Raw genomic sequence first — 57,671 nt, 5'->3', positions numbered from 1 at the left:
TCCCCCGGCTCCGCTACGACAGAAAATTTTCACGTAATCGACAAAGTTCGTTGATGCCATCCTTTTTTATTTTAGATTTATGATTTATGATTTTAGATTCCAAATTAAAAATGACATCATTCACTCGTCATTTTCAATTTTCAATTTTCAACTTTCAATTGTATACAAGTCCGGTAGATTCCGTCCCAGCCCATCGTAATCCAAGCCTCGCCCGACCACGAAGTCGTTCCCCAAGGGAATGCACGTGTAATCAAGAGTCAAGTCATACCTCAAAGCCCCCGGCTTATAAAACATAGCCGCGATCTTCACTTGTTTCGGGTTCCTCTCCTCCAACATACGCTTCAAGTACACCATAGACTCTCCCGAATCTACCATATCTTCCAAAACCACGACAGTACGTCCGGCAATATCTTCTTTCAAACCTATCAAGTTCTGCACGTTTCCGGAAGAAGCAAGCCCGTCATACGAGGCAATCTTCACGAAACTGATTTCTGTCCCTTCCACCGTGATTTTCTTCAGCAAATCGGACACGAACATAAAAGCCCCGTTCAGAACACCAATAAACAAGGGAGATTCCCCTGCCAAATCCTTATTCATTTGTCGGGCAACCCGGTCTATCGCCTGTTCAATCTCCTCTGCCCCGATCAATAACCGGAAATCCCGATCATGCAGTCTGATTGTTTTCATATCACAAATATTTCTCCCGAATGACTGTTTTCCATCTTCGGACTCGTTTTTTTATTTAACTTTGCGCAAAAGTACAACTTTGAATTTAAAATCCGGTAAAAATATGGATCCAAAAGTAAGTATTATCATGGGTAGCACTTCTGATCTACCCGTTATGGAAAAAGCCGCAAAAGTATTGAATGACTTTTGCATACCTTTCGAAATCAATGCTCTTTCCGCTCACCGCACGCCGGCAGAAGTGGAAGCCTTCGCCAAAGGCGCTCGCGAACGGGGCATCGAAGTTATCATCGCCGGAGCCGGAATGGCAGCACACCTGCCGGGTGTTATCGCCGCCATGACTCCCGTCCCCGTTATCGGAGTACCCATCAATGCCTCCCTCGACGGTATGGACGCCCTCTTGGCTATCGCCCAAATGCCCCCGGGCATCCCTGTCGCCACCACAGCCATCAACGGAGCCATGAACGCCGGAATATTGGCAGCACAGATTCTTGCCGTGGGTGACAATGCATTAAAAGCGAAAATCGTTGATTTCAAAGAATCCTTGAAAAAGAAAATCGTTGACGCCAACAATGAACTGGCAAAAGTAAAATACGATTACAAGACGAATTAAGGAGGTGTGTTTTACACACCTCTAGTCTATAAAAGACGAACCTTCAGTTCATAAATACTCTTGACTTTATGACATGATGGACTTTATAGACCTTACAGACCAGAGGATGTGTTTTGCCACATCCTCTTATTAATCGTACTTGATAAAATTCACATTTTCCCCATTTTTATAAGTTATAACTTATAAATTTCATATCTTTGGATATGCGGCTCCAAAGCCGTCTTTCATACCAATAACCTAAACTTCCAAAGATGTGTAGAGCAGTACTTTTCTGTATATTTCTATTCATGCTCCCTGCCATTCTTCACTCGCAGGAAATCACGGATATAGAGAAATTATTACAAGACAATGACGTGGAAGCTTCCGAATCTTATTATGAAGATATCGTGGCAACCCTTTTGAATCTGTCCACAAACCCTATAAATATTAATTCCGCACCTTTCGACAGCCTGAAAATGCTCTTTTTCCTGTCAGATGCACAGATTGACAATTTACTGGAATTTCGGGAAAAGCATGGTGCTTTCATGCACCCGAACGAGATTCTATTGGTTACAGGTATCGGCACTAGAGATTTAGAAAATATCAAACCCTTTATCCGCATCGGGGATTACACTCCCGGTACAACCCGCCTTCCCCGATTGCACCACGAGATACTGGCTCGCGTCAAAACCACACGCCCACAACAAGCCGGTTACAAGCAATACAGCCGAGATGCATTCATTTATGAAAAAGATTACCTCACCAAAAAAAGAAACCGTTTCCAAGGTCCGCCCGTAAGCACCTTGTTAAAATACAAAGCTACCGCCGGAAACCGCTGGCACGGAGGTATCACCCTCGAAAACGACGCGGGTGAGAATTATTTCACGAAAAACCAGAAACCCGGATTCGACTTTCTCTCCGCCCACCTCTGCTACACGCCCGGTAATACCATTCAAAAAATATGCGTCGGAGATTATAAAATACAATGGGGACAAGGATTAATCGCGTGGGGCGGATTCTCTACCGGCAAATCATCCGCTTCACTGAGTAACGAAAAATCAGGAAACGGCATCATGCCCTACTTCTCCACCGACGAGAATCGCTTTCTCCGGGGTGGCGCCATCAGCCTACAACCTTTTCGGGATATGACAACAGAAATATTCATCTCCTACAAAAAGACCGACGGCAACCCGCTCGCCACGGATACCCTCACCCCGGAAGCCTTACGCACAGCCACACTCTATCAAACAGGTTATCACCGCAACGCACTGGAATCAGAGAAGAAACACACGCTGAAAGAATTTACGACCGGACTCTCCACCCGCTTGAATCACCGCTACTTTCGAGCGGGGATACAAATTCTATATTACAATTTCACCCCCGCTCTCGCCATCGGGAAATCCACTTACCAGCAATACAACGACCGGGGACGCCATCGCACCCTCATCAGCATCGACTATAAAACGGGAGCCCGCCACTGCTTTCTATTCGGGGAAATCGCCCGCGGCGACAATGGCTCATGGGCAACCATCAACGGATTGCGTTACACGGGTTTCCGCCCCGCAGCACTAAGCGTCATTTATCGCCGATACGATAAAGACTTCCGCTCCCATTATAACAGCGGATTCGCCGAATACTCGAATACCTCCAACGAAGAAGGCATATACGCAGGACTGGAATGTACACCTTTCCGCGACTTGAAACTTAACGCGTACTACGACCATTTCCGTTTCTTCGCACCCCGTTATCAAGCAACACTCCCCGGTTCCGGAAACGAGGTCTCGGGTGAAGTCACCTACTCCCGTCCCCGCTGGGAATGTAGCCTGCGTTTCAAACACGAGGGGAAACCGGAAGACTACAAAGCAGAAAAAATCATCTCCGTCACTTGCGTAAAACAAGAATACAGACTCCAATTCTCCTACATCCCCAGTGAATGCCTGAAACTACAAAGCCGTGCCACCTATGTCCGCTACGCAAAACAAGAGAAAAAAGAGTCCGGTTTTCTCGTTTATCAAGACATTGCCTATACTTCCCGCAAAGAAAACGTTAAAGCCCAGTTTCGTTTGGCATACTTTGATACAGACAGCTACAATGCCCGCGTATACGCCTACGAACATAACGTACTTTACGGGTATTCTTTCCCGGCATACCAAGAACGGGGTGTACGTTCCTACTTGAATCTGAATTGGAAACCCGTCCGCCGCATCACGCTATACCTCAAAGCCGGCGTAATCTATTATCCGGACAAAACGATTATCAGCTCCTCTTTGACACAAGTGGACGACAACAAATTATTCGATTTTACTTTCCAAGTTCGAGTCAGAATATAACAAACCGGACTCACACCCCTGTATGTCTTCCCCTCAACACCCGTTCCACATCTTCCAACCCGTACCCCTTGGCAATCAATAACACAATATAGTGATACATCAAATCCGCCGCCTCGTTCAAGAACAATTCTTCGTTGTCATCCTTCGCTTCAATCACCAGTTCAACGGCTTCCTCGCCCACTTTTTGAGCGACCTTGTTAATACCCTTGCCTATCAATCGTGCCGTGTACGATACCTCCGGAGAATCATTTTTACGTTTTCGCAAATATTGTTGCAAATAATGCAGAAAATCACTCTCCCGGTTGACCTCGCCCCAACACGTGTCGCTCCCCGTGTGACAAGTAGGTCCGGCAGGTATCGCTTTCACCAACAACGAGTCATTATCACAATCAGCGAGTATCTCTTTCACGTGTAGAAAATTACCACTTTCCTCCCCCTTCGTCCACAAGCGTTGACGGGAACGACTGAAAAAACACACTTTACCCGAATCCAACGTTTTCGCAACAGACTCCGCGTTCATGTACCCTTGCATCAATACTACCCGGGTTTCAGCATCTTGCACGATTGCCGGAATCAACCCGTTTACATCAAATTTCAATTTTTCCAATGCTATCATCTCTCTTTTCATTTTTAACGTACAACAATTCCTTTCTCTTTCAAATAACACTTCAACTCCGGTATCCCGACCTGTCCGAAATGGAATACCCCTGCCGCCAGCACGGCATCCGCCTGCCCGCGAACAAACGCGTCATAAAAATCCTCCATACACCCCGCTCCCCCGGATGCGATAACCGGAACCCGCACCATTTCACCCAGTCGAGCCACGGCATCGCAGGCAAAACCTTGATGTGTCCCGTCATGGTCCATCGACGTGAACAAAATCTCACCCGCACCCCTCTCCTCTGCCTCCCGTGCCCACGAGAAAAGCTCCCGTTCCGTCGCCAAACGACCGCCATGACTATAAACCTGCCAACCATCCGCACCTTGTTTCGCGTCAATCGCCACCACCACACACTGTCGCCCGAATGCCCCCGACAACCGATTAATTAAACCGGGCTCAGCCAACACACTCGAATTTACAGACACCTTATCCGCACCTTTCCGCAACAACACCTCGACATCTTTTTCCGATGATATTCCTCCCCCCACCGTAAAAGGAATATTCACCGCACGAGCCACTCGTTCCACCCATTCCGCCATCGTCTTCCTCTTGTCACAACTCGCCGTTATATCCAAAAACACCAATTCATCCGCCCCCTCTTTCGAATAACGCTCAGCCAGTTCCACGATGTCCCCCGCGTCCCGTAAATTCTCGAAATTCACCCCTTTTACCGTTCTCCCGTCTTTTACATCCAGACAAGGAATTATTCTCTTTGCTAAAAACATACCAATTTATGATTTAAGATTTATGATTTATGATTCTCGATTTATGATTTTTCCCACGAACTAACGTTTTTAATCGTAAATCGTAATTCATAAATCATAAATTAATTAAATTTTCCCCTCATACAACGCTTTCCCCACTATGACCTCTGTCACACCCGCACCTGCCAACGCCTTCACGTCTTCTTTTGAACTCACTCCCCCGGAAGCAATCACCGTCAATTCCGGGAAACGGGTCACCAACTCCCGGTATAAAGGCAATGCCACGCCCGCCAACATCCCGTCCCGCTCTATATCCGTGCACATCAAATATTTCAACATGGGACGGTACCATTCCACCAACTCAAATACAGTCGTTTCCGTTTCACGTTTCCACCCGTTGATATACACCCGCTCCCCGCGGACATCCGCACCTACAATCACCCGCTCCCGCCCGTATCGTTCCAACCACAGGGTAGTTTTCCGTCTATCCTGTTGTGCCATACTCCCCAAGCAAACAAATGAAGCCCCGGCATCAAACACCCGGCAAATATCATCCTCCCCTTTTATCCCACCACTAAAATCCACCCGCAAACGTGTATGCTTACATATTCTTTCCAGCACATCGACATTCACGACACGAGAAGCCGCCGCCCCGTCCAAATCCACGAGATGCAACCTCTCCATTCCCGCCGCTTCAAAACATCGTGCAGCCTCCAACGGGTCATCATGATAAACCTTACTCCTGTCATAATCTCCCTGCATCAAGCGCACACACTTCCCCCCGATAATATCTATCGCCGGAATAATCGTTATCTCCTTTTCCATATCACTCACCATTTTAAAAAGTTCTCAAGTATTCGTGCCCCTGTTTCAGCAGACTTCTCCGGATGAAATTGACATCCCCAGAAATTATCCTTCCGAATAGCGGCACTAAATTCCCGCTGATAATCACACGTCGCAATCGTATTTTCACACACGGGTACATAATAAGAATGCACGAAATAAACCCTCTCACCCTCGTTCACCCCCGTAAACAACGGACTCCTCAACTCCCGAATCCCGTTCCATCCCATGTGCGGCACCTTGCTCTCGCTCCCGAACTTCCGCACCCGTACAGGAAAAATCCCCAACCCGTCCGTGTTCCCCTCGTCCGAAGCCTCACACATCAATTGCATCCCCAAACATATCCCCAGCACCGGTACCCGCAATGATGATATTACCGTATCCAATCCGCTCTCTTTTAACTGGCGCATCGCGGCAGCAGCCTGCCCCACCCCCGGGAATATGACCTTATCTGCTGCCCGTATCACTTCCGCATCGGCACTACACGCCACCTCATATCCCAACCGCCGCACCGCCGTTTCCACCGAGAATAAATTTCCCGCACCGTATTCTATGATAACAACCTTTCCCATTTATGATTTAAGATTTACGATTTATGATTAAAATATTACCTTTTTCGTCGATGGCAACTCTCCCCCGTCCTTCTGTTCCACCGCCACACGCAAGCAACGCCCGAAAGCCTTAAAAATAGCCTCTATCGTGTGATGTGTATTCTCTCCCTTCGCCGTCACATGCAGATTACACTTTGCCGTCTGGCAAAAAGAAGCGAAAAAATGTTTGGTCATCTCTGTCGGGAAATCCCCCACGTACTCCCGGGTAAACACCGCGTTCCATTCCAACCAACCCCGTCCCCCGAAATCAAGCAACACCTCCGCTTTCGCCTCATCCATGGGTAAAGCAAAACCGTACCGCCCAATCCCCTTCTTACTCCCCAACGCCTCGGCAAAACAACTCCCCAGCACGATAGCCGTATCCTCTATCGTGTGATGTTCATCGACCTGCAAGTCCCCCTTCACGGCAACAACCAAATCAATTCCACCGTGGCGTGCAATCTGTTCCAACATATGGTCGAAAAAAGCCAATCCCGTACGTACGTCCCCTTCTCCCGAACCATTCAGGTCAAGCGCAACCTTCACGTCCGTTTCCGCAGTCTTTCTTTCTTTTACTGCCCGACGGCTGCCTTTTTTCAAAAAACGAACAATCCGTCCCCAAGAACCAGTACACAAAGCCACGGGTACCCCCTCCGGAACCTCCTCGCCCAAATAAATTCCCCGTATTCCCATGTTTTTCGCTAACTGCATATCCGTCACCCTATCCCCTATCACGTAAGAATACTCTCTATCCAATCCATCCCCCAAATACTTCTCCACCATACCAATTCCCGGTTTTCGACGAGGGGAGCCCTCTTCCGGCATACTCTCGTCTATAAGAATCTCGTCAAACACCACGCCTTCACCCGCCAACGTCCGTAACATAAATTCATGAGGCGGCAAAAAAGCCTCCATCGGGAAACGCTCCGTTCCCAAGCCATCTTGGTTACTCACCATAACCAACCGATAATCCGTATCCCTCGCCAACTCCCGCAAAGCCCCGATAACTCCCGGCACAAATTCCAATTTTGACATATTATCCACTTGAAAATCACCGGGCGGTTCCTTGATAATCGTTCCATCCCTATCTATAAACAAAATCTTCTTCATACATCTCGTCATCTAAAATCCTTTAATACCCGAATCAATAAATCATTTTCCTCCCTCGTCCCAATCGTAATGCGTAAGCCACCCTCCAACCGGGGCGGAATATGCCGCACCCGGACAACCAGCCCGTGAGCCAACAAATAATCATACACTTCCCGATAACAAGGCGTACACGCGAGCAAGAAATTCGCCTCCGAATCATACACCCGCTCAAAACACGCCATACCCCGCAATGCCACTAACACACGCTCCCTCTCCTGTTTGATTTCCTCGACTCTCTCCCGGAACAAATCCACATTCTTCAATGCCTCCAACGCCATTCGTTGCGTCACCGAACCGATATTATAAGGCGGCTTTACCTTATTCAGATACTTCACCAATCCCGGTTCCGCCATACATATCCCCACACGCAATCCCGCCAGTCCCCACGCTTTCGACAACGTCTGCAACACCACGACATTCGGGCACTCCCCCCGTAAACTTGTTGCCGACGGCACATCCGCGAAGTCGATATACGCCTCATCAACCACGACCAACCCATCAAACCGTGACGCAACCCGCCGAATCTCATCCAAGGGAATGACATTCCCCACCGGATTATTCGGGGTACAAAAGAAAATAATCCTTGTCCGTTCATCCACCCGCTCAAAAATACCCTCCCATTCCGGCATAAAATCATCGTCCAGCACCAAGTTCCGCACCTCCGTGCCATTCACCCGGGCGCTCACCTCGTACATCGAATACCCCGGAGAAAACACGATTATATTATCCCGCCCCGGTACACAAACCGTCCGTATCAACATATCAATCAACTCGTCACTCCCGTTACCCAACACCAACCGTGACACATCCACCTCCTTTAACCGGGCAACCTGCTGTTTCAGTTCCCGCTGATACGGGTCCGGATAGCGGTTATATCCCGAAGCGAACGGATTCTCATTCGCGTCCAACAACACCGCCCCCGCTCCCTCGAACTCCCCGCGGGCACAAGAATACGCCTCCAGTTCCCGTATATTCTCTCTTACCAAATTCTCAAACTCCATTTCCATGTTAGTTTATAAAGTTTATAATGTTCGTAAAGTTTATAAAGTATTCCGGCAGCCTCGCTGCCGAGAACAAAGTCCCCATACAGCCCATAAACCTCATAAATCTTATGAACTTTATGAACCTTATGAACTTTATAAACCTTACAAACTTTCAACTCGAACCCTTACCGCATTCCCGTGCGCCGTCAAATTCTCGTTATCTGCCATAATCTCTATCGTCTTCCCCAGATAAGCCAATCCCTCCGGTCGAATCTCTTGAAAACTAATCTTCTTCATAAAAGAATCCACCCCGACACCGCTATACGCCCGTGCATACCCGTTCGTCGGCAACGTGTGATTCGTCCCCGAAGCATAATCCCCCGCGCTCTCCGTCGAATAATTCCCCAAGAAAACAGAACCGGCATTCCGTATCCGCGGAACCCACGCCATGTAATCCTCCACGCACAACATCAAGTGTTCCGGGGCATAAAGATTCGCCATCTCCACGCACTCCTCCCGACTGTTCAACACCACGTACTTCGAACATTTCAACGCCATTTCCGCTATCGATTTGCGAGGCAATCTATCCAATTGCTCCCGCAACTCTCTTTCCACCTCTTCCACCAACCTCTCCACGCAAGTAACAAGCACCACCTGACTATCCGGACCGTGTTCCGCCTGTGATAACAAATCTGCCGCCACAAAACGGGGACAGGCAGTTCCATCCGCCACAATCATTAATTCCGACGGACCAGCCGGCATATCAATCGCCACCCCGTAACGCCCGACCATTTGTTTAGCCGCCGTCACGAAACGATTGCCCGGTCCGAAAATCTTATCTACCCGGGGTATCGTTCCCGTCCCCAACGTCAAAGCGGCAATCGCCTGAATCCCCCCAACTTTATATACCCGACTCACGCCACAAAGCCTTGCCGTCCACAAAATCACCGGATTCACCCGTCCATCCTCTCCCGGCGGCGTACAAATCACAACCTCCCGACATCCGGCAATACGCGCAGGTATAGCCAACATCAAGACGGTTGAAAACAACGGCGCACTTCCTCCCGGCACATACAACCCCACGCACTCAATCGCTCTCGCCTCCTGCCAACAACGGAAACCATTCGCATTCACGTATTCATTAATACCCGACAATTGCACCTCGTGAAACCGTTCTATGTTCTCCTTCGCCAGCCCAATAGCCTCTTTCAAATCCGCGGCTACCTCCCGGTCAGCAACTTCAAACTCTTCGTTCGTTACCTCAAAATCAGCCATCTTCACCCTATCGAAATACCACGTGTACTTCTTCAACGCCTCATCCCCATCACGAGCCACCTCATCAAACACCGCCTGACACACCTTTTCCAAATCCTCTCCCTTATTTACCGGACGTTCCAATATCTTCGCCCAATCCTCTTTTTTCGGATATAATATCTTATTCATAACCTTATTACATTAATTTTACTCAATCATTTTTTCAATCGGCACCACCAGTATCCCCTCCGCCCCCGCGGCACGCAAGGCTCCTATCGACTCCCAAAACCGATTCTCGTTCACCACCGAATGAAGCGAGTACCATCCTTTCATCCGCAACGGCATCACGGTCGGACTTTTCACCCCCGGCAACACCCTGCAAATCTCTTCCAACTTATCCTCCGGAGCGTTCAACAAAATATACTTGTTACATTTCGCCGCCAACACCGCTTTAATCCGAAACATCAACTGCTCTAACAACATCCGTTTCTCCTCGTCCAAATTCGGGTTCGCCACCAAAACAGCAGTAGACTTGAATAACGTGTAAACCTCCGTCAACCCGTTTTTGAAAAGCGTACTCCCCGAACTCACGATATCACAAATCGCATCCGCCAACCCAATCCCCGGCGCAATCTCCACCGAGCCAGTAATCACGTGAGCCTCTGCCTGTATGTTATTCTGCTGTAAAAAATCATTCAATGTATTCGGGTACGACGTCGCAATCTTCTTCCCCTGCAACCACTCCAATCCCGTGAACTCCTCCGACTTCGGAATCGCTATCGACACCCGACACCCGGAAAAGCCCAAATCCAACAACTTCAATACATTCGCCCGTTTCTCTATTATCGTGTTCTCCCCGATAATCGCCACGTCAACCACCCCATCCTCCACGTAATGAGGAATATCCGAATTTCTTAAATAAAGCACCTCCAACGGAAAATTAGAGGCCTGTGCCATCAACTGCTCTTTCCCGTTATTAATGGAAATGCCACACTCTTTCAACAATTCGAGGGAATCCTCGTTCAAACGTCCTGACTTCTGAATCGCGACTTTCAATTTTACCATCTTCATTTGATTTTATCGTCGCTCTGAATCCGGAAAGGCTATGTATGATATCGAAAAAAACAAAACGAGCCCGCCTGATTCAGGCGAGCTCATTTATACTTTCTTTATCTCTAATTACAGCACAACAGCATCATCTCACCTGAAAACAGTGATGGCAATGATGATGCATATGATGTAACGTACTATTCATATTTTTGTCTTTTTCGTGCTGCAAATATAATCAAAAAATTTATTTTACAAAATTAAGTGACAATTCAAATTCGGCTGTATTTTGTTCCCAGATTGTTTTAATATCTGTCAACTTCTCTATCCGCAACATAGCTAAAGCCATTTGTATCAAAAATGAATTATCATTAGTAGGATCTGCTAATATTTTATCCACCTCTTCTTGCAACTTACCTAAAGCAGGAAGAAGCGCTTTCATAAACGGCTCAACCATTTGCTTGTCTACACTAATTTTCAATTCATTACCATTTTTCGTATACTTCACCGGAATTCCTGTCGTCATCCATTGCATAACCGAAGGCAGAAGAGCATTTATATCAATATTATATTCGCCCAATTTTTCAAGAATGGTATTCAAACTCTCTGGATTATTAATATCTACGTCTTCATTATCTGCTCCCACTTGTTGAAGAATTGCATTAATATTAGGCACGATATACAACATTTCATTTCTTGCATACCAGAACGCCAAATTCTTCGGGGAAACTTTCCAATCCTCATGGGTAGCTTCAAGAACATTATTCTCATCGGCACCAGCCATAGCGAACTCTCCATCCCAATATTTTGCTGTGATATTCCCATCCTCATGGAATGTAACTTGGTTCAACATATTATATACAGCCAAAGAACCGAACAAACTAACCATATTTGCACCATACTCAAAATTAGGTTCCTCTTTATTAATTGCGGTCCAAGTCAAAAATAACGGAGAAGCAGTCACGAGTTCATCATTATTACTCATTGTACCTAACAGAGTCCAAGCACCAGTCAACCCCGCTTGAGCAGATTCAGACAATTTTGTGGTAGCTGTAGCAGATACTTTACCCTCCAAATTCACATTACCCTCCACTCGAACAGTCATAATTACAGGCTGTAAATCAGACCGAACCATCATGGCAGGTGGAGTAGTCAATCCTTGCTCCCCTAAAAAAGTAAAAGAATTATCAGCTTGCTTTTTTAAATTCACGTCAACAGGCACTTCCGCATAACCCGGAATCACGTTTTTCAAATTCAACACCGCTTCATTCTCGTTCTTTACCGTCATTTGCAAACTACCTCTAGTAGCTTTTTCTCCATTTATTTCAAACGCAACATCTTGAATATTGAGTTCTTCCTGTGGTAATTGTTTCCACGTATCATCATCGTCATCATCACTACACCCAAAAAACAACGCCATCCCTAAAATCAACAACCATAAAAACCGATTTTTCATACTTCATTAAATATTAATTAGACATCTTTTTATAATCAAACGTGCAATCAACAAACCTTCGTTTATTACGCCACGTAGCTATTTACCCAGCAAAAAACGTGCAGTTTTAATCAGAAGTTACAAGTGATTTGCAATTTTAACACTTTAAGATTCGCAGGTGTTTAATTATCACCTCTTTAAAAATTTAAAAATTCAACAAATTATAGCCATATAGTGCCATACTTCTTTTTGATTTTACTTGAAAAATATTTATTCATACGCTATTAATAAACGAAGGTTTATTGATATTACACAAATTTGATTATAAAAAGATGTCTAATTAATATTTAATGAAGTATGAAAAACAAATTTCTTTTATTACTATTTCTAGGAATAACATTCTTATGTTCCTGTAGCAATGATGACGACAAACCGCTAATTCCACCCGCAGATATAAATACAACCTTTGGTAACGGTGAATCCGTTTTAAAAATGACCTATAGTGGAGTTGAATTACAAGGGAAACAAGTGACCTTTAACACCCAAGACAATAAAACAGCCACGCTAACACTAAAAGATATCATTCCGGGCAAAACGGAAATGACAATCAGTAACATTCAACTCATCGAGGAAAACGAAATGTACACGTTCGAAGGTTCTACTTCTATAAGTAGAAGTATCGAATCACAAGGCAATATTTCCTATAGTGGGTCAGTAAAGAAAGGGGAATTAACCCTTAATCTAAATGTTTCCTTTACAGACCATGCCAATTTAGTCAAAACATACACTTTAACCGATTACGTGAAAGACAAACTCACGTACCAATGGAATGGCAAATCAAACACTATAGCCAGTTGCGTGGCGGGAGCCCTACACGTGGATTGGGTTGCCCAAGACGAAAATAACGAATATGGAGTTGCTTACGGGAAATCGTACCGCGCAATAGGAAGTATTATTTTACCCCAGATATTACAATCTGTAACATTCAATGCGGACGGTAATATTCTAGCAAGTTACTACACCGGAGCAAATGAAATAACATTCAAACCACTTTGGTTTGCAATAGTTCCTACCGCAGAACAAGTGAAGGCTCTTATACCATCTACCGATTGGACTAATTCTCCCCAGAATCTCGCATTTTGGTTCATGAAAGATGAGAAAGTCTATGTAAAACTTAATATTGCCAATATTATCACGCAAGCAATGGCTGATAACCAAACTTCAACATTATCAGAAAGTAGCTTTGACCTTTCCAGTATCATCAATACTATACTTCAAGCTGATGCCGCAACTATCAAAACCATCATAAAGCAGTTTGCTAATATCGACATAAGTTCTATTAGTGATGAATCCATCAACACTTTACTCAAGTGGGTTAATACCGGATTCCCTCTAAACATAAAACAAGAAGAAAATCACACCTGCCTCTATCTTGACAAAGAGGCTCTGGAACCTTTGCTAAAACCAAGCGACCCCAGTGATCCCACGTCAGCTGATATAATAAAAATATGGGATATACTAACAACAGCCGGAATTATGCCAAGTCAATATGCGCAAGCGAAACTATTAATTCAATACCTACCTCAATACTGGTCTATTACCGAAAGTATTGGAATTGGTTTAGATTTAAAATAATAGAATAAAATAAAACTCCCGGCACCTATCAGATACCGGGAGTTTTTTATAATATTATTTTATTCTCCAAGAACCTCTAAATTCTTCACCCACAACGTACTTCCCGGGGCCCCGCGATAAGCGTCCCCTTCGCTACTTGAAGTACAAACAATGGCTAATTTATATTTTTTATTCGGATCATACGCACCTTTACCAGTTTCTTCAAACTTCAGTTCCTTACTGGTAAAATTCGCCTCTCCCTCGCTTGTCAAAGAAGCTACCATAATAATCTTACTATCAGAATCTTTAATCGTATTACCATCTAAATAATCATCATCGTCATACGAATCCACCTCGAATAAATAAGCGGCAATCGAACATTTATCCACTATATCCGGAAATTCCGTGACTGTAACTTTTGTACTTAAACCACTTCCCGTAGAAGTCGTTTCATAGAATTTTTCACCTGCCGTGTATTTATACGTCACTTTCAACGTCGTCGGCTTCATCCGGTAAGGCACACCGAAATGCGTACTCTTTAACGTGTTCGTGGCGTTCAAAACAAAAGAACCGGTAAACAACGTTCCCGCTGTTGATTTAGGAATAACAACTCCAAACAAACTTGAACCTTCCGTGTCTTTCGTGTCAATCTTGGCAGCCCCTTCATCCTCGTCATATACCACGAAGAAAGAATCGATCTTTTTCATATTCATAAGGTATACTCCCGCTTGATTCGACGTCGCCATAAACAACGGTTCTTGGAAAGTATATTTCCCCGAAGTCACGTCCACCCATTGCGTCATGTCAAAACCGAAATAATACTCTCCAGTGAAAGCAACCGTTACTTTCATCCCTAGGGCATCAATATCCAGATTCATCGTCATCGTGGAACCATTGATAGCTCCCTTCACGTCCAACGTCACTTCTCCCACGATATCCAAATCGATCTTGCAACCTTCCGCGCTGAATCCGTACACGTCACCCCTCTTCATGAGCGTCACTCCGTCCAGCTTAATATCACCCAACTGCAGATCCTCCCCAAGCCCGAAATTATCAATATTCAAACAGAAAACATTCGGTTCTTCCGTCTCGGTCTTCGTGATATACACTTGTTGCTCTATCGTCACCGGTGCCGGCAAATTCCCGGCGGTAATCTTCATCTCGCCCTTATACCTAGCCCCGATAAATTGTTCCGGCTCAACGGACTCTCCCGCTATCTCCTTTATCGACACGATTGCCGTCAATACATCGTTATCCACGGTTCCATCCACGGACACCTCGTAACCGCTCACGTTATCGGCATGCTTACCACTTAATGTTGCAACGTACGAACTCCGGCTAGCCGTGTTAAATTGGGCATTAGGAATAATAAATTCTTCGACACCGGGTACAATATTCGTCAATTTCAAAGAAACCGTGTTGTCCGCCTCCTTTAGAACATGGATTTTTGCATTTGCATCCGCATCTTTCCCGTCCACCTTCACGCTCAACTTATCCGATGCATACTCCCCGATAACATCTTCAAGGACTGGCGGAATATCCGGCTTTTTCTTATCATCACTACATGACATCAAGAAACCCAGTACACTCACGAATGTGCATAAAAACAAAAATTTTCTTCTCATAACTGATCATTTGTTTGTTAATAACTTATGGAACAAATTCCTAGGTTTTCTTTTACAACAAAGACCAAGCCCGCGTTACAAATTATCGCCTCTATCTCCGCAACAGAACAAGAATTAACATGTCTATTCCCGCAAATATAAAAATTAACACTTTATTTCACTACCTTTGTTTCGGATTAACGGCTAAAAAATAAACATATGAAATCCCATTACCCGGCCCCGCGAAGCAGAAGCTTCGAAGTCAAAGAGGAGAATACTCTCATGCCTTTCTTGTTACAAGCTCTGCATGACCAAAGTAGAACTACCGTGAAATCACTACTCGCTCACAGACTTGTACAAGTGAACAACCGCCCGACCACACAATTTGACACACGTCTGAATCCGGGCGATACGGTCACCGTCGGCATGAACAAAACGGCAGCCCCTTTCCACCACCCGATGTTGACCATCCTGCATGAAGATGATGATTTAATCGTCGCTGAAAAAGCGAGCGGCCTGCTCTCCATGGGAACGGAACGGGACAAGACGAAAACAGCGTATCATATATTGAACGATTACGTGAAAAACAAAAATCCCCGGAACCACGTTTTCATCCTTCACCGTCTGGATAAAGAAACATCCGGAATCATGATGTTCGCGAAGAACGCTAAAGTACAGGAAAAGCTACAAAAAGACTGGAATAACATGATTCTGGAACGAAAATACGTGGCTATCATCGAGGGCTGCCCGCGACAAGAGCACGGGCAAATAAAATCATACATATCAGAAAACCGCGCCTTCGTCGTTCACTCCTCCAAAGACGGTAAACTGGCAATCACGAACTACACCGTATTAAAATCCGACAGGCAGTTCTCGCTCGTCGAATTGGATCTGGAAACCGGTCGCAAGAACCAAATCAGAGTACACATGCAGGAGATAGGACATCCGGTCACCGGGGATAAAAAATACGGTGCCATGAAGAATCCTTTGCGCCGCTTGGCATTGCACGCCTTCAAGCTCCATTTCATTCACCCCGTCACCGGAAAAGAAATGAATTTTGAAACTCCCGTACCCGCCAAGTTCACCGCCTTATTCAAATAAAAGAGCGACACGAGAATTAACAACCTTATTTCAAGGGACGACCTACCTTTTCGGACAAATCTAGAGTGACTTTTGGGCGGGTTGTAGGCGGCATCGCCTACTATTCGCCCACACATTGCCCACACTTCGCCCACGTTTTAACAGATTGTAAACAGACACGCTACCCGCATGCCATTCGCACACCCAAGCAACAAAAAAGCAACCAGAAACCTATTCCCGGCAAATCGGGTATAAACGGGGTTATTCCGCGTGTACTTATCCCTTGAAAACAAAACGGGGAATGCCCGTGAAAAGCATTCCCCACCAATATCAAAATATTATGATTAAAATAACGATTCTATTAACTGGTCATCAGCGTAGTTCGGCAACGTCACTTTCAGATTCGGATTTGCCTCCATCGCGCGCTTGATAGCGAACACGGCACCCTCGTTACGCGCCCAGCTACGGCGAGAGATTCCGTTATTCACGTCCCAGAACAACATGCTCTTCAGACGTCTGTCGCTATCGGCAGAACCATCCAACAACATCCCGAAACCGCCGTTAATCACTTCTCCCCAACCGACACCGCCACCATTGTGAATGGATACCCAAGTCGCACCGCGGAAAGAATCCCCGATCACGTTCTGGATTGCCATATCGGCAGTGAAACGAGAACCGTCGTATATATTGGACGTTTCGCGATAAGGAGAATCCGTACCGGACACGTCATGATGGTCACGTCCCAAAATCACGGGAGCGGAAATCTCACCGGCAGCAATAGCCTTGTTGAAAGCCTCGGCAATCTTGATACGTCCCTCTGCATCCGCGTACAGGATACGGGCTTGAGAGCCGACAACCAAATGATTTTCCATCGCCGCCTTGATCCAACGGATATTATCCGCCATCTGTTGTTGTATCTCTTTCGGGGAGTGAGTCATGATCTCTTCCAACACACGAGCCGCGATCTCGTCGGTCTTAGCCAAATCCTTCGGGTCGCCACTGGAACATACCCAACGGAACGGGCCGAACCCGTAATCGAAACACATCGGTCCCATGATATCCTGCACGTAAGACGGGTATTTGAAATCACCGTTCGGTTTCAAAATATCCGCACCCGCACGGGAAGACTCCAACAAGAACGCGTTCCCGTAATCAAAGAAATAAGTATTGAAACGAGCCACGCATTTATTGATAGCCGCCACGTGACGACGCAAAGATTCCTGTACCTTCTGTTTAAACAGTTCGGGTTCTTCCGCCATCATACGATTGGCATCCTCGAAACTAACGCCCGCGGGATAATACCCACCCGCCCAAGGATTGTGCAAAGAAGTCTGGTCGGAACCTAACTCGACAGGAATATCTCCTTCCGCAAAACGTTCCCAAACATCCACGATATTACCTTGGAAAGCGATAGAAACCACCTCTTTCTTCTCGCGAGCTACTTTCACGCGCTCCACCAATTTATCTAAATCATCAAATACCTCATCCACCCAACCTTGAGAATGGCGAGTATGTGTCGCTTTCGGGTTAATCTCGGCAGTGATACTGATGCAACCGGCTATATTTCCGGCTTTCGGCTGTGCCCCGGACATACCGCCCAACCCGGCAGTGATAAACAATTTCCCGGCAAGTCCCTCGCCATGTTTGGAAATCTTGCGACCTGCATTCAAAACCGTGATCGTCGTACCGTGCACGATACCCTGCGGTCCGATATACATGAATGAACCGGCAGTCATCTGCCCGTATTGAGAAACTCCCAGAGCGTTGAAACGTTCCCAATCATCCGGTTTGGAATAGTTCGGAATAACCATACCGTTGGTCACAACCACACGGGGAGCATCCTTGTGAGAGGGATACAGTCCCATCGGATGACCGGAATACAACACCAGCGTCTGCTCGTCCGTCATTTCCGACAGATACTTCATCGCCAGACGATACTGCGCCCAGTTTTGGAACACGGCACCATTCCCCCCGTAAGTAATCAACTCGTGAGGATGTTGCGCCACAGCATAATCCAAATTATTGCTCATCATCAACATAATCCCCGCGGCTTGCAAACTCTTGTGCGGATAATCATTGATATTACGAGCGAACATCTTGTAGTCGGGACGGAAACGGTACATGTAAATACGCCCGTATTTTTCCAACTCCTCGGCAAATTCCGGGGCTAACACGGCGTGATGTTTCGGGTCAAAATACCGCAAGGCATTACGAATCGCTAATTTTTTCTCTTCTTTCGTGAGAATATCTTTCCGCTTGGGAGCATGGTTGATCTCCGGCTCGTACGTTTTGGGAGCCGGTAACTCCGCCGGGATACCTTCCCGGATTGATTGTTGAAACTCTTGTAATGTCATTATAATTATATTTTACTATCTATTATTTCAATAACCACACGGCATACAAACTAGTACCGCTATCATCCGATTTTCAGCGTATAGCCTACTTATCAGTTCGCTAAATTAATACATTCCAATGGTTTTTTCCATTAATTGGGGCATTTTTTTGCTATACGCTTTCAAATCATTCACTCCAACATCTCGTAATAAAGAGATAAAACACTACTTTTGTAGGACAAAAAAGCACATATCATGAATGTAAGAATAGGAGATATCGTTCGGTTTATATCCGAAAAACTAGAAGGAAAAGTAACGGGCATCATAGATAATAACACGGTAAACGTGTTCTGTGACGAATATGGTTTCGAGATACCCGCCTCGACCAATGACCTTGTCGTGATACACACGGATTCTGCCCCGGTAAACAAAATCAACGAATCACCCGCGGTAAAACAAAAAAACGTGGTGATGCAATCAGCCGATACCGTCTACCTTGCATTCGTACCCGAGAACTTCAATGATCTCACGGGTAGCCGTTTCGACATTTATCTCGTGAACGATACCACGCAGACAAGCTTGTATTCCATTTCGTTCCATGACGGGGAAAAATACACCGGTATCACGGCAGGCAACAGCAACCCCGACACCACTTACCTGATCGGTAATTATTCATTGAAAGAACTGGACAACATCAAAGGAATTCATGTACAAGCCGTCTTTTATCAAAAGGGTGTTCACCAGTTGAGAAACGCCATAGACGCACAAATCAAGATCGTGCCCACCAACCTCTGCAAAACTGGGGCATACAAGCATACCCGCTGGTTCAACACGATCACCTTGCTCCGCCCGCTTGACAAAGAAAGCATTGTTAAAGAAGAAGGTCTGGAAGTTATCCCGGAGCAATTCTTGGAGAAAGCCGCTCCGAAACCGGAAGACAAACAACACGAACGTCCCCATAAACAAATGGTCGGCAACATACTTGAAGTAGACCTCCACATTAGCCAGTTACTGGAAACCACTGTCGGAATGGATAATAAAGATATGTTGGAATACCAAATGGACGTTTTTCACAAGACACTGGAAGAATATAAACTGCGGCGGGGTATGAAAATCGTGTTCATACACGGAAAAGGCGACGGCGTGTTAAGACAACGCATTCTCTGGGAACTGCAAACCAAATACAAACGGTTCAACCATCAGGATGCCTCTTTCAAACAATACGGTTACGGGGCTACAATGGTCACGATCAAGTAAATTGTATATTAAAGGAATATCAAAACAATCCCGTATTTCATCAGAAATCAATTGGGGATTAAAAAAAAGCTGTTCGAATATTATTTCAAACAGCTTTTCTATTTTATTAGAAAACGATTCTATTCAATGGTTAGAATATTCACGCATTCAATTCGCCCAAATAACGTTCCACGTCAATAGCAGCACGGCAACCGGTTCCGGCAGCAGCGATACCTTGACGATACGTCGGGTCCATCACGTCACCGGCAGCAAATACCCCGGGAACATTTGTCTTGCAAGACTTACCCTCGGTGATGATATACCCTTGTTCATCCAACTCGATGAATTTCTTGAATACATCCGTGTTCGGGGTATGACCGATAGCCAAGAAGAATCCGTCGATTTTGATTTCTTTGGTTGCCTCTTCCGGGGTACCTTTTTTGTACACAAGACGAGCTCCCTCTACACCCATATCAGAACCGAGTAACTCCAACGTGTTGTGCTCGAACAATACTTCGATGTTCTTCGTGTTAAACACACGTGCCTGCATAGCTTTTGAAGCTCTCAAGTAATTCTTACGAACGATCAAATATACCTTACGACACAATCCGGCCAAATAAGTAGCCTCCTCGCAAGCAGTGTCACCACCACCTACCACGGCAACATCTTTCCCACGATAGAAGAACCCGTCACAAGTAGCACAAGCGCTCACCCCGGCTCCCCGGAACGCTTCTTCCGACGGCAATCCCAAATATTTAGCGGTAGCACCCGTGGCGATAATCACGGCATCAGCCTCGATTACTTTCTCCCCGTCAACCGTCACTTTATGAGGATGCCCGGAAAAATCCACATCACTCACGATACCGAAACGGATATCCGTACCGAAACGCTCGGCTTGTTTTCTCATATCCTCCATCATCACCGGTCCGGTAACACCTTCCGGGTACCCCGGGAAGTTTTCTACTTCGGTCGTGGTCGTCAACTGTCCACCCATTTGTATTCCCGTGTAAAGCACCGGGTTCAAATTAGCTCTTGAAGCATATATCGCGGCAGTGTATCCGGCAGGTCCTGAACCTATAATCAAACACTTAACTCTTTCTATTGCATTTTCTGTAGACATAAATTATTCCTTTTATTAATTTACAATGTATCTATTCCACGTAACGATTCGCAAAGTTACCAAAAAAAAATTGTACCTCCAATCTTTTCCACCCCACTCTCTTTTTTCTCCCCGCAATTCTCTGAAAGCCTACACCATAAGCGATATTTACATTTTTTTTCGCATCAACGTGCATCATTACAAAAATTCTTACTATATTTGCATCCGAATTCGGGATGTAGCTCAGCCCGGTAGAGTCCACGTCTGGGGGGCGTGTTGTCGCAGGTTCAAATCCTGTCATCCCGACTACTGAGCATCAGGTAATTAGAGAGGTTTAAAAGACCTCTCTTTTTTATTGCGATTAAACATTCATTAAACTTTTCGGGTAACTTAATACGAACCAATACCAATCACCACACGATATCTTTTGGCATTTATTGGAATTATTACCCGGCTTTATTCAATTTTACAGGGTAGCTATAACTCTTTTTATTATACCCATGCCCACACATCAATCACACTTTATCACACCCACACATATTCTCTTTTACCATATAGAAGCAACAACCCCTGCCATGTACCCGTTTTTGTCTTCTAATAGCCTCGTATAGCTAATAAAAATTGTAGCTAGTGATTATTACTAGCTACAACATTTGTCTATTAGAAACACTTTCACCCTATTAATCTATACTTTATTAAAACATATTTACGGGAAGCTCATAACTAACCAAACAATTAAAACATAATGTCTTTTCCCTTTATAAAATTTACAATATTCTATACTGCCCCAACATCACTAATCTATTACACTACAGAGCAGCACCAACAGCTAAAGCACCAAGCAATAACGCACCACATCCTAAATTTAAAATCATACGTCCTGTTGTTTTTCTTCCACGCATTTCATCTTTTTGCTTACGTTCAAGACTACTCAATTCTTTCACAGTCACATCATCACCAACAATCGTATACTCGAAGAAATATTCTCCTCGTTTCGTAAAATTTAGCTCACACTCTTTCTTTACATTATCAGGAATATTTTTATAATATTCGAATTTTCCCCCTCTATTTCTCACCCCTCCATACCCTTTTTCAAATGTTTTTGTCCTTACATAAATCTTCTTGTAACAAAACATATGTCCTTGACATTTGTAATAATCAACTCCATTAAAAGTACAATATTTAGTAGTAGGTCGAGATAAAATATTCAATTCTTCATTCACTATTTCCTCCCCAATTTTTACAATATCAACCCTTGCGGTATCAACTTTAAGCAAAACATCAACATCACCTTTAAATTCCAATTTGCGTAAAGCTAATACATTATTATCTGATTTTATTTCTTTGAAATATTTCTTATTGTAATAATCATTTACAGCGTATGAGATATTTGTTTGCTCTATTATAGGCAAAATTCGCTCGATTTCCTTTTCTCGCCGAACCTGTTCTTGACGTTCTTGTTCTTTTATTCTTCTCTCCCGTTCTTGTTCTCGTTCTTGTTCTTTTATTCTTCTCTCCCGTTCTTGTGCCTTTAGTAATTCTTGTTCCTTTTTCTCCTTCTCTGTCAATTCTTTTCGAAATAAAAAGTCAAACATTATAGTCCCATCTATATTAGAAACAAATGAAATACTCATTCCGTTATCAACATCTAACGGAAAAGCAATAACAACAAAATATTTTTCAGTCTTATCTATCCAAAACCGTTTTACTCGTGAAATTTCAGAAATCATTTTGTCTACTTTATAGGTTGCTTGTGCATTACCACTTGATTTTAATGTAAAACTCACAAGTTCATTAGCCTTATAGGTGAGTGTTGCAGCTTTTACTATAAAGCTTTTAGTAACATTATATCCATTTTCGTCTTCCGAAACAAACACAAAATTATTAGGAAATACACTTTCATATTGCTCTATTCTTGTTTGCCCAAACATACCCACTGCTTGTAATAAAATAATTGTAATAACTAAAACTCTTTTCATAATTCATTTTTATTAGAGTTTAACAATATTATCCTAGTTTTTTAACCTTTCGATGCAATAACTCGTTTGTATTCTTTGGCTATCTCTAATTTTCTTTCAACAACCTTTTTAGGTGTCTGATATATAATTGCCATAATTATAGGAGATAAATACCAAATAAATAAAGAGATTATAGCAAAAGACCAAGGGTTTATTTTTCGATTATCAGCCATTGTAAAACACATACAAAATGGAATTAATACCATGAAAAAGAAACCCCAACTTAAAATTATTAATAAGGATATTTCCATAATACTACATTTAGGTTCCTCCGCCCCAATAGGAATTTTATTACAAAAAGAAAGCGTGAGGCTGTTAGGATTATCTGTTTTAGAGGCTCTGGTAAACCTGTGGTACAAGATAAAACGACACCCCACGCAAACCATGTATATAATGAATATATATACGGCAAGCATGAACGTTTGTATCGCCAATCCCCGTACCACGTGAAATTTACCAGATTTATAGAATAGACCCACAAAAAGAAAACAAGAACCAAACAAGTGAAAATAAACACACTGTTTTATAAGTATTTAAGTGCGTGTATTTCTTTTCAGTTGCTTTCATTGTTTTCGGTTAATTGGTTCTTATTCGGTACATTTTTGTTTCTTGTTTGTTCCTCAATTCGGATTATTATTCCTACATTTGCAACAGAAATAACAAATAAAGGAGTTGTTTATGCCACGAGTAAAGAAGCCGACGAAAGTCAAAGAACCAATCCGTCTTCGGATGAAGCCGTTGAGTGACGGAAGCAAGAGTTTGTATCTGGATATTTACCGCGATGGAAAGCGGACGTATGAATACCTCAAAATGTATATTATCCCGGAAACGGATAATAATGCCCGGAAACGGAATCAAGCAACGATGGATGCGGCCAATGCTATCAAATCGAAACGCATCATCGAATTGACTAATGGGGAAGCTGGTATCGAGAACAGGGAAAAGGTGTTCTTGCTCGATTGGATGAATACATATAAAGAGAATCAGGCAAAGCGAGGCAAAAAGGACGGAAACCAAATCGCAGTTACCATTCGCATCCTGAAAGACTATGCAGGAGAACGAATGACGATGGATCGAATTGACAAGGCATTCTGCCAGGACTACCTCGATTATCTAATGACGGAATATCGTCCCAAAGGAAAGCGTGTGTCGAACTTTACACTCCACACCTACTACCGTATTCTGAACGGAGCTTTGAACGCTGCCGTTCGTGCGGAGATTATCAAAGTCAATCCGTTTACCAAAATCAATAATTCGGATAAGATTCGCCTGCCGGAGAGCAAACGGTCATATATGACCATCGAAGAAGTCCGGGCATTGATTGCCACTCCGATGAATAATGAAGCTGTAAAGGCTGCTTATTTGTTCTCCTGCTTCTGCGGATTGCGTGTGAGCGATATTGTCGGATTGAAGTGGAAAGACGTATTCGTTGATAGAGGGCAATACCGCTTGGCTGTGTCCATGCAAAAGACCAAAGAACCGATTTACCTGCCTCTTTCCCCTGAAGCATTGAAGTGGATGCCGGAACGAGGAGATAAGGCGGCAGATGATCATGTTTTCGATTTACCCAGTCCGTCAATGATGAATATACTTATCAAGCCTTGGGCGAAAGCAGCGGGAATCGACAAGCGATTTACCTTTCACACTGCGCGCCACACTTTTGCCACGATGATGCTGACACTTGGTGCGGATCTCTATACCACTTCGAAGTTACTCGGTCATGCCGATGTGAAAATGACACAGGTGTACGCTAAAATCATCAACCAGAAAAAGGACGATGCTGTTAATCTGGTAAACGGATTGTTTGATTAGCTCAATGTAAATCGTGGCATTGGGGAAAGATATGAATGAGATGTTTTCACATCTTGCATATGACCGTAGGCAACCAAATTCTGGTTTACTTTAATCCGGGTATGTATAGGAAAAAAACAAAGTAAAGTGATTATAATGACAATTAAACTATATTAGGCTCGCACTTATAATATAATTTGCCATGATCATTATTCAGGGTGCTCAATAGGGTCGATACTGCACCAAAGAAATTTGCTTTGTATAAATATGTAACGTAGGAATTAAAAGTGATTATAGATTTTTTTGATATAAATGCCATAAGCATCATAGCAGATAAAAAACAGATTCAACAACAAAAAACTACATGAATGTTTGGTAGATTTAATCGTTTATCGTAATTTTGCGATGAATTAAAAATGAGAAGTGATTATGGCATATAGTAAAGCACAGCATTTTGAAGACCGGGACGTGATGGCTGCCCGATATGCCAAAGCGTTAAGTCACCCGGCAAGAATAGCAATTCTCCGGTTGCTCAATAAACAAAGTTCCTGTTATTGCGGCGACTTGGTCAATGACTTGCCTATTGCACAGGCAACAGTATCGCAGCATTTGAAAGAGTTGAAAGATGCGGGGCTGATTGACGGAGAGATAACACCGCCTAAGGTACGTTATTGCATCAATCGTGAGAACTTTGAACAAGCTCGATTGTATTTCAAAGATTTATTTATGTAATTTTTCTATTTATAACCAGTAATCGCATATCAACGATTAGATTTTTTATGCTGCACATCATCGTATATTTACAATATATAATAAACTAAAAATGGGAAATATGAGTAACAAAAAAACAGTCTGGTCAACAGTGGCGGGTATTCTGTCCTCGGTGTTGGCATTTTTAGGAATCGTAAGTTGTTGTGGCATGCCCATTCTTGCGGGTATTTTTGCAGCATTCGGAATTGGAGCTTCGCAACTTTCGTTCTTCGCCGAGTATCGGGGATGGTTTATCGGATTTGCCATAGTATCACTCTTGTTCGGTTTTTACCAAAGTTATTTCCGGTCGTGCGCCTGCTGCGGAAGTGATTCGGAGGAAGCCAAACGAAAGAAAGCGCGTTCCATAGCTATTCAGCGGGCATTCCTGTGGATTGGAGCAATGATAGTAGCCGCACTGCTTTTTGTCGGCAGAAGAGGGGAAACAACTTCTTCGGGGTGCTGTTCTACACAATCACAAACGGAAATAACTCCTTCAGGTTGCTGCGGAAATATAGAAAACAGTGATAACGCAGAAGAACCGTCTTCTTGTTGCGGCTCGCCCCAGCCGGCAACGTGCTGTCCATCGGAAACAGAGCGTAATCCATCTAATAGTTGTTGCGGAAATTAACTTTTGAAAATGACAAATAATTCAATCTGATTTAGTTTTTAATTCATAAAATCATTCATACATGAACTCTTTAATTGTAACATTAGAATACTTTGTATTCATCACGTTTGAGCTAATCGCGCTGTTCATGCTGATCAGCGCGGCAGTGGAAATCATCCTGATGTACATCCCACAAAAAAAAATCAAGAAATGGCTTTCTGGACGCGGCATTTTAGGTAATGTGATGGCAGCCGGATTCGGTGCGCTGACACCGTTCTGCGCTTGTTCCACTATACCAATGACTGTAGGGTTTCTCAATGCCGGTGTACCTTTCGGCAGCACGATGTCGTTCCTGATTGCCTCACCGTTGCTTAATCCTATCATCATCGGTATGCTCGGAGCGATGGTCGGTGTAAAGGCAATGATAACCTATTTTATCCTTGCGTTTATAGCCTCGGTATTGTTTGGTTTTGTGCTTGAAAAAGCAGGGATGCAGAAATATGTCAAGAATGTCCGGTTGAAAGGCGGAACCGATGAACCGGGTGAAAATAAACGGGCATGGCCGCTGAAAAGAAAATTGAAAGAAGCATTCTCCGGTGCTTGGGGAAGTCTGCGTCCTATCATGGGTTACTTGCTGATTGGTGTCGCACTCGGTGCAGGCATTTATGGATATATGCCGCAGGATTTCGTATTGAAAATCGCCGGGCCGGACAATATCTTTGCCATCCCTGTTGCAGCAGTACTGGGTATTCCGCTTTACATACGTGCAGAAACGGCTATTCCTATTGGCGTGGCATTGATGTCTAAGGGAATGGGTATCGGTACAGTCATTGCTCTGATTATCGGAGGTGCTGGTATGGCTATTCCCGAAATGACGATGCTTGCAAGTATTTTCCGCAAGAAATTGGTTGCCGCTATCATTACTGCAATCTTTTTGACTGCTGTAATATCGGGATATCTATTCAATATTTTGCTATAGTTTGGCTTGCCAGCAAATAGCCATAATACGGATTGTGAAGCCTAAACTTGGTTTTGGAACAATAATTTTAGGCTTTTTGAAAAAAATGTGCCGGAAATATTTTGTGCATTTGAGGGATGTTTGTAATTTTGCGAACAACAAACAACAGTGAAGATGGAAAATAAAGAATATACAACAAGACAGGAACAACTTGCACGTTTTGCCAAAGCGATGGGGCATCCGGCAAGAGTGGCTATCCTTGAGTTTTTAGCGGGGCAGAGTTGCTGTTTTTTCGGCGACATCCACGAAGTGTTGCCTATCTCGAAAGCGACAGTTTCTCAACATCTGAAAGAGTTGAAAGATGCAGGACTGATACAGGGAGAGATAGAAACACCGAAAGTAAAGTATTGTATCAATCGGGAGAATTGGGAAGTAGCGTCTATGCTTTTTTCCGATTTTTTCGGGCAATGTATGTATAAAAAAGGAAATTGTTGCGAATAGCAGCAATTTTTTTGGAATCAATGTTCGTAGTTTGACGAAATACAAATATCTATAATACAATGAAAAAGGCATTTTATTTATCAATTGGATTGGTAATGGCAACAATTACGGGAATGGCTCAAAATCACTGGCCGGAACATTCCGTACAAGATTTGAGAGGTCGTACTCATTCGCTCTCGGACTATGCTTCTGAAAAAGGAGTTACGCTATTCGTTTTTTGGAAAACCTGTTGCCCCAATAATATCACAATGATAGATGAATTGAATGAAGTCTGGCAGGAATATGATAATTCGGAAAAACCGATAAAAATAGTATTGGTTTCTGTTGATGACCAACGTACTGCATCACGAGTCAAGCCGATAGTCGGCAGTAATGGCTGGGTATGGGATGTTGTTATGGATAAAAATGGAGATTTAGCCAGAATATATCATATCACAATGCCGCCACAATGGGTAGCTGTTAATTCTTTTGGAAAAATCATATACCGAAGCAAGGTAACGAACGGAACATTGGATTCCGCCATATATTTTGACGAATTGATAACTGAAATGAATAAAACCAATTAAAACAAGAAAAATGAAAAAAGTAATGTTAATGATGGCCATGTGCCTCGGAATGTTTGCCTGTGGTAACAGCAATGCAAAAAGTAACAAGGCAACAGAAGAACAATCACAAAAAGACCGTGTGGAAGTTCTCTATTTTCACGGCAAACAGCGTTGCGCTACCTGTATGGCGATAGAAAAGAATGCCAAAGAAGCGGTAGAGGCACAATTTGCCGATGAACTGAAAAACGGAACGGTCGTTTTCAAGTCAATCGACATTTCCAAAGCCGAGAACGAGAAGATTGCCGAAAAGTATGAGGTTACTTGGTCGTCTCTTTTCGTCTGCAAATGGAAAGATGGGAAAGAGACGCATGAAAATCTGACGGAGTACGCCTTCGCCAATGCTCGAACTGCCCCCGATACGTTCAAGAGCGGAGTGATTGAAAAAGTCAAAACGTCATTAAAATAGAACTTATGGAATGGTTACAGACATTGTTGGATAGCAGCACAACTCCTGCTTTGACTGCATTCCTATTGGGGTTGCTCACGGCAATATCTCCATGCCCTTTGGCTACGAACATAGCCGCTATCGGATTCATCAGTAAAGACATTGAAAATCGCCGCCGGATTTTCCGAAACGGACTCTTGTACACGCTCGGTCGTGTCATTGCCTATACGGTATTGGGTGTCGTGTTGATTTTGGTATTGAGAGAAGGGTCAAGCCTGTTCGGTATCCAGAAGTTTATCGGGAAATACGGAGAACTCATTCTTGGGCCGGCTTTGCTGTGCATCGGCTTGTTCATGTTGTTCGGCAGCAAACTCAAACTGCCCTCTTTCGGTTTCAAAGGTAACGGTGAGGAACTGGCTCGTAAGGGCGGCTGGGGCGCCTTATTGCTCGGAATATTGTTCGCGATGGCATTCTGTCCGACCAGCGGCGTGTTCTATTTCGGTATGCTGATTCCAATGTCCGCAACGGCAACCGCAGGCTATCTGTTGCCTGTGCTTTTCGCTGTCGCTACCGCATTGCCTGTCTTGATAGTTGCTTGGATATTAGCATTCAGCGTACAGCACATCGGTAGCTTTTACGGTAAGATGCAGACGATTCAAAAGTGGCTGAATTGGATTGTCGGAGGCGTGTTTACGGCCATCGGTGTATATTATTGTGTGGTTATGTATTTATAAAAGGTAAGAATATGGAAAACAAGAAAGAAAACAAAAAGGGATTTTGGGCATCGTTATTCTCTCCGAAGCCTTGCTCTTGTTCATGTGGCGACAACCTGATTATAGAGGAAGTCGAGAAACCGACAGCCTCTTGTTGTTGCGGAGACAATGCAGCTACGACAAAAACGGGCATAAAAGAAGTAAAAATACTGGGGCCGGGCTGCGCCAAATGTAAGACAACCTATCAGGTTATCGAGAAAGTAATCAACGAGAACAATCTCGATGTGAAGCTCACGAAAATCGAGGATATTACAGAAATCATGAGCTATAATGTCATGGGAACCCCCGCAGTCGTAGTGGATGGAACCGTGAAAATAAAAGGACACGTTCCTTCAGAGAGTGAGATAAAACAAATATTTGGCATATAAGATGTGGCTATGGATACAAGGAAAGAATTAAAAATCCTCTTTTGGATGATCGCAGTTTTCGCGGCGGTCTTCTTCCTTCCGCTCGGAAGCGAACGGTTTATGACAGCCGTTGATGCTACCCTTGACCTTGCAAAATGGTATGCACAGGAACACGTCGTGTTGTGTCTGCTTCCAGCGTTCTTTATTGCAGGTGTCATTGCCGTATTTGTCAGTCAGGGTTCCGTGCTTAAATACTTCGGTGCGAACGCCAAGAAATGGATCTCCTATACGGTTGCAGCCGTTTCTGGTGGTATTCTTGCTGTATGTTCATGTACCATTCTGCCGCTCTTTACGAGTATCTACAAACGGGGAGCGGGATTGGGTCCGGCTATCGCCTTTCTCTATTCCGGTCCGGCAATCAGTATCCTGTCGATTATCTTGACGGCACGGATTCTGGGTTTTGAAATGGGCGTTGCACGAATAATCGGTGCTGTACTTTTTTCCGTCATTATAGGATTGGCGATGTCTTTCATTTTCCGCAAGGAAGAGAAAGCCAAGAAAGAGGAACAGATGAATATCGTTCCGCCGGCCGAAAAACGCCCGATGTGGCAGACTTCGTTCCATTTCTTTACACTGGTTCTCATTCTCGTATTTGCGAATTGGGGCGCACCGGCGGCTTCCGATACAGGACTGTGGTACGGTATCTTCACTTACAAATGGTACATTGTCGGGGCATTGTCGCTCCTGCTGTGCTGGTCGCTTGTCAGGATCTTGAAACTTCGTGTTCTGTGGGTGGTGCTTGGTGCAGTCGTGACAGCCATCTCTGCGCTCCTTGCTAATCTGTTTATCGGCAATGCGAAACTGGTTCCGCTTGTGCCGATGATTGTAGCGATTACCGCTCTTTCCGTCATTCTCTTGTTTGATAAGTGCGATGAAGAAAATCGGGAATGGGCGTTCGCTTCGTGGGGATTTGCCAAACAGATAATGCCGTTGCTGGCTATCGGTGTGGTAACGGCGGGCTTCCTGCTCGGTTCGACGCATGACAATACGGCTATCGCCGGTATCATCCCGAACAGTTGGATAGAATGGGCCGTCGGAGGCAATTCCTTGTTGTCCAACTTCTTCGCCAGCTTTACCGGAGCATTCATGTATTTCGCCACTTTGACCGAAGTGCCTATTATTCAAGGTCTGTTGGCTTCGGGTATGGGCAAAGGGCCGGCTTTGGCTTTGCTACTGGCAGGTCCGTCGTTGTCGTTGCCGAATATGCTGGTAATCCGTGGCGTATTGGGAACAAAGAAGACGGTTGTGTATGTGGCGCTCGTTATCGTCATGGCAACAGTTTCAGGATTTGTATTTGGCAATTTCTTTTGATTTGCAATGAGAAAGATAGTTCTATTCATCATAAGTCTATTTATTGGAATCGAGGTTTGTTCCGCTCAAAAGGCGGAACAAACCTTTCCGATTACAGGAAAGCCTATCTTGACGGTATTTACCAATTATAAAGCCGAATTGGGAAATGTCAATAATGTATCCGGATTTAATCTTGACCGTGCTTTTGTCGGGTATGAAGGATTTTTTGCCAAAGGTTTTTCCGCCAAAGTTGTAATGAACGTAGAAACCCAGAGCGATGATAACGGGAATACCAAATTCAACGGATATTTGAAAAACGCACAGGTGGATTGGAGAGGATATGGTTTTTTCGTGTCAGCCGGCTTGGTAAACTTAAAACAATTTTCCAAACAGGAAAATTTCTGGGGACACCGATATGTTTTTAAGTCTTTTCAGGAAGAGTATGGAATTGCATTTTGTGAGGATATAGGTGTAGTAGCCGGATATGAATTTTCTCCGGTTATATCTGCTGATATTGCATTGACGAATGGCGAAGGTCGTAAGTTTAAGAATATGGACAATCATTACAAATATGGCGCAGGTGTAACTGTAAAGCCGATAGATGGTCTTATATTCAGATTGTACGGAGATATATACAATATACCTAAGTTTTTAACTGACGAGGATATTATTCAGAAAGATCAATATTCTCTCGCAACTTTCGTAGGTTACCAGAATCAATATTTTTCCATTGGAGCGGAGTATAACCGAGTCTTTAATTATAAATTCGATTCTAAACAGGATGCGAATGGATACTCTGCTTACACTACAATCAATATAACGCCAAAGATGCACATTTATGGTCGCTTTGACTATTTTGATACCGCCGGGAATATGAAATATGATAACGAGGGACACGCCATTATTTGTGGATTTGAATATTCTCCCATTAGGCAGATAAGAATATCACCGAACTATCAAAGCTGGAAATCCTCAAAGGGTAAACGAGAGAATTTTCTGCTTTTAAGCGTCGAGTGTAAAATTTGAAAATTATATTATTTGAACGTCATGAAAGTATTGATTCTTTGTACAGGAAATAGTTGCCGCAGCCAAATGGCACACGGTTTCTTACAATCATTTGATGGAAATATCAAAGTATATTCGGGAGGAACAGCTCCGGCAACACAAGTAAATGCCAAAGCTGTGGAAGTAATGAAGGAGGTCGGAATAGATATCAGTTCGCATGTGCCAACACATGTAAACACATACCTCCATCAGGAATGGGATTATGTGATAACCGTTTGCGGCGGAGCGCATGAATCATGTCCGATGTTTACGGGAAATGTACGCCATCGTCTGCATATCGGCTTTGATGATCCGGCAACAGCCACAGGTACGGATGAACAAATAACCGACAAATTTCGTCGTGTAAGAGATGAAATCCGAGAGAAATTCGCAGAGTTTTACATTACAGAGATTCAGAAAAAGGAACTTCCGAAATGTACCTGCGGAGGAAATTGTTAATATTAGACATCCAAATATGAGTAAGAAAAAAGAAGGTATAGGTTTTTTTGAACGTTATCTGACACTTTGGGTAGCGTTGTGCATTATAGCAGGTATTGCAGTAGGACAATGGTTCCCCGCTCTTCCCAATGTATTAGGACGCTGGGAATACGCTAATGTTTCCATTCCCATCGCCTTGTTGATTTGGTTGATGATTTACCCTATGATGTTGAAAGTGGATTTTCAGAGTGTAAAGAATGTAGGTAAACGTCCCAAAGGCATCCTCGTGACATGCGTCACGAATTGGTTAATAAAACCTTTCACGATGTTCGCTATTGCTTGGGTATTCTTTTTCGTCTTTTTCAAGAACTGGATACCTGCCGACCTCGCAGATCAATATCTGGCGGGAGCTGTGTTGCTTGGAGCGGCTCCTTGCACGGCGATGGTATTTGTATGGAGTTATCTGACGAAAGGAGACGCTGCCTATACGCTGGTACAGGTAGCTGTGAATGATTTGATTATATTGGTAGCTTTCGCCCCTATCGTAGCATTGTTACTCGGTGTGGGCGGAGTGGCTATTCCGTGGGCTACTTTGCTGCTCTCTGTCTTGTTGTTTGTAGTTATTCCGCTGGCAGCAGGTATCGTGACACGTATATGTGTAGTCCGAAAGAGAGGCATTGATTATTTCAACAATGTTTTTATTCACAAATTCGATAAAGTAACCATCATCGGACTACTGCTTACACTTGTTATTCTTTTCTCTTTTCAGGGGGAAACAATCCTTGCCAATCCGTTACATATATTACTGATAGCCGTACCGTTGATTGTACAGACCATATTGATTTTTTTCGTGGCATACGGATGGAGTCGGTATCTGAAATTGCCACACGATGTTGCCGCTCCTGCCGGAATGATTGGAGCAAGCAATTTCTTCGAGCTGGCGGTTGCTGTTGCGATTTCGCTGTTTGGCTTACAATCAGGAGCGGCACTGGCAACCGTAGTCGGTGTACTGGTCGAAGTTCCCGTTATGCTGTTGTTAGTTAGGATTGCGAATAATACACGTCAGTATTTCAAGTAAAAAAGATATTCCATGAGAAAATACAGTTGCTATATCCCAGTAATTCTTATCCTTATATCATTCTGTTCCATAATATTATTTCGGGGAAGTCTGACCCGATATGCTTCCCGTATCATGACGAATGGAATGGAACCGGAAGAAAAGAGTATTGTTGAAAATATCATTTCGGAACAATATGATTATAGCAAAAACACGAAAGGATACGAATGTACATTTCTCGAATTTGGTTCGGTTGGTTGTAATTCCTGCCGCCAAATGGAATCTGTTATGGCTGAAATTAAGCAAAAATACAGTAACCGGGTAAAGGTGGTATTTATAAATGTAAGCCAAAAAGAAAACAGGGAATTGGTCGATTACTTTGGAATCGTAACGATACCCACGCAGGTTCTACTCGATAAGAAAGGAAAAGAATATTTCAGGCACAATGGGTATTTGTCTGCAGATGATTTATCAAATCACTTCAAGTAAATGGGAACAATCTCATAAGTAAGTTAATATGAAAGAACAAATCAAAAAGTCTTCTCTTTTTTTGAAGAGAAGCAACACCTGGCTCACTTCGCTACTGAACAGGATGTAGCGGAAGAACTATTTGAGTTACTCTCCAAAGCGAGAGAACTTTATCTTCGAGATGTGATTTCGGATAGTAAGCGGTACAGCCGCTATGTGGATGATTTCATCAACAGTCATCGGTACATCAATTGCGATAATGCAATTTGTAGGAACTGCCACGAAATGAACATCCACATCGTCAAGGGACTGCTGACAGAATGCGTTCACTTTATCGAACCTCTTTTTACAGCATCAGATTTCTCATTCGAGAAATGTATGGAACTGCGAAGGAGGTATGACAGATCGGGGCCGTTGCCGACACCGGTTGGGCATCATACTGATAAGGTGGCAGATACCCCGCCACTTTCTTTCGGCTGCAACTTCACTCAAGAACAGATGACAGGTATTGTGTCTTGTGCCAATACTTATCATCTGTTTTGCGTTTCGATGCTCCGCATCGAGGATATGGAGGCTCTCTTTTCCTGCAAAGAGGGCTTTTATATCCGGGTGAACAATCTCCGCCATGTGGTTATCCTATTCGATGCGCTTCTCGAAAACTCGTTCATCCAATCCCGCTGGCAATCCGTTCTTGACAAAGGACGGTTCTTGCAATCCAAAGATGGCTCACGGTTTATTACCGCATCCAATCTTTCGTCTGCGCTTTCCGCAGTCAGAAACAACAAGACAGCGGTCACCTATAGCATTCGACGAGCCATCGGCCAGTTGAAAGAAAGTGAGAATAAATTTACCATGTGAAAGATAAAAGAATGAGAGTTAGCGTGATACTTGCATAGTATCATGCTGATAATTTCCTATCCTTTATCGACATATCATACCTTTGTTCTCCGTTATCGACGCACTGATAACGGAGATACAATTCTATTGTCAAACTTTAATTGAAAACATATGTCGAACAGACTAACTTTCATGGAGCGGATGAGCGAACGAATTACCGCCCTTGAGTCGGTTCTCAAGAAGCTGGAACCGGTTGAAAATATCTTGGAACGGATGGATTTGTTGGAGCAAAGCATCTATTCGACCAAACGGGTCTTTACGTTTCAGGATGCCTGCATGTATATCGGTGTTTCCGACAGTATGCTGTACAAGCTCACGGCCAACAAAGAGATTCCGCATTACAAACCGCGCGGCAAGATGATCTACTTCGCCAAGGAAGAATTGGACGAATGGCTCCTGCAGAACCATGAACTGGCAGCAGATGATGCAATGCGTATGGCTACCGAGGCCGCAACAACACAACCATTCTTAAAGCAAAGACGCTATGGAAAACGAAAGAAGGACTGATTACAGCATAGGTGCAGGGCTTGAGGAGCATAAACTGCTGGATATTCTTGCCGCTTCCCAAATCAGGGCTACCGACACCTACGAAACGCCCCCACAGATCATTTGGATAGATAATTCGACGATAGCCACCCTTGGCAATTTTAGTGCATCGACCGGTAAAGCCAAATCGAAAAAGACATTTAATGTCTCTGCTCTTGTTGCTGCATCACTGGCTGGACGACAGGTGTTGAACTACCGGGCACACCTACCAGAGGGGAAGCGCAGAATCTTGTATGTCGATACGGAACAGAGCCGCTTTCACTGCCATACGGTTTTAGAACGCATCTTACGACTGGCCGGACTGCCCACGAAGACAGATAATGAGAATCTCGACTTTATCTGCCTAAGAGAATATACGCCGGCAGTGCGCATCGAGGTCATAGACTATGCGTTGCGTCAGAACAAAGGCTACGGGCTGGTCATCATCGACGGCATCCGCGACCTGATGCTTGACATCAACAGCACCGGTGAATCGGTGGAAGTCATCAACAAGATGATGGAGTGGTCTTCCCGATACGACCTGCATATCCACTGCGTGCTCCATTTGAACAAAGGGGATAATAATGTCCGGGGACATATAGGCACGGAGATGAGTAACAAAGCGGAAACCGTATTGGTCATCAGCAAAAGCAATGACAATCCGAGTGTCAGCGAAGTCCACGCGCTGCATATCCGTGAAAAAGAGTTCAAACCCTTTGCTTTTACCGTTGATGACAACGGGCTGCCTGTCATAGCGGAACACCATTCGTTTAATGGCGATATAAAACAGAAATCCCGGATGAGTTTTATGGATTTATCCTTGGAGCAACACAGGGAAGCCCTTGCCGCTGCTTTTGGCGACAAACCCATCAAAGGTTTCGAGAATATGTTGCAGGCTCTCATGGATTCCTATGCGGCTATCGGATTCAAACGGGGACGCAGTGTCATGGTGAAGCTGTTGCAATACCTGACCGATAATCTCAAACTCATCATCAAACGGGACAAGCTGTTTTATAATGACATGACACCTGCCGAGGTCATGCTTTTTGATGAAGAATGAGACCGTATGCAAATACATACCGGATATAATGCAAAGAAAAAGACATGACCATAGCAGAAGCAAAACAAATACCCATTGTGGATTTCTTGGCACAACTCGGCCACCGTGCGCTATATGTAAAATCAGGGCAGCATTGGTATCTCTCGCCATTGCGGGAAGAACGTACCCCGTCATTCAAGGTGAATGACCAGATAAATGAATGGTATGATTTCGGCGAGGCTACCGGTGGCGACCTGGTGGAACTGGGGAAGCACCTGTATCAAACGAACAACGTGAGCGAGGTGCTGGCATTCATCGAGAGGCACGCAAAGGCCGCACCGCTACCGTTCATTCATGTGCCGACCGCTCCGTCCCGTCCGGTGGAAGCGGAAATGAAAGATGTAATCGTGGTTCCGCTGCGCCACCACGCACTGTTTTCTTACCTCCAGTCCCGGCTGATCGATGCGGACATCGGTCGGATGTTCTGCCGTGAGGTGCATTATGAACTGCGCCAAAGGCACTATTTCGCTCTTGCGTTCGGCAATGTCTCCGGCGGTTACGAGGTGCGTAACGCATATTATAAAGGATGTTTGAACAACAAGGATATTTCATTGATAAGACACCGGAGCGAAGAAACGCAGGAAAGGGTCTGTGTCTTCGAGGGGTTCATGGATTTTCTTTCCTATCTGACGCTGAAGCAGATTAGAGACAATACGGTGTGTATTGATATGCCGTGCGACTATCTTGTGATGAACTCGGTAAACAACCTGAGAAAGGCACTGACACACTTGCAAGAATATTCGTACATACATTGTTACCTCGACAATGATCTTGCCGGGCAGAAAACCGCCGAAACCATTGCCGGCATGTATGACGGACGTGCCAATGACGAATCCGGTCGTTATGCGGAATACAAAGACCTGAACGATTATCTGCGCGGAAAGAAACGTTGATGCCTTATCGCCATTTTCCATTCAAAGCCCTCCATCGTGAGGGCTTTTTTTATGCCCTCCCATTCCTCCTTTTTTCTATGGTGAAATATGTATATAGTACGATTTAATAGTTCGATTTTAAGATTTTACTCAAATCTTGCTAATAGAATATATGTTTATTGTTCAATTGTTTTATAGTTCAATATTTCGTGTATTCCTTTGCAAAATCATACTAATATAAATTTCAATATCCATACTAAAAGATATGAACTCATATTTCATTTTTGCCCTTGTCCTGACAGTCGCTTACGCCATCTACTACGCCGCTGTCATCACGCATGACCTTTATGGAAAAAAGGGAACGGATAAGAAGGACGAGGAAGTTTTCGACATCGGCGCACCGGAGGACGAAGAAGAAAGCGTCGCTGTCACGGAGAGTGAAACGGGCTTCAGTATCGGCAGCGAGAGCTACGACACTGAAAGCACAGCTACCGTTCCGGAAGTACAGCAGGAAGAAAGCGCAAACAACCCGACTGCGGCGCAGGAAAAATTGGAGCGGTTGAAAGCCGAAGCAGAGGAACGGATGGAAGAAACCGTGCCTTACCTGTCTGACGCACGTACATCGGAAGAGATGTACAAGGCGATGATTGCCAAAGGACGGGTGGACAACCGGCCTGAAATAATGTGGAACCCAATTCAAGACAGGTTGTGAAATGTCGAAAGCTAAGAAGATACTATGTGCGGTGTGCCTCACGCTCCCCTACACGGTTTCCGCCAAAAGCGGTAGCGTAAACTACAGTTGGGGTGCGGATGCGCTGGCTACGATGCACGACTACGTGGTGACGATGATGCTGTACGTCCAGTACATCTGTTGCGCCATAGCCGGAGTTTATGTCATCGTGTCCTGTTTCCAGATTTATGTCAAGATGAACACGGGCGAGGATGGCATCACCAAATCAATACTGACACTTGTGGGTGCGTGCCTGTTCCTTATCGGTGCATTTGTAGTCTTCCCGGCCTTCTTCGGCTACCGCATATAACTCCGACCGTATGACGGTCACAGATAAATAAAAGTATTCACTAAAAACAGTAAACGTATGTTTCAAAGAACCAAACGAATGTGCCGAAAGGCAATGAGATTCATCAATGGAATCTCCACCAAGGTAAAGATGCTCGCCCTCATGCTGCTATCCGGCACGACTGCAATGGCACAGAACTCCGCTGGCGACTACTCCGCCGGTACGAGTGCATTGTCCACCGTTGCGGAGGAGATTGCCAAGTACGTGCCTATTATGGTCAAACTCTGTTACGCCATTGCCGGCGTCGTGGCCATCGTGGGCGCAATAAGCGTGTACATCGCCATGAATAATGAAGAGCAAGATGTCAAGAAAAAGATCATGATGGTCGTGGGAGCCTGTATCTTCTTGATTGCGGCAGCCAAGGCGTTGCCCCTGTTCTTCGGTATTGCCGCTTAAACTAACAAAGGATGAAAGGCAAGGACGAACGTTATCCGGATTATCCGCTGTTCAAGGGGTTGCAACGGCCTCTTGAGTTTCTGGGCATTCAAGGACGATACATCTATTGGGCGGCAGCGACAACGTGCGGAGCCATTGTCGGCTTCGTCGCCGCCTACTGCCTGATAGGGTTCGTTGCCGGGCTTGTCGTGCTGGCAGCCGTCGTATCGGCTGGCATCGTGCTCATCATCCTCAAACAGCGGAAAGGACTGCACAGCAAGAAGATCGCACCGGGTGTGTACGTCTATGCCCACTCGCGCAAGATCTGACGAATGAGAAACCATCACGGCAATGTGCATGGCTATATTGATTGTTGAACGCGGGCGGGTTTGTCTTGAGGCAAGGCGAACCTGCCCCTATTTTTAATTACACGTATATCGAAATGACCCTATACATTATCACAGCCTTTATCGCACTGTGTATCGGCATGGCCGTATCGGTCTATGCGTTCGGCACAGGCGGCAAGCGCAAGCGAATCTTTCAGGATATCTATTTTTCGGCGGAAGAGACGGACGGTGTGGGCGTACTGTACACCAAGACCGGCGAATATTCCGCCGTACTGAAAATAGAGAATCCGGTGCAGAAGTATTCAGCGGACATCGACTGTTACTACGAGTTCACGCACCTGTTCACTGCCCTTGCGCAGACATTGGGCGAAGGGTACGCCATTCACAAACAGGATATTTTCGTCAGGAAACGCTTTGCGAATGAAACGGACGGCAAACGAGAATTTCTCTCGGCGTCTTACTTCCGTTATTTCGGTGGCCGCCAATACACGGACAGCCTTTGTTACCTGACCATCACGCAGGAGGCTAAGAAAAGCCGTCTTTTCTCGTTCGACAACAAGAAATGGCGTGACTTCCTTGTGAAAATCCGCAAGGTACACGACCAACTGCGTGACAGCGGTGTGCAGGCCAGATTCCTGAACAAAGCCGAAGCGAGCGAGTATGTGGATCGCTACTTCGCCATGAATTTCAACGACCGCACTGTCTCGATGACGAACTTCAAGGCGGACGATGAGACTGTTTCTATGGGCGACAAGCGTTGCAAAGTGTACAGCCTCGTGGACGTGGACTGCGCCGCACTCCCATCGCTGATCCGTCCCTACACGAATATTGAGGTAAACAATACCGAAATGCCGGTGGATTTGGTGTCGGTGGTGGACAGCATACCGAACGCCGAGACTGTGGTTTATAACCAAATCATCTTCCTGCCCAACCAAAAGCGGGAGCTGTCGCTGCTCGATAAGAAAAAGAACCGTCATGCGAGCATCCCCAACCCGAACAACCAGATGGCTGTCGAGGACATCAAGCGTGTTCAGGAGGTCATCGCCCGTGAGAGTAAGCAGCTTGTGTATAGCCATTTCAGCATGGTGGTGGCTGTACCGGCCGATGCCGACCTGCAAAAGTGTACGAATCACCTTGAAAACGCATTCGGGCGCATGGGTATCCACATCAGCAAACGAGCCTACAATCAATTAGAACTGTTTGTGGGCGGATTTCCCGGCAACTGTTACTCCCTTAGTGAGGAGTATGACCGTTTCCTCACGCTCGGCGACGCAGCGACATGTCTGATGTACAAGGAACGCATCCAGCACAGCGAGGAGACACCGCTGAAAGTGTACTATACCGACCGTCAGGGCGTGCCGGTAGCGATTGATATCACGGGAAAAGAGGGAAAGAACAAGCTGACTGACAACTCAAACTTCTTCTGTTTAGGGCCTTCGGGCAGCGGAAAGTCGTTCCACATGGAGTTTCGGAGGGCAAAACGGCGACAAACGGTTGCAAAAATCAGCGTTATAATACCTTGATTTTCAGCTAATAGATTTTAACAAACGAGATTTTCGCCTGTTGGCGATTCGTCCTTTTCGGAGTATTTTTGTACCGCGATTGTACCACGCGAGAGGGGTCACACGGCACGACTTCCTTTCAGCAGCGTGCAACAGCTTTCAAGAGCGTGCAACAAATTTCTTCGATAATGGACCGTCAAATTAAACACAATTTAACAGGTCAGCCCGGATATGACCGGGGCATGACCGACAAGCCTTTCCTCACCATCGGGGAAGTGGCGGACATCCTGCAAGTGAGCAGCCGGACAGTGTATAACCTCATTTATAAAGGCACTCTACGGGCTTGCAGACTGACATACCACATCACGATCATCACCAAGGAGGATTTCTTTCTGATGATTAGAGAGACAACCTACTGCAAGCGGAGCGTGTCAATCTTCGCCAGGCAGGGTAAAAAGACAAAAAAGAAGATGAACGAAGATACACCGAACACTGAAAAAGACCTTTCCCAAAAGGAGGGAAAGAAGAAAGCGAAGGGTAGCCCGAAACGGCAGCTCATTCCGGCGGCTAACTACAAGCAGTCCGTGCGCGACACGTTCACGGACAGGGAGAGTGCCGGAGGCGACCTTTATACTATGGCTGAGATATGCCAGAAATTCAATTATACCTACGGGCGATTTTACAATCTCCGTATGCGCTACTCGATACCCTGTGTCAAAGCCAACGCCACCAAGTGCTTCCCGAAAGCCGAGGTTGACAAGGCTATGGCTCAGGAAGCGGAACGGCTGGGAAGCAACCTGTCGGAACACTGGTATTCCTGTTTCGACATCATGCGCCTGTTCGGTCTGGGCAAAACCCAAGTCCGCAGGTTCGCGCTCACCCACGGGGTAAGGACGAAGCGCATCCACGGCAACCGCCTCTACTACCTCAAAGCCGACTGGGACGAGGCACGGAAAGTGGCGGAGCGAAAGAGCGCAAGCACGAAAGCCAAGAGAGAGCCGGACAATGAATCAGACAACAATTAAAAATCACAACCGATATGACAAACATCTGCACGAAAGTGACGGTCAGGAAGCGACCCATCAAGAACGGTCAGGTGTCGCTTTACCTTGACTTCTACCCGGCTATACGGCATCCCAAGACAGGAAAGCCGACAAGACGGGAGTATCTGGGAATATACATCTATGCCGACCCGAAAGACAAATTCGAGGCTGAGTTCAACAAGACCATGCTCCGCAATGCCGAGCTTGTCAAATGCCGCAGAACCGAAGCCATCATCAACGAGGAATACGGATTTCTCGACCGCAACCGTGGCAAGGAGAGTTTTCTTGAGTATTTCCGTTCAAAGATGGCGGACGACGACAATTACCGCAACTGGAATACCGCTTACAAGCACTTCGAGAAGTATTGCGGCGGAAGCTGCACCTTCGACAATCTGACGCTTGACTTCTGCCAGGGATTTCTCACCTATCTGCTGTCGCTCACCACTCCAACCAAGGGCAAGATGATGGCTTCGACCGCCAACAACAACCTCAACAAGCTGAAATGCGTCCTCCGCATCGCATACGAGGAGAAACGCATCAAGGAGAACATCGCCCCACGGTTGAAGCACGCCAAGGAGTCAAGCACAAAACGCGAGTTCCTGACGCTTGAAGAGGTGAGGATGCTTGCCGCCACTCCCTGCGAGAAACCTGTTATACGGAGTGCCGCACTGTTCTCCTGTCTTACGGGTCTGCGCATCAGCGACATCATCCGTCTGCAATGGGAGAACATCATAAGAGGAGCTGACGGCGGCTGGTGCATGCACATCGTCACCAAGAAAACCAAGACGGAAGCCGTGCTGCCGCTGTCGGATGAAGCACTCGCACTATGCGGCGAGCGCGGCGAGGGACAGGTGTTTGAGGGGCTGACGAAGACAATCCTTCCCCTCTATCTCAAGGACTGGATCAAGTCTGCCGGAATCACCAAGCACATCACGTTCCACTGCGCAAGACATGGCGAATTTTCTTTCTTGTTAAAATTCAAGCACTTGCAATTTTTCGCAGCTTAATAGGTAACGATTTAGAAACCAGCAAAATTCTGTATTTCACCTCGTTTTGCAGTAATTCAAAAGAACGCTTTTCCTAATTACAAAGTTAGCAAATATTTTCAATATATCACTGCTTTAGTTTGACTAATTCCGTATAAGCGATACCATCTGACAATTTATGATATTGCTTCAAGGTCTTCTCCAATCCCAAAGCCAATTCTTTCTGAATATACGATGGCACTATCGACTCATTGAACCTGTCGACAATTGATTGAATGTTTTGTAGCGGTTGACCTGTAATAACTATCTGGTTATACACAGCACTATAGTAATAATAGGCTTTATTTTCTGTTGACAATTGTATTTTTTGTTTGATATAAATCTGTTGTTCACGTATTCTTTGGGCAACCTTAAAAAAGGTATCAATTTTTTCAAATGCCTCCTGAGATATGTGCCCGACAACACTGTGAGCGTATTTATTCCACTGATTTTCTTCAAAAATTATAGTAGAGTAATGAATCGGCACTTCTTGGATGCAGCCGTTTATAAGCCCTTCAGATAATATATACTCAATGTTTTTCTCAATGTCATTTATCTGAAGCAACAAGATTGACACTGCGTTTCTCAATTCCTTTCGCTTATGGGCATAAAACTGCCATAATGCGATGCCGATTGTTGCCCCAATGGTAACAATCAGCACGAGCGTTTGAAATAAATTTGACTCCCAAAATGAGGTATTCATAATTTGTCTTTTTTGCAAAGTTACAAAAAAGACAGAAAATTCCACATGTATCTTTCTATTTTTTACCCGTTTATGATTTTGAACAATGCAGCATTAGACGGAATATTCAGTTCACAACATTGAATGTTCCTCTCGAAATATCAAAGAACCTATCGAAGAATGCTTTCAGTTTTGCAATGACAGTCTGTTTCTTCTTGCCCCAGTTATTTTACTTGATTTTCGAGAATAGAGGTATGGGCTGTAATATCTGCGTGATTTCAGTTCCGCCCTCTACATCTCCCTACCACGGAATGATGAATTTCCCTATCAACTCTTTTTGTTGCGCAAGTCTGAACTTGAATCAATGGTTTACATTCACCCATATTATTAGAAAGATATTTGTTTAAATCCTCCAACATCTTCGAAATCTTTATTTTCAGCGCAAATGTCAGGTTGTAAATAATCTTCTATGCCAGATAATTTTAATAGAATCTGTTCATCGCTTACAGTTATTCGGCTTCGGATTTTCTTGAAAAATTTAACCTCTGAATAAAGGACTTGCTTATCTGCTTCTATCATTTTTATGGCAAGGTCAATTAGTGTGATTTGTTCATCATCGGAAAGAACTGTATTTGAAAGTTCACTAAGGTAATCTTTCAAAAAGGCTTTTCCTTGACTATTAATCTGATTGACATACTCATTAATTGAGTATTCTACTTGAATCTCCTGAAAAAGGGTACTATTTTCGGTTAATTCTTTAATCATATCCACTTCTTCTTGTGCGATTTCTCCATCACAAGCACAGCAACAGAACAATGTTTTGAGATATAATTCATTTGTTTTCATATTCGTAGCATTTTTATTTAGAAACCGATTCTTCGGCGTGATTGTTGTATTTGTTCACCAGCCATTGCCGCTTTTATCCTTAAATATTTGTCAAGTTCGGATTTTGTCAATGACGGTTTGGTTTTACTAATAACATCTTCAAGAATAACCATTGTAATTCTTGATTTTTGTCGCAGAGCTATTCGTGAAGCGTCATTGACTATCATTTCCAAGTCTGCAGAAACATAATTTTCTGTCAGTTGGGCAAGCTTTTCATAATCTAAACCGAAATCATACGGTCTTGATTTCAGGTAAAGTTCAAACATTAAGGAACGAGCCTTGAAATCAGGAGTGCCAATATAATATTTTTTATCAAGACGACCAGCCCTAAGTATCGCAGGGTCGATCATATCTGGATAATTAGTTGCCCCAATAATAAATACACCACGTTCTCCTGTTCTATCCATTTGAGCAAGCATTTCATTGACAGCACTACGCGCCATCTCGTGTACATCGCTGTCACGGTTAGGTACCAATTCATTCATTTCATCAATGAAAATGATGGTAGGTGCATTTTCTTCAGCATCTTTGAACATCTGAGCAATATTCTCCTGAGTCGCATTTACGAAGCGGCTTTTGAGAGAACTTGGCTTGATTAGCATGAAATTAAAACCGACTTCTTCAGCAAAATGCTTTGCAAAAAAGGTTTTACCACATCCGGGAGGACCGTATAAAAGCATCCCATTAGGAATTGTCAAGCCATATTTCGCATACTCCTCTGGCGAATTAAGAGCGTCTATCACTTCTACGCGCATTTGCTCTTTCAGTTCTTCCATCCCAGCAATGGCGGAAAAGCCTTTCCCTTTTGGCACTGAATACGAAACTTTCTTTGTAGGAGTCTTCCCACTTTTGGCTTTCTTTTGATTGTCAATACGAGCGATTTTTATATCGCCATTCAAAGCCCGAATAAACTCATCTGCCGATTCAAATCTCTCCTCAATGTCAGATGCAAGGGCTTTCCGCATTATATTCATAATTTGTTCATCAAGCTCAAATTTATCGTTATCGGGAATATGAAGCGGCAATTCTCTTTGAGCATCAATCTTTTCGCGTTGAGCAGTAGCATCATTCTTGCAATCTGACAAGTCAACAAAATATGGTGGTATACCAAATATAAGATTATAAAGTATCGCACCGCTTGAGAAGATGTCTGACTTTACCGAAAACACACCATTCAATGCTTCGGGTGCCAAATAAAAAGGAGATAACCCGTTTTTATTAAAGGAAGAAGAACCTTGTGATAGGTAACGAGCATAGCCGAAGTCAATAATGCGAGGTACGTTAGTACCTTTCGACATATCCAGCATGACGTTTTGGATAGTCAAATCGTTGTGCATAATCGGCTCTTGTTGCGTATGAAGGAATTTAATGCCATTAAGGATGCCTAATACGATAGTCTTTGCATCATATACACTAAGACTCCCTTCACGAGCAATGTACTGTGAAGCCGTTTCACCACTGATATAATCGAATACGATATAAGCAAATTTGCGACCATCTAAAACGACCTCACCGTTATCGTGGTATTTGACGACATTAGGATGATTAAGTGTCTTTGCAATCTGCACCTCCAATATATTACCGTTTGCATCAAATTGAGTACGATGTAGTTTGGCGCAGTTGATGAGTTTGAGAAAGCGATTTTTCCCATCAGCGTCTTTCACGCGATAGGTTTCTGCATAATCACCTTCTTTGACTTGAAAGGTGATTATGTAGTTACCTAATTGTTGTCTCTTCGCAAGTGTAAACATACTATCCTCTATAAAGCCTGTCAAAAAAAATCAAAAATGCCTGACGATTCCCTAATGAGGACAACGGAATACTGCTAATATTTCCTTTTTCAATAAAGCCGAAAAATTTCTTCGAATGATTAATGTGTTCAATGACCAAGTTTCCATTAGATGTATAGATATTTTTGGTATTTGAAGGATTATATATTGTCCCATACACATCTACTTCATTACGAGAAATAGATAACGCATCAGAGTATAAAGTTTCTTCATTGAGAATACCGAATTTGACCTTCCCATCTTGGGAATGTTCAAGTACGAAGTGGGTTGTCCATACCTTTTCTACCATTTTCATCATACTGTATTCTTCATTTGCACCATTAGGATTCATTGGGTCTTTTGGATGTTTATCATCATAAGAACCCTCGGCAAAAAATATTCTGTTGAATTGATGGGTCTCCTTATCTTCTTTACCGAATATTGAAAAGTAATATTGAGTATTACTATAGGTATAATTCGTTTTTACGATGGTTTCGCCAGTAAAGAGATACTCCATGTCCTTGAAAAGATAAACATTGGAAGATGTAATGTTGTCTCTTGAATCTACAAACGATACGGTAGCAAATCCTTTATTACCTACAAAGTAATCTGTACCCGAAAAAGTGGTATCACAAACTCCAATAGTAACCAACAGAGCTATCACTGTAATTATAGCTCCCCATATATAGTGCTCATAAAAAAAAGACCAATACAATAATAAAATTATGCTACAAATTGAAATAGCAATAACCTTTCTTTTTTTAGATTCCTTGTCACTTAACTTTACGGTTTCAGGCTGATTGGTATCGCAGTATAGCACATTCCCGATTTCTGCGGGAATGTGCTTAAATATTGATGTATTAGCAGCTATTTTCTCAAGTTGCTCCGTTTTCCATATCTTTTCCATACACTTTAGAAGCTAACGCCGGGACCACTTGTTGGTGGTTCAATCATCAAATCTATGACCGAACGTACGATGGGATGAAGTGAACTTTCGGACGGATTGGTATTAGCAATTTCCTTACCTTGTTGCAGAAGTTGACGTGCTCTGGTCGCATCTTTCCATTGTATGGTATTAAAGTTACGAAGGTGGAAGTCAATGAAACCCATTAACTGATAGATGAGTGTCACTGCAACAAACAAGCTGTTAATATCATCAAGAACTATTCGTCCTTGACGAACATCCTTTGAACGGATAACGGAATCGACCTGTGAACGAACAGCGGCTACCTGTTGGTCATATTTGTTGCCAAGCTCATTATTCCCTTTTTCAAGGCGGTCGAATTCTTCCCTGATTTCAGCTTCAATGGAATCCCATTCATGCCCTTGCTCGACTTCTTCCATTTTCAGGAAAGCACGGCGAATGTCAGCCTGAAGATGCATCCTACCATCTTCGGAGCTTTTTTCACCGTCGAAACGGTCGTTAACCTCATTGATGAGTTTTTCTGCTTCTGCTGTCTCAGAATCCTTAATTGCAGAAGAAGATTTAAGGGCATGGAGTTTTAAGTTCGCAGAGTCTTTGAGCCTTTCCAGTTCATGAGATGTAATAACCGAGCGAGCTTCGATTTTTACATCTTTTTCCACGGTATCTCCACTGAAGGGAAAGAATGCTTCTAGTTTCAACATTTGCGAACGATTCACCTTGATAGTGATGTCAACATCACTTCCAACAGGGATTATTTGTCCAATCTCATCGCCTGTTATGACTACATCAAAGACATGGTCGTTATGAATCGCAGATGTGCCGTCTGCGTTGTGTTCACTTTGATAGATGGGTATCACCAAAGTGTCCTCAGTCATGCCGGGACGCAATTGATTACGAGTCTTAAGTCCATTGAGTGTACCGACAGCTGGAAGCTGCTGGTTCTTTTCAAGACCTTTTACCGACTTTACCACATTCTTTTCGAGACCACTATCGTGAGCCTCAATTGAGATATTGTAAGGCAAAACAGCATTGCCGACAACAATACCCTGCATGATATTTATCTCTTTAGGAAAGCAAGGGATAGTTGTCCCTTTTTCGTCATAAGCGTTGACAGCAAACGCATTATTTTTGCCTTCCATGAGTTGACACTCTATGACATCACCTATCTCATTGATTTCGACTTTTCCGCTTGACCAACCGTTGTCGCTACGTACAAGTTCTACAAACAGTTTGGATGGAATATAACCGGAACATTCCTCTTTTGATAGTTGTACGGTTACAAATTCGATTGGTTGAACCGAATTTGCTTCATAAGAAAGTGTGAGTGCAACAGTACCGATGGCTAACTCTTCTTTGACATCACTATCTATACCGGAAGCAAACAGTGCCGCCCCTTTTGCAACAGCTGTCATGGGGTCAATGTCGGTATCAACATCGGGCGTGACTTGTTTGCGTAGCATCTCACGAAGAACTGGAGAATAAGTTGGTCCACCTACAAGAATCAGTTTGTCAAGGTCGCTTCCGGACAAACCATTACGTTTAAGAAGCTGCTTGGTAATGTCGATTGCCTTTTGAAACACGAGTGTGAGTACAGATGCAAGCTGCTCTTGAGTGATAACCATGTCGAGTTCTATTTCTTCCCCCTCATCATCTTCGCCAAACTCATCAAGTTGAGAGGTTATGTCAGCTTGTGGTTTGAATGACAGTTGATTTTTCGCTTGTTCAGCATAGAACTTCATGGCATCACGAAGAATGTTTCTTGTGGTTTCATTCTCCATAATGTTTGTGATAGAGTAATTCTCTTTTAGGTAAGGAATGATAATGCTATCAACGATTGCATAGTCAAGGTTTTTGCCGCCGAGGTAATTGTCTCCTTCGGTGTCCTTAACTTGCATGATGCCATCCTCTACCTTGATAAGTGCAACATCAAATGTGCCGCCTCCAAAATCGAACACAAGCCATTGACCATTTTTGTTGGATGCGCTCAGACCATACGCCATAGATGCGGCAATCGGCTCTTGGAGAAGTTCGCAATGTTCAATACCAGCCTTTTGAGCAGCACGTTTAGTAGCTGCGATTTGGTCTGCTTTAAATTTGGCAGGGATTGTGATAACAGCGGATGTAATATTTTCATCACCGATAAACGATTTGAGAGCCTTCAAAACTTCGGCAGAAAGTTGCTCCGGAGAAAAAGTTTCTCCCATATTAGAACTCTCATACGATTTGTCCGTACCCATATTTCGTTTAAACTCAATGAATACGTTTTCGCGGTCATTAGACCATTTTTTCGTGGCACGTGATTTGTCTTGGCGGAGGTCGTTATAGGCACTATCTCCTACTTTTGCAATTTTCTTTTTGGTAAAAGATACGCACGATGGCAAAGTGTCTTTCAACGTGTCTGTCTTTTTAATGACAGGCTCGCCACTCTCCATTTTACAAATTGCGGAATTGGTTGTACCAAGGTCAATCCCGAATTTCATTTTAGCTTGAGCCATGTTGAATATATTTTTAAATGTTTTGACTTACTGTGATTTGAGCTGATTGAATCATCTTGCCTTTGTAATTGATTTGAGGCTTGATGATGCCCGTGATTATTTGCTTGCCTTCTGGTAGTTCCTCATCTTCAACAAAATTTGCTGTAACCTTCATACCCTCATGATAGTCTTTACCAAGCATATCTACAAGCTCATATCCATTGACAAGCAGATTGTCTTTCATTTGCTTGATTGACTTGGAAAGCTGTTTATGACCTCTTACAGAGTTATCCATTTTGTATAGTGTCATCTCCATAAAAGTGATACGGTCAGCAAGAGTGGTAATCAACTTCTGTTCACTTTCGGTATTAACTCCCGGTGCAGATACAAGTGCCCCAATTTGTTTAGAAATAACTTGTATGTCATTCATTTCAGTAGACAGTCTGTAGACTATTTCCTCGTTGAGTTTGTCGGCCTTGGCAGATAGATTTTCCACCTCGTTTTTACGTTTCGCTATTGCTTTTCCAAATATGAATGCCAGTATAATGAAAATCAGTGCAATCACAATGATAATCCATAGACCAGTTTGTGATTTTTCGCGAATCGTTTGATTGAGAGTGTTTGAACTTGCTTGAAGTTCAGAACGAGTGTTTGAGATGTTGACATTAAGACTATCAGCAAGAGCTGTGATGTCATTTTTTGCTGCGGTCAGTTCACCTTTGAGAGAGTCTGTTTCAGTCTTTTGAGTATCAATTGTTTTATTCAAAGTCCTGATTTTAGCTTTAAGCTCACGATTCTCCGTTTTGAGAGTTTGAATACCTGAATTCGCAATGTCCAATTGCTGATAGCAATGACGAAGCGAATCGTTAGCATTTGCATTTACGGCAACTTGAACTGTGAGCGCAAATAATAATGTAGTAATTTTTGTCATCCTAAAACGTTTGCTAAAAATATTATGATTGCTATTATAATAACCACCCAGCACCCTACTGGAAGTTCATCATTAGATGATGACGTTGAAGAAGATGGGGGCGTAGTACGTGGCGGCGTTGTTGTCCTCGTGGTGGTTGTGGATGCACGAGAGGAAGACTGGTAACTCGAAGAAGACGTGGAGATATGAAGAGTTTCGCACATTTCTTTGAGTGAACTTCTATTGGGAATATATCGCTTTGTGCGGAAATCAGTCTCCATGTCAAATCCATCCATAATTGTAGTTGCTTTCCATGCTTCACGTAGAACTGGTTTTACCTTACTATCTATAATTTTCGTTGGTGAATGCTCATCATCTAAATAATTTAATAGTTTTGGGTCTATTCCACTTTCTTTTATAACCTTTACTACAGCGCTAAAATAATTTTGTGCCGTGTTTATCTCTTCGATGAGATTGTATAAAGCATTTCCTACAACCTGAGTAGAAAGCGACAGATAGAACGTATTGGCCGTACCAATTTTAGCCTTTATTGTCTGAAGCAGTGGTTTGGTGTTATTAAGCAGCGTTATTGAATGTGAAATTTTATCAGGTTGCTGGCAAAAACGGCGAAGTTCCTCTTTGACTTTACGGGTTTCTATGGCAACTTCTGCTGGAGGCATATCATCAACTGCCTTTTTCAAAATATCATAGTTCTCTTGACATCTATCCTTGGTGAGCTGTCCTATTGCAATTTGTAAGGCATATGCTTGAAGGGGCATTGCTTTTCGAGGGCTTTCTACATCATCATCAGAGGCATTATTGTAGTAGTTGATACCACACTGGAGTATTTGTTTGGCAAGATTATCTGCTACCATCTGATATTTCGTACTAGTTACACCAACAATATCTCTCACTTGTTTGAGTGCTGTTTTTGTTGAATTCATCAACACCATTCCTGCGGTGAGATTTGCATTGGCATCTTTGGAATTTACTGACTTGGCGGCAGATATTGCAGCATTAATCTCTGCGATAGGTTCATTAACTGCTTTTTCGCTGATAATCGCTTTGTCCGAAGAATTGTTTACAGCTGATAATAATTTTGTAGCCGGTATCTCCGTGAGTAAGTCGGCAATGAACATTTCCGCTATCTCATTTTCTGACAAGGTAATATTTTGCAGGCCAAGTGTTTCAAGCAAATCGACTCTATAAGATTCGTTATGAATCACCTTTGAAATATTTGCATAACCTTCTGCAAAATTACCCTCAATAAACGCAAGTACTCCGAGATTGATTAAAGACGAGAATGACTCTCTCTTTTGGAATAACTCTTTAGCCTTGATAATATCTTTAGACTGTAAGTATTTCAATGCTACTCCATCTATTGGAGACGCATTTATAAACCAAAACAAGGAGTGTTTCAGTTGATAGCTGTCAAGGTTAATTGCTGTGATAGCTGCTGCGATGTTTTCTGGAGTTCTTAGAGGTACTTCCTCTATAATTCCATCGAAATCATAAGGGAATATAACCGACTTACCAATCTTAGCAAAAGCATTGAGCTTGTTTTGGTTGGCGATGCGTTCCCTTAAAGGGGTGTTTGATAACACCCCTAAAGTACGATATGGGTTATGTTTTATAAGTTTAATCATTGTCTAAAATAACCATTTATACTACCATCTCTTGCCAAGAGACGGACGAGTTACCCTATATCGTTGATATAGAGTTGTATTTTCCTTTTTTATAGCTGATTTCGCAAAACATCTGGTATTTCTCGCAAAACAAAAAGCGTGACAACAAGTAAGATTTTCAGCGTTTTATGACTTAAGAATCATTATTTTGCGTAATTTTGCATTATAATATCCGTCTCTTGGCAAGCGTTGGGCAGATTCGCAAAACATTCACGGCTTCACAGCAAATCCAGTATTTTTTTATTGGCTTTATCCACCACTGAGGTATCCAGCGAAGCAAGATAGATTTGCGTGGTGTTCTCCGAATCATGCCCCATTCCCTCGCTAATGACAGAGATAGGCACATTGCGGCTTTTCGCAATACTTGCCCACGAATGCCGCCCGACATACATCGTCAAAGGTATCGGCAAGTCCAGCTGTTTTCCGATTTTTTTCAGCAAATGGTTCACCCGATGAAGCTCGTTGGCGTATTGTTTTCGATAATCTTCACCTCTTTTTGTGATGATTGGCAAAAGGTATTCGGTTTCGTTTACGGGATATTTGTCAACAATCTCCTGCATACATCTTTCCCATTTGATGAACAACTGCTGCCCGGTTTTGCGTCTGCGGTAGGAAAGAATGCCGTTCTGCAAGTCCTTCTTCCTCAGATAAGCCATATCAATGAACGACATACCCCTTGTGTAGAAACAGAATAGGAACATATCACGGGCAAAGTCAAGGTTTGGCTTCAACGACAAATCCAGCCCTTTGATGCATTTAAGGTCGCCAAGCGATATGGCTCGCTTCAAAGTTTTCTCCACTCCCGTATAGACAGACTTGAACGGATGCCGTTGTTCGGTCAATCCGTCTTCAGTGGCACGGTTATAAACCGCTTTCAGGATACGCATATAGAACGAGATGGTATTGGGCGAGTTGCCTCTGCCTTTTAGATAAGCCTCATATTCCGCTATCAGGTCAGCGTTAATCTGGTCAAACAAGACCTCTTTGTCATCCATAAAACTGCTGAAACTTCGGAGTGCTGCCGTATAGGTTTCCGAGGTGCGTATCTTCCCCAAGCGTTTCAATCTGGCAATCTGCTGGCGGATATAGTTGTTAAACGATGGCTCCTGCCTGTTGTCCTGAAAGCGCACGACTACATCATCCGTCACAAATGTGCCGGATTGGGATAAGGTCTGTATAATCTTGTTTAACCTGTCCTTATCCCATCTGATGCGTGAGCTTATCGAAAGCAAATGGTTGTTCCGCTCTTGCTTATTCGGAACACGATACAGTATGACCGCTTCGGAATGGGACTGCCATTCCGAAGCGAAAAGTTTATAGTCGGTATATATCTGCCTAACCACACGGTTATGAATCACCTGATAGTAGATTGTGCCCTCCTTGCCGCCTATGGTGGATGGGCGAAACTTGACCTTGACCGATGCCATGTCAGTCGGATTTGGATTGGTAACATTTCTCCATCTCCCTTGAAAGCTCTACAATCTCACGGCTCAGTTTCACAAGGTCGATGGTACACTTCTCCAGCTTGTAGAGCAACGCCATCGCCTTCTTCTCCGAGAAGTGGATGCGTAGCTCCTTGACAACCTGATTGTAGTTCGTGCCTATGTAGCGGAACTGGGCGTGGAAGTCCGACAGTTTGGTATAGTAGTCCAGCATCGTCTTGTCCACTTTCAGCACCTTGAACTTCTGACCGAAGAAGTGCGCCTTGAGAAAGACTGCCTTCGCGTACACGTTCGATTCCTCATACATCGTCAGAAACCTGTTCCATTCTACATCATCGAAGCGCACCATCACACAGTGTGTCTTCGGGTTCAACTTGGGATTTCTCCCGTACTTGCTCTTCTTCATGCTTCTTATTCTTTTAATTTTATGGCTTGTCCATTGCTTAATCTTTGATTAATGAACCCCGAAATTATCCGACTGCGGAGGATAATTCTGCCCACGGCGGTGAAGGCATTTTCAGTTACTTAGAATTATTCGGGTAACTGAAAATATATCTTGCTGTGTCTTTGAGGACACAAAAATCCTCCGCCTGTCGGATTGATTTCCGAATGTAATAACTCACTTTGTGTATCGGTCGAACCGATGGAGTGCATCCAACGGCTCAACCGATTCCACCGTAATCCCGTCAGAGTTTGCGCCACTGCTCGATGTCATTCCGGTAGGCATCGAGGTGCAGGCGGACAAGGTTTTCAATCAGTCCGGATGCGCTCATGCCCTTTCCTCCGAGGTAGCGGACAACCCTGTCCAGCTCGTCACGCACCGTCTCACTGACGAACACAGGCTTGCGGTTAATAATCTTGGGAACTTGCAGATAGGTGGTGCGGTACTCCTCCAAAGACAGCCTGCGCTGTTTGCTGCTGATGCGCTTCTGCGGCATTGCCGCTTCCTCGGTCGCCACTCCTGAAGGTTCATCTGTCATAGGTATTTCTGCTTCTTCCGTGACGGTCTTGCCGGGCTGTTCCGGCTCCTCCGGTTCCAGACCGATACTCCTGTAGAAGTCGTCTATCGACTTGGAGGTGTAGGGTTCCCTGCGCCCCATTTTTTCCACGATTTCACGAGCTTGATGCTCTGTAATGTTTGGTTCTTTTTTCATTGTAAAAACAAATTGATTAAGTTGTTGAATGTGGTCTTGGTCTATACCTTGACCGATTATCGGGAGCGAAGTAAGGTGCTTTAATGCAGTCAGTCAAGTACTTGGATTTTCTTAGGCATTTTTGTACGGTTTTGCTTTATGGAGATTGACAAATCGGTGCGGACTTTACCGATTTGCCGGATATGAATAGCTGAAAGTACAAAGGTACGATTGGGGACAATTTTAAATTAAGCTCTTATTTTGGCTGTGGCTTCTTTATAAAAAAAGGGAATTAAAGGCTGAACGGAAATCGTATTCCACCGACTTGCCCACAGATAAACGGAAAGCAGTACCCCGGACAATGTCTACCATATCGGCGCAACACGCTGCCACTTTTTGAAAATCCATTGCATGACAGCGGATAATGTATTTCTTTGTGGCAAAAGAAACAGTAACAATTAAAAGAAAGGCAATATGGAAATCGTATCAATCGAAAGAAAGACCTTTGAGGCAATGGTCGCCAAGTTCGACCGTTTCGTCAGCCGTATGGATGCCATCTGCCATCGGCACGGGGAAAAGAAAATGAGCGAATGGATGGATAATCAGGACGTGTGCCGTATGCTCAACATCAGCCCTCGCACGTTACAGACGCTTCGGGATAACGGCACGCTGGCTTATTCACAGATAAACCACAAGACGTATTACCGTCCCGAAGACGTGGAGCTCATTGTCTCCGTTGTGGAGGATAGAAGAAAGGAAGCGAAGTTCAAAGGCAGGACTATCTGATAACTAAATAGAGTGACAACAATAATTCCACTAAATCCAAAGTAATATGAACGAACTGATTAATAAAGACAACAAGTGGATAATCCACTTTATGGGCAGTCTTGACCGACTGCTTGATAATGTAGAGCACCTGACCGCCAACTACCGCCCGACATTGGGCGGTGAGCGTTTCTTCACTGACAAGGAGGTGTCGGCACGGCTGAAGGTGAGCCGCCGGACACTTCAGGACTACCGCAATGAAGGGCGTATCGCCTATATCCAGTTGGGCGGTAAAATCCTCTACCGTGAATCCGACATTGAAAAGATGCTGAATGACGGCTACCGCTCCGCCTACCGACAAAGGATAACTTGATTTTTCTTGAAGGAGCGCAGTTTGCCGTATGCCCTGTATTGCGGCGGCAATAGACTTCCGACAAAAAGAAAAAAGGAATGGCTTACAGACGAAGCGCAGTATTGACACTTCATCTGTAAGCCGTTCCTTTTCTGCTCTTATAATTACCCATCAGTTGCTTATTTTTCGTTGTCGGAGCCTTTCAAACGTGTGGCAACGGAAACAAGTGGCTGACGGGATGACCTCAACTATACCATCGGTTATTACTCCTGCCACAGGAAACAAACAACGTAACAGGCGTTTCTCTTTTGGTGGTGCTGATTTCATTTATTATAAACCGTCTGAACAAAGCACTTTCTTTACTGCATATCCTGAATGCAATGGCTATAACCATTTCAAGGTTGTAAACGTCATAACTGATACCATCCGGTTGCCTGATATATCGCATCGTATCGGCTTCATTCAGTTCATTGTTCTTATAGATTACCCGTATCGTCTTGCGGACATTGCACGAGAACACCCCGAACAGGTCGGCAATCTCAAATTGCATCATCCATACGGGTGCGGTCGGCATAGTGACTGCACCCGTTTCACTGATTGTTATTATACCTCTGCTCATAATTCCTTTATTTTATGATGATTATTTGCTATTTCTTCTTTTCGCCAGCCGATATTTCCTTTCTTCGTTCCATCAGTTTGTCCATATCTTTGGAAATTTTATCATCGGTTATCCGTGCATATCCCTGTGTCGTTCTAATATTGGAGTGTCCCATCATCTTGGCGATACTTTCAATGGGTATATCTGCCGAAATCAAAAAAGTGCCGAAGCTGTGCCGACTTTGGTGATAGGTCAAGTTTTCCTCTTTCCCTATGGTTATTCCCAATTCGTGAACCTCAAACCATAGGGCATCACGGTTGGGAAGAGGAAACACGGGCTTCTCGTCATCGGTCGTGTTATACAGCGACAATATCCGCTCCGCTATGGGATGTAAGGGTATGAATGCCTCTACCTTTGTCTTTTTGCGGTTGATGCGGATGTACCGTCTGCCATCAGCGTTTGTTCCGATATGGTGGGGATGAAGAAGTTTGATGTCCACATACGCCAGTCCCGTCAGGGTGGAAAATATGAAAGCCCGTCTTGCCAGTTCCATACGCTTGTCATACATCGGTGTGGAAAGTATCTTCTTGAACTCCTCACGGCTGATGTACCTGTGCCTTGCTTCCGGCTTTGTCTCATACTCCAGGTCCTCACAGGGATTTACACGGAGAATCTCCTTGTCTACGGCAAGATACAACAGGCGGTTCAGCCAACGCAGGCAATGGTTGGTCTGGGAAACCCCGAAGTTCTTGCATTTCTTCAAGTGGGCTTTGTAGGACTTGCCGAAATCCTCCGTCACTTCTTCAAGGGGAATGTCCTTTTTACCGATGGATGTAAGAAAATCCGTCAGGTACTTCTGATAATACATTGAACTTCGATAGGAAGAAGTCGAGTCTATTTCTTCGGAATGCTTCTTCAACCGCTCACGTTCCCATTCACCCATCTGTAGAAGAGTGG

Annotated in this window: 60 protein-coding genes, 1 tRNA gene and 1 pseudogene (2 of these 62 cut by a window edge); 34 read left to right on the top strand and 28 right to left on the bottom strand. The window is 44.0% G+C overall.

Features of this window, described 5'->3' with window-relative positions; all coding sequences use genetic code 11:
- Both obgE and H8S64_RS11985 read right to left on the bottom strand, forming a co-directional pair.
- A protein-coding gene (obgE, locus tag H8S64_RS11990; protein ID WP_099293756.1) for a GTPase ObgE crosses the window boundary here: on the bottom strand, window positions 1-60 show its 5' portion. Its footprint begins 930 nt before the window's first position; 60 of the gene's 990 nt are visible here — the first part of the coding sequence; it begins with the start codon at window positions 58-60; its stop codon lies beyond the left edge, outside the window.
- An 87-nt stretch (window positions 61-147) separates the two neighbouring features.
- The gene (locus H8S64_RS11985; protein ID WP_186976262.1) at window positions 148-687 is read right to left on the bottom strand and encodes a phosphoribosyltransferase; all 540 of its coding nucleotides are present in this window, start codon (window positions 685-687) and stop codon (window positions 148-150) included.
- A 103-nt stretch (window positions 688-790) separates the two neighbouring features.
- Between H8S64_RS11985 and purE the strand changes: the two genes are divergently transcribed.
- Together purE and H8S64_RS11975 are read left to right on the top strand one after the other, a co-directional pair.
- Complete coding sequence (purE, locus tag H8S64_RS11980; protein WP_099293760.1) at window positions 791-1,297, top strand: 5-(carboxyamino)imidazole ribonucleotide mutase; 507 nt, start codon at window positions 791-793, stop codon at window positions 1,295-1,297.
- A 251-nt stretch (window positions 1,298-1,548) separates the two neighbouring features.
- Window positions 1,549-3,606 carry a helix-hairpin-helix domain-containing protein gene (locus H8S64_RS11975; RefSeq protein WP_186976261.1) on the top strand — a complete coding sequence of 686 codons (2,058 nt, stop codon included), beginning with the start codon at window positions 1,549-1,551 and terminating at the stop codon, window positions 3,604-3,606.
- 10 nt (window positions 3,607-3,616) lie between these two features.
- Here H8S64_RS11975 and hisIE read toward each other — a convergent pair whose 3' ends face one another.
- The 9 genes from hisIE to H8S64_RS11930 form a co-directional block, all read right to left on the bottom strand.
- The gene (gene hisIE / locus H8S64_RS11970; RefSeq protein WP_186976260.1) at window positions 3,617-4,222 is read right to left on the bottom strand and encodes a bifunctional phosphoribosyl-AMP cyclohydrolase/phosphoribosyl-ATP diphosphatase HisIE; all 606 of its coding nucleotides are present in this window, start codon (window positions 4,220-4,222) and stop codon (window positions 3,617-3,619) included.
- 14 nt (window positions 4,223-4,236) lie between these two features.
- On the bottom strand, window positions 4,237-4,992 hold the full coding sequence (gene hisF / locus H8S64_RS11965) for an imidazole glycerol phosphate synthase subunit HisF (RefSeq protein WP_186976259.1): 756 nt from the start codon (window positions 4,990-4,992) through the stop codon (window positions 4,237-4,239).
- 105 nt (window positions 4,993-5,097) lie between these two features.
- Window positions 5,098-5,796, bottom strand: coding sequence for a 1-(5-phosphoribosyl)-5-[(5-phosphoribosylamino)methylideneamino]imidazole-4-carboxamide isomerase (hisA, locus tag H8S64_RS11960; protein ID WP_255469519.1), 699 nt, complete (start codon window positions 5,794-5,796; stop codon window positions 5,098-5,100).
- A gap of 5 nt (window positions 5,797-5,801) precedes the next feature.
- Entirely contained in the window at window positions 5,802-6,386 is a 585-nt protein-coding gene (gene hisH / locus H8S64_RS11955) for an imidazole glycerol phosphate synthase subunit HisH (RefSeq protein WP_186976257.1), read from the bottom strand.
- A gap of 27 nt (window positions 6,387-6,413) precedes the next feature.
- Window positions 6,414-7,514 (bottom strand): bifunctional histidinol-phosphatase/imidazoleglycerol-phosphate dehydratase HisB, encoded by a 1,101-nt coding sequence (gene hisB, locus H8S64_RS11950; RefSeq protein WP_186976256.1) that lies wholly within the window; start codon window positions 7,512-7,514, stop codon window positions 6,414-6,416.
- 8 nt (window positions 7,515-7,522) lie between these two features.
- Window positions 7,523-8,554 (bottom strand): histidinol-phosphate transaminase, encoded by a 1,032-nt coding sequence (gene hisC, locus H8S64_RS11945; protein ID WP_255469518.1) that lies wholly within the window; start codon window positions 8,552-8,554, stop codon window positions 7,523-7,525.
- 144 nt (window positions 8,555-8,698) lie between these two features.
- The gene (gene hisD / locus H8S64_RS11940; protein ID WP_186976254.1) at window positions 8,699-9,979 is read right to left on the bottom strand and encodes a histidinol dehydrogenase; all 1,281 of its coding nucleotides are present in this window, start codon (window positions 9,977-9,979) and stop codon (window positions 8,699-8,701) included.
- Window positions 9,980-9,997: 18 nt separating this feature from the next.
- Window positions 9,998-10,855, bottom strand: a complete 858-nt coding sequence (hisG, locus tag H8S64_RS11935) for an ATP phosphoribosyltransferase (RefSeq protein ID WP_186976253.1) — start codon at window positions 10,853-10,855, stop codon at window positions 9,998-10,000.
- Window positions 10,856-11,084: 229 nt separating this feature from the next.
- Entirely contained in the window at window positions 11,085-12,293 is a 1,209-nt protein-coding gene (locus H8S64_RS11930) for a DUF4925 domain-containing protein (protein WP_255469517.1), read from the bottom strand.
- A gap of 336 nt (window positions 12,294-12,629) precedes the next feature.
- Here H8S64_RS11930 and H8S64_RS11925 point away from each other — a divergent pair, with 336 nt between their 5' ends.
- Window positions 12,630-13,907 carry a DUF4925 domain-containing protein gene (locus H8S64_RS11925; protein ID WP_186976252.1) on the top strand — a complete coding sequence of 426 codons (1,278 nt, stop codon included), beginning with the start codon at window positions 12,630-12,632 and terminating at the stop codon, window positions 13,905-13,907.
- A 59-nt stretch (window positions 13,908-13,966) separates the two neighbouring features.
- On the opposite strand, the gene H8S64_RS11920 is transcribed toward H8S64_RS11925, so the two are convergent.
- On the bottom strand, window positions 13,967-15,511 hold the full coding sequence (locus H8S64_RS11920; protein ID WP_186976251.1) for a PCMD domain-containing protein: 1,545 nt from the start codon (window positions 15,509-15,511) through the stop codon (window positions 13,967-13,969).
- Between the two features lie 198 nt (window positions 15,512-15,709).
- Between H8S64_RS11920 and H8S64_RS11915 the strand changes: the two genes are divergently transcribed.
- Window positions 15,710-16,591, top strand: coding sequence for an RluA family pseudouridine synthase (locus tag H8S64_RS11915; protein WP_186976250.1), 882 nt, complete (start codon window positions 15,710-15,712; stop codon window positions 16,589-16,591).
- 323 nt (window positions 16,592-16,914) lie between these two features.
- Here the strand turns inward: H8S64_RS11915 and hutU are convergent, their stop codons facing one another.
- Entirely contained in the window at window positions 16,915-18,924 is a 2,010-nt protein-coding gene (gene hutU, locus H8S64_RS11910) for a urocanate hydratase (RefSeq protein ID WP_186976249.1), read from the bottom strand.
- Between the two features lie 234 nt (window positions 18,925-19,158).
- Here hutU and H8S64_RS11905 point away from each other — a divergent pair, with 234 nt between their 5' ends.
- Complete coding sequence (locus H8S64_RS11905) at window positions 19,159-20,160, top strand: DUF2027 domain-containing protein (RefSeq protein ID WP_186976248.1); 1,002 nt, start codon at window positions 19,159-19,161, stop codon at window positions 20,158-20,160.
- A gap of 139 nt (window positions 20,161-20,299) precedes the next feature.
- On the opposite strand, the gene trxB is transcribed toward H8S64_RS11905, so the two are convergent.
- The gene (trxB, locus tag H8S64_RS11900; protein WP_099293780.1) at window positions 20,300-21,259 is read right to left on the bottom strand and encodes a thioredoxin-disulfide reductase; all 960 of its coding nucleotides are present in this window, start codon (window positions 21,257-21,259) and stop codon (window positions 20,300-20,302) included.
- Window positions 21,260-21,470: 211 nt separating this feature from the next.
- On the opposite strand from trxB, the gene H8S64_RS11895 reads away from it, so the two are divergent.
- Window positions 21,471-21,544: transfer RNA gene (locus H8S64_RS11895), tRNA-Pro, on the top strand.
- A 503-nt stretch (window positions 21,545-22,047) separates the two neighbouring features.
- Here H8S64_RS11895 and H8S64_RS11890 read toward each other — a convergent pair.
- Both H8S64_RS11890 and H8S64_RS11885 read right to left on the bottom strand, forming a co-directional pair.
- Window positions 22,048-23,217, bottom strand: coding sequence for a hypothetical protein (locus H8S64_RS11890; protein WP_186976247.1), 1,170 nt, complete (start codon window positions 23,215-23,217; stop codon window positions 22,048-22,050).
- 41 nt (window positions 23,218-23,258) lie between these two features.
- Complete coding sequence (locus H8S64_RS11885) at window positions 23,259-23,507, bottom strand: hypothetical protein (RefSeq protein WP_186976246.1); 249 nt, start codon at window positions 23,505-23,507, stop codon at window positions 23,259-23,261.
- A 55-nt stretch (window positions 23,508-23,562) separates the two neighbouring features.
- Between H8S64_RS11885 and H8S64_RS11880 the strand changes: the two genes are divergently transcribed.
- The 26 genes and pseudogenes from H8S64_RS11880 (at window position 23,563) to H8S64_RS11755 (ending at window position 43,076) form a co-directional block, all read left to right on the top strand.
- The gene (locus H8S64_RS11880; protein WP_186976245.1) at window positions 23,563-23,706 is read left to right on the top strand and encodes a hypothetical protein; all 144 of its coding nucleotides are present in this window, start codon (window positions 23,563-23,565) and stop codon (window positions 23,704-23,706) included.
- A 228-nt stretch (window positions 23,707-23,934) separates the two neighbouring features.
- Window positions 23,935-25,068, top strand: a complete 1,134-nt coding sequence (locus H8S64_RS11875; RefSeq protein WP_186976244.1) for a site-specific integrase — start codon at window positions 23,935-23,937, stop codon at window positions 25,066-25,068.
- Between the two features lie 408 nt (window positions 25,069-25,476).
- Window positions 25,477-25,779, top strand: a complete 303-nt coding sequence (locus H8S64_RS11870; protein ID WP_099290210.1) for an ArsR/SmtB family transcription factor — start codon at window positions 25,477-25,479, stop codon at window positions 25,777-25,779.
- A gap of 100 nt (window positions 25,780-25,879) precedes the next feature.
- Entirely contained in the window at window positions 25,880-26,425 is a 546-nt protein-coding gene (locus H8S64_RS11865; protein WP_186976243.1) for a MerC domain-containing protein, read from the top strand.
- A 61-nt stretch (window positions 26,426-26,486) separates the two neighbouring features.
- On the top strand, window positions 26,487-27,383 hold the full coding sequence (locus H8S64_RS11860; protein WP_186976242.1) for a permease: 897 nt from the start codon (window positions 26,487-26,489) through the stop codon (window positions 27,381-27,383).
- A gap of 153 nt (window positions 27,384-27,536) precedes the next feature.
- On the top strand, window positions 27,537-27,863 hold the full coding sequence (locus H8S64_RS11855; protein WP_186976241.1) for an ArsR/SmtB family transcription factor: 327 nt from the start codon (window positions 27,537-27,539) through the stop codon (window positions 27,861-27,863).
- Window positions 27,864-27,922: 59 nt separating this feature from the next.
- Window positions 27,923-28,429 carry a TlpA family protein disulfide reductase gene (locus tag H8S64_RS11850; protein WP_186976240.1) on the top strand — a complete coding sequence of 169 codons (507 nt, stop codon included), beginning with the start codon at window positions 27,923-27,925 and terminating at the stop codon, window positions 28,427-28,429.
- Between the two features lie 10 nt (window positions 28,430-28,439).
- Window positions 28,440-28,874: a nitrophenyl compound nitroreductase subunit ArsF family protein gene (locus tag H8S64_RS11845; RefSeq protein ID WP_186976239.1), complete on the top strand. Its 435-nt coding sequence runs from the start codon at window positions 28,440-28,442 to the stop codon at window positions 28,872-28,874.
- A 5-nt stretch (window positions 28,875-28,879) separates the two neighbouring features.
- Window positions 28,880-29,587, top strand: coding sequence for an aromatic aminobenezylarsenical efflux permease ArsG family transporter (locus H8S64_RS11840; RefSeq protein WP_117865875.1), 708 nt, complete (start codon window positions 28,880-28,882; stop codon window positions 29,585-29,587).
- A 170-nt stretch (window positions 29,588-29,757) separates the two neighbouring features.
- Window positions 29,758-29,994, top strand: coding sequence for a thioredoxin family protein (locus H8S64_RS22570; protein ID WP_243634967.1), 237 nt, complete (start codon window positions 29,758-29,760; stop codon window positions 29,992-29,994).
- A gap of 9 nt (window positions 29,995-30,003) precedes the next feature.
- A complete protein-coding gene (locus tag H8S64_RS11830) occupies window positions 30,004-31,344 on the top strand; it encodes a permease (RefSeq protein ID WP_186976237.1) in 1,341 nt (446 codons plus the stop codon).
- Between the two features lie 6 nt (window positions 31,345-31,350).
- Complete coding sequence (locus H8S64_RS11825) at window positions 31,351-32,349, top strand: hypothetical protein (RefSeq protein ID WP_186976236.1); 999 nt, start codon at window positions 31,351-31,353, stop codon at window positions 32,347-32,349.
- Window positions 32,350-32,370: 21 nt separating this feature from the next.
- Window positions 32,371-32,826, top strand: a complete 456-nt coding sequence (locus H8S64_RS11820) for an arsenate reductase ArsC (protein WP_186976235.1) — start codon at window positions 32,371-32,373, stop codon at window positions 32,824-32,826.
- 16 nt (window positions 32,827-32,842) lie between these two features.
- Window positions 32,843-33,883 carry an ACR3 family arsenite efflux transporter gene (gene arsB, locus H8S64_RS11815; protein ID WP_186976234.1) on the top strand — a complete coding sequence of 347 codons (1,041 nt, stop codon included), beginning with the start codon at window positions 32,843-32,845 and terminating at the stop codon, window positions 33,881-33,883.
- Window positions 33,884-33,895: 12 nt separating this feature from the next.
- The gene (locus tag H8S64_RS11810) at window positions 33,896-34,351 is read left to right on the top strand and encodes a thioredoxin family protein (RefSeq protein ID WP_186976233.1); all 456 of its coding nucleotides are present in this window, start codon (window positions 33,896-33,898) and stop codon (window positions 34,349-34,351) included.
- Between the two features lie 78 nt (window positions 34,352-34,429).
- Window positions 34,430-35,188: a hypothetical protein gene (locus H8S64_RS11805; RefSeq protein WP_186976632.1), complete on the top strand. Its 759-nt coding sequence runs from the start codon at window positions 34,430-34,432 to the stop codon at window positions 35,186-35,188.
- Between the two features lie 171 nt (window positions 35,189-35,359).
- Entirely contained in the window at window positions 35,360-35,734 is a 375-nt protein-coding gene (locus H8S64_RS11800; RefSeq protein WP_483416223.1) for a helix-turn-helix domain-containing protein, read from the top strand.
- On the top strand, window positions 35,712-36,812 hold the full coding sequence (locus H8S64_RS11795; RefSeq protein WP_186976231.1) for an AAA family ATPase: 1,101 nt from the start codon (window positions 35,712-35,714) through the stop codon (window positions 36,810-36,812). The genes H8S64_RS11800 and H8S64_RS11795 overlap by 23 nt, the downstream gene beginning before the upstream one ends.
- A 44-nt stretch (window positions 36,813-36,856) precedes the next feature.
- Window positions 36,857-37,744: a DUF8464 domain-containing protein gene (locus H8S64_RS11790; RefSeq protein ID WP_186976230.1), complete on the top strand. Its 888-nt coding sequence runs from the start codon at window positions 36,857-36,859 to the stop codon at window positions 37,742-37,744.
- 244 nt (window positions 37,745-37,988) lie between these two features.
- A complete protein-coding gene (locus tag H8S64_RS11785; RefSeq protein WP_186976229.1) occupies window positions 37,989-38,435 on the top strand; it encodes a hypothetical protein in 447 nt (148 codons plus the stop codon).
- Window position 38,436: 1 nt separating this feature from the next.
- Window positions 38,437-38,763, top strand: coding sequence for a DUF4134 domain-containing protein (locus H8S64_RS11780; RefSeq protein WP_172275394.1), 327 nt, complete (start codon window positions 38,437-38,439; stop codon window positions 38,761-38,763).
- Between the two features lie 57 nt (window positions 38,764-38,820).
- Window positions 38,821-39,198, top strand: coding sequence for a DUF4134 domain-containing protein (locus H8S64_RS11775; protein ID WP_186976228.1), 378 nt, complete (start codon window positions 38,821-38,823; stop codon window positions 39,196-39,198).
- A gap of 11 nt (window positions 39,199-39,209) precedes the next feature.
- Window positions 39,210-39,506 carry a DUF4133 domain-containing protein gene (locus H8S64_RS11770; protein WP_172275396.1) on the top strand — a complete coding sequence of 99 codons (297 nt, stop codon included), beginning with the start codon at window positions 39,210-39,212 and terminating at the stop codon, window positions 39,504-39,506.
- 113 nt (window positions 39,507-39,619) lie between these two features.
- Window positions 39,620-40,987, top strand: a pseudogene (locus H8S64_RS11765) (TraG/VirB4 family ATPase); the annotation flags it as partial.
- A 227-nt stretch (window positions 40,988-41,214) separates the two neighbouring features.
- On the top strand, window positions 41,215-42,051 hold the full coding sequence (locus H8S64_RS11760; RefSeq protein WP_186976226.1) for a helix-turn-helix domain-containing protein: 837 nt from the start codon (window positions 41,215-41,217) through the stop codon (window positions 42,049-42,051).
- 14 nt (window positions 42,052-42,065) lie between these two features.
- Entirely contained in the window at window positions 42,066-43,076 is a 1,011-nt protein-coding gene (locus H8S64_RS11755) for a site-specific integrase (RefSeq protein WP_255469516.1), read from the top strand.
- Window positions 43,077-43,182: 106 nt separating this feature from the next.
- Here H8S64_RS11755 and H8S64_RS11750 read toward each other — a convergent pair whose 3' ends face one another.
- The 10 genes from H8S64_RS11750 to H8S64_RS11705 form a co-directional block, all read right to left on the bottom strand.
- Window positions 43,183-43,797 (bottom strand): hypothetical protein, encoded by a 615-nt coding sequence (locus H8S64_RS11750; RefSeq protein WP_016662248.1) that lies wholly within the window; start codon window positions 43,795-43,797, stop codon window positions 43,183-43,185.
- A 366-nt stretch (window positions 43,798-44,163) separates the two neighbouring features.
- Complete coding sequence (locus H8S64_RS11745; RefSeq protein WP_016662247.1) at window positions 44,164-44,622, bottom strand: tellurite resistance TerB family protein; 459 nt, start codon at window positions 44,620-44,622, stop codon at window positions 44,164-44,166.
- Window positions 44,623-44,639: 17 nt separating this feature from the next.
- Window positions 44,640-46,412: an AAA family ATPase gene (locus H8S64_RS11740; protein WP_057328986.1), complete on the bottom strand. Its 1,773-nt coding sequence runs from the start codon at window positions 46,410-46,412 to the stop codon at window positions 44,640-44,642.
- 1 nt (window position 46,413) lies between these two features.
- The gene (locus H8S64_RS11735) at window positions 46,414-47,337 is read right to left on the bottom strand and encodes a hypothetical protein (protein ID WP_117741760.1); all 924 of its coding nucleotides are present in this window, start codon (window positions 47,335-47,337) and stop codon (window positions 46,414-46,416) included.
- Between the two features lie 5 nt (window positions 47,338-47,342).
- A complete protein-coding gene (locus H8S64_RS11730; RefSeq protein ID WP_117741759.1) occupies window positions 47,343-49,850 on the bottom strand; it encodes an Hsp70 family protein in 2,508 nt (835 codons plus the stop codon).
- A 13-nt stretch (window positions 49,851-49,863) separates the two neighbouring features.
- Window positions 49,864-50,760 (bottom strand): hypothetical protein, encoded by an 897-nt coding sequence (locus tag H8S64_RS11725; protein ID WP_186976225.1) that lies wholly within the window; start codon window positions 50,758-50,760, stop codon window positions 49,864-49,866.
- The gene (locus H8S64_RS11720) at window positions 50,757-52,385 is read right to left on the bottom strand and encodes a hypothetical protein (protein ID WP_186976224.1); all 1,629 of its coding nucleotides are present in this window, start codon (window positions 52,383-52,385) and stop codon (window positions 50,757-50,759) included. The genes H8S64_RS11725 and H8S64_RS11720 overlap by 4 nt, the downstream gene beginning before the upstream one ends.
- 257 nt (window positions 52,386-52,642) lie before the next feature.
- Window positions 52,643-53,851 (bottom strand): site-specific integrase, encoded by a 1,209-nt coding sequence (locus H8S64_RS11715; protein WP_117741756.1) that lies wholly within the window; start codon window positions 53,849-53,851, stop codon window positions 52,643-52,645.
- A gap of 1 nt (window position 53,852) precedes the next feature.
- A complete protein-coding gene (mobA, locus tag H8S64_RS11710; protein WP_117741755.1) occupies window positions 53,853-54,272 on the bottom strand; it encodes a conjugal transfer protein MobA in 420 nt (139 codons plus the stop codon).
- Window positions 54,273-54,552: 280 nt separating this feature from the next.
- Complete coding sequence (locus H8S64_RS11705; protein ID WP_122141280.1) at window positions 54,553-55,020, bottom strand: DUF3408 domain-containing protein; 468 nt, start codon at window positions 55,018-55,020, stop codon at window positions 54,553-54,555.
- Window positions 55,021-55,473: 453 nt separating this feature from the next.
- On the opposite strand from H8S64_RS11705, the gene H8S64_RS11700 reads away from it, so the two are divergent.
- Window positions 55,474-55,785 (top strand): helix-turn-helix domain-containing protein, encoded by a 312-nt coding sequence (locus tag H8S64_RS11700; protein ID WP_117741753.1) that lies wholly within the window; start codon window positions 55,474-55,476, stop codon window positions 55,783-55,785.
- Window positions 55,786-55,831: 46 nt separating this feature from the next.
- Entirely contained in the window at window positions 55,832-56,137 is a 306-nt protein-coding gene (locus H8S64_RS11695; protein WP_118161444.1) for a helix-turn-helix domain-containing protein, read from the top strand.
- 223 nt (window positions 56,138-56,360) lie between these two features.
- Here the strand turns inward: H8S64_RS11695 and H8S64_RS11690 are convergent, their stop codons facing one another.
- Window positions 56,361-56,735: a virulence RhuM family protein gene (locus H8S64_RS11690; protein WP_117741751.1), complete on the bottom strand. Its 375-nt coding sequence runs from the start codon at window positions 56,733-56,735 to the stop codon at window positions 56,361-56,363.
- Between the two features lie 28 nt (window positions 56,736-56,763).
- Window positions 56,764-57,671 carry the 3' portion of a site-specific integrase gene (locus tag H8S64_RS11685; RefSeq protein ID WP_119993626.1) on the bottom strand. It continues 304 nt past the right edge of the window, so only the last 908 of its 1,212 coding nucleotides appear in the window; its start codon lies beyond the right edge, outside the window — the gene reads right to left on this strand; its stop codon occupies window positions 56,764-56,766.

This window comes from Butyricimonas hominis (assembly GCF_014287455.1).
Classification (GTDB): domain Bacteria; phylum Bacteroidota; class Bacteroidia; order Bacteroidales; family Marinifilaceae; genus Butyricimonas; species Butyricimonas muris.
This window is presented reverse-complemented; position numbering and strand designations above follow the sequence as displayed.

Bases quoted from the DNA above. Each gene is read 5' to 3' on its own strand.
- H8S64_RS11725 (WP_186976225.1), bottom strand. From the start codon at position 50,760: ATGACAAAAATTACTACATTATTATTTGCGCTCACAGTTCAAGTTGCC.
- hisC (WP_255469518.1), bottom strand. From the start codon at position 8,554: ATGGAGTTTGAGAATTTGGTAAGAGAGAATATACGGGAACTGGAGGCG.
- H8S64_RS11790 (WP_186976230.1), top strand. From the start codon at position 36,857: ATGACCATAGCAGAAGCAAAACAAATACCCATTGTGGATTTCTTGGCA.
- H8S64_RS11785 (WP_186976229.1), top strand. From the start codon at position 37,989: ATGAACTCATATTTCATTTTTGCCCTTGTCCTGACAGTCGCTTACGCC.
- H8S64_RS11890 (WP_186976247.1), bottom strand. From the start codon at position 23,217: ATGAAAAGAGTTTTAGTTATTACAATTATTTTATTACAAGCAGTGGGT.
- H8S64_RS11885 (WP_186976246.1), bottom strand. From the start codon at position 23,507: ATGGAAATATCCTTATTAATAATTTTAAGTTGGGGTTTCTTTTTCATG.
- hutU (WP_186976249.1), bottom strand. From the start codon at position 18,924: ATGACATTACAAGAGTTTCAACAATCAATCCGGGAAGGTATCCCGGCG.
- H8S64_RS11760 (WP_186976226.1), top strand. From the start codon at position 41,215: ATGGACCGTCAAATTAAACACAATTTAACAGGTCAGCCCGGATATGAC.
- H8S64_RS11825 (WP_186976236.1), top strand. From the start codon at position 31,351: ATGAGAAAGATAGTTCTATTCATCATAAGTCTATTTATTGGAATCGAG.
- H8S64_RS11860 (WP_186976242.1), top strand. From the start codon at position 26,487: ATGAACTCTTTAATTGTAACATTAGAATACTTTGTATTCATCACGTTT.
- H8S64_RS11850 (WP_186976240.1), top strand. From the start codon at position 27,923: ATGAAAAAGGCATTTTATTTATCAATTGGATTGGTAATGGCAACAATT.
- H8S64_RS11865 (WP_186976243.1), top strand. From the start codon at position 25,880: ATGAGTAACAAAAAAACAGTCTGGTCAACAGTGGCGGGTATTCTGTCC.
- H8S64_RS11735 (WP_117741760.1), bottom strand. From the start codon at position 47,337: ATGGAAAAGATATGGAAAACGGAGCAACTTGAGAAAATAGCTGCTAAT.
- H8S64_RS11820 (WP_186976235.1), top strand. From the start codon at position 32,371: ATGAAAGTATTGATTCTTTGTACAGGAAATAGTTGCCGCAGCCAAATG.
- hisG (WP_186976253.1), bottom strand. From the start codon at position 10,855: ATGGTAAAATTGAAAGTCGCGATTCAGAAGTCAGGACGTTTGAACGAG.
- H8S64_RS11750 (WP_016662248.1), bottom strand. From the start codon at position 43,797: ATGAATACCTCATTTTGGGAGTCAAATTTATTTCAAACGCTCGTGCTG.
- H8S64_RS11740 (WP_057328986.1), bottom strand. From the start codon at position 46,412: ATGTTTACACTTGCGAAGAGACAACAATTAGGTAACTACATAATCACC.
- H8S64_RS11775 (WP_186976228.1), top strand. From the start codon at position 38,821: ATGTTTCAAAGAACCAAACGAATGTGCCGAAAGGCAATGAGATTCATC.
- H8S64_RS11755 (WP_255469516.1), top strand. From the start codon at position 42,066: ATGACAAACATCTGCACGAAAGTGACGGTCAGGAAGCGACCCATCAAG.
- H8S64_RS11690 (WP_117741751.1), bottom strand. From the start codon at position 56,735: ATGAGCAGAGGTATAATAACAATCAGTGAAACGGGTGCAGTCACTATG.
- trxB (WP_099293780.1), bottom strand. From the start codon at position 21,259: ATGTCTACAGAAAATGCAATAGAAAGAGTTAAGTGTTTGATTATAGGT.
- H8S64_RS11985 (WP_186976262.1), bottom strand. From the start codon at position 687: ATGAAAACAATCAGACTGCATGATCGGGATTTCCGGTTATTGATCGGG.
- hisIE (WP_186976260.1), bottom strand. From the start codon at position 4,222: ATGATAGCATTGGAAAAATTGAAATTTGATGTAAACGGGTTGATTCCG.
- H8S64_RS11920 (WP_186976251.1), bottom strand. From the start codon at position 15,511: ATGAGAAGAAAATTTTTGTTTTTATGCACATTCGTGAGTGTACTGGGT.
- H8S64_RS11830 (WP_186976237.1), top strand. From the start codon at position 30,004: ATGGATACAAGGAAAGAATTAAAAATCCTCTTTTGGATGATCGCAGTT.
- hisH (WP_186976257.1), bottom strand. From the start codon at position 6,386: ATGGGAAAGGTTGTTATCATAGAATACGGTGCGGGAAATTTATTCTCG.
- H8S64_RS11800 (WP_483416223.1), top strand. From the start codon at position 35,360: ATGGAGCGGATGAGCGAACGAATTACCGCCCTTGAGTCGGTTCTCAAG.
- H8S64_RS11795 (WP_186976231.1), top strand. From the start codon at position 35,712: ATGGAAAACGAAAGAAGGACTGATTACAGCATAGGTGCAGGGCTTGAG.
- H8S64_RS11930 (WP_255469517.1), bottom strand. From the start codon at position 12,293: ATGAAAAATCGGTTTTTATGGTTGTTGATTTTAGGGATGGCGTTGTTT.
- H8S64_RS11915 (WP_186976250.1), top strand. From the start codon at position 15,710: ATGAAATCCCATTACCCGGCCCCGCGAAGCAGAAGCTTCGAAGTCAAA.
- H8S64_RS11810 (WP_186976233.1), top strand. From the start codon at position 33,896: ATGAGAAAATACAGTTGCTATATCCCAGTAATTCTTATCCTTATATCA.
- H8S64_RS11745 (WP_016662247.1), bottom strand. From the start codon at position 44,622: ATGAAAACAAATGAATTATATCTCAAAACATTGTTCTGTTGCTGTGCT.
- H8S64_RS11700 (WP_117741753.1), top strand. From the start codon at position 55,474: ATGGAAATCGTATCAATCGAAAGAAAGACCTTTGAGGCAATGGTCGCC.
- arsB (WP_186976234.1), top strand. From the start codon at position 32,843: ATGAGTAAGAAAAAAGAAGGTATAGGTTTTTTTGAACGTTATCTGACA.
- hisA (WP_255469519.1), bottom strand. From the start codon at position 5,796: ATGGAAAAGGAGATAACGATTATTCCGGCGATAGATATTATCGGGGGG.
- H8S64_RS11840 (WP_117865875.1), top strand. From the start codon at position 28,880: ATGGAATGGTTACAGACATTGTTGGATAGCAGCACAACTCCTGCTTTG.
- H8S64_RS11975 (WP_186976261.1), top strand. From the start codon at position 1,549: ATGTGTAGAGCAGTACTTTTCTGTATATTTCTATTCATGCTCCCTGCC.
- H8S64_RS11705 (WP_122141280.1), bottom strand. From the start codon at position 55,020: ATGAAAAAAGAACCAAACATTACAGAGCATCAAGCTCGTGAAATCGTG.
- H8S64_RS11695 (WP_118161444.1), top strand. From the start codon at position 55,832: ATGAACGAACTGATTAATAAAGACAACAAGTGGATAATCCACTTTATG.
- hisD (WP_186976254.1), bottom strand. From the start codon at position 9,979: ATGAATAAGATATTATATCCGAAAAAAGAGGATTGGGCGAAGATATTG.
- purE (WP_099293760.1), top strand. From the start codon at position 791: ATGGATCCAAAAGTAAGTATTATCATGGGTAGCACTTCTGATCTACCC.
- H8S64_RS11870 (WP_099290210.1), top strand. From the start codon at position 25,477: ATGGCATATAGTAAAGCACAGCATTTTGAAGACCGGGACGTGATGGCT.
- H8S64_RS11770 (WP_172275396.1), top strand. From the start codon at position 39,210: ATGAAAGGCAAGGACGAACGTTATCCGGATTATCCGCTGTTCAAGGGG.
- H8S64_RS11845 (WP_186976239.1), top strand. From the start codon at position 28,440: ATGAAAAAAGTAATGTTAATGATGGCCATGTGCCTCGGAATGTTTGCC.
- H8S64_RS11925 (WP_186976252.1), top strand. From the start codon at position 12,630: ATGAAAAACAAATTTCTTTTATTACTATTTCTAGGAATAACATTCTTA.
- H8S64_RS11780 (WP_172275394.1), top strand. From the start codon at position 38,437: ATGTCGAAAGCTAAGAAGATACTATGTGCGGTGTGCCTCACGCTCCCC.
- H8S64_RS11730 (WP_117741759.1), bottom strand. From the start codon at position 49,850: ATGGCTCAAGCTAAAATGAAATTCGGGATTGACCTTGGTACAACCAAT.
- H8S64_RS11905 (WP_186976248.1), top strand. From the start codon at position 19,159: ATGAATGTAAGAATAGGAGATATCGTTCGGTTTATATCCGAAAAACTA.
- H8S64_RS11715 (WP_117741756.1), bottom strand. From the start codon at position 53,851: ATGGCATCGGTCAAGGTCAAGTTTCGCCCATCCACCATAGGCGGCAAG.
- hisB (WP_186976256.1), bottom strand. From the start codon at position 7,514: ATGAAGAAGATTTTGTTTATAGATAGGGATGGAACGATTATCAAGGAA.
- hisF (WP_186976259.1), bottom strand. From the start codon at position 4,992: ATGTTTTTAGCAAAGAGAATAATTCCTTGTCTGGATGTAAAAGACGGG.
- H8S64_RS11855 (WP_186976241.1), top strand. From the start codon at position 27,537: ATGGAAAATAAAGAATATACAACAAGACAGGAACAACTTGCACGTTTT.
- mobA (WP_117741755.1), bottom strand. From the start codon at position 54,272: ATGAAGAAGAGCAAGTACGGGAGAAATCCCAAGTTGAACCCGAAGACA.
- H8S64_RS11875 (WP_186976244.1), top strand. From the start codon at position 23,935: ATGCCACGAGTAAAGAAGCCGACGAAAGTCAAAGAACCAATCCGTCTT.
- H8S64_RS11720 (WP_186976224.1), bottom strand. From the start codon at position 52,385: ATGATTAAACTTATAAAACATAACCCATATCGTACTTTAGGGGTGTTA.